Here is a 56,938-nt window from a genome sequence, read left to right on the forward strand (position 1 = left end):
AGCACGTCGACAAAGCTCTCGTCCGCAATCACCTCCAGCCGGACCTCTGGATAGGCCGCGAGGAAGGCAGGAAGGCTTTCAAATCACCCAGGTCGACTTTCATTGTTCGCCACTCCGCACAGCCCGTGCGGATTGTACCTGATTCTCTCCAGCCCGGCGACGACCTATCTCTGTCTCATCTTCAAAGGAGAGCGCATGTCCAGCATCAATCAGGTCGGAACGTTCAGCCTTGGCGACCGCCGCGTGAGGCGGCTCGGTTATGGCGCCATGCAACTCGCGGGGCCCGGTGTGTTCGGCCCGCCGAAGGACCGGGATGCGGCCCTTGCCGTGCTTCGTGAGGCAGTCGCTCGCGGAGTCGACCACATCGACACCAGTGACTTCTATGGCCCGCACATCACCAACCAGTTGATCCGGGAAGCGCTGCACCCCTATCGCGATGAGCTCACCCTCGTCACCAAGGTCGGCGCCCTGCGGGGCACGGATGGGTCCTGGCTCCCTGCCTTCTCGCGCGAAGAGCTGACCCAGGCGGTCCACGACAACCTCCGCAATCTGGGGCTGGAGCAGCTCGCCGTGGTCAACCTTCGCTGCATGTTCAGCGTGCATCACCCCGAGGAGGGTTCGCTGGAGGCGCCGCTCCGCGTGCTCGCGGACCTCCAGAAGCAAGGCCTGATTCGTCACATCGGCTTGAGCAATGTCACGCGCACGCAGGTCGCGGAAGGGCGGAGTATCTGCGACATTGTCTGTGTACAGAACCAATACAATCTGGCGCATCGAGGAGACGATGCGCTGATTGACGAACTCGCCCGCGATGGCATCGCCTATGTGCCATTCTTCCCGCTCGGCGGCTTCACCCCGCTGCAGTCATCGACCTTGTCCGAGGTCGCCGCGCGCCTCGCCGCCACGCCCATGCAGGTCGCACTCGCATGGCTCCTGCGTCGCTCGCCCAACATCCTCTTGATCCCCGGCACCGCGTCCATCGCGCACCTGAGGGAGAACCTCGCCGCCGCCGAACTCAGGCTGCCGGACGATACGGTCAGGGCCCTGGACACCGTGGCGAACATCGGCTCCGCCTGATTCGCTCGCGCAAACGGCTTGAGCCGGTTCGCGTCTGGCTGGCCACGGAGGACACTGGCGCGGCGCCAGGACAAGCCACGCTCGCGGGTCGAGCCGCGCCTCAACGTCGAGACCCGAGGCAGGCCGTGACCGCCGCGGCCAGGTTCGACGCTCGCGGTTCGCCAATCCGGAATGACCAGTGGTTCATGACGTAGCCGAAGCCGACACCCGCATCGGGGTCGGCGAAGCCCACCGAGCCACCGGAGCCGGGGTGACCGAACGACCCGGGCCCGACAAGGGGCATCGGCGGGCAGGCCCGCCAGAACCCGAGTGACATGTAGAAGGAGCGGTTGGCCGGGACGTCCAGTCCTGGCGGCAGCCCGTTCATCTTCGTCTTGTCGGTGTGGACGACGGTCATCTTCTCGACCGTCGCCGGAGTCAGCAGCCGCACGCCGTCGACCTCGCTCACCGTGGCCGCATACATCCGCGCCAGCGAGTGAGCGTCCGAGAACATGTTCCCGAACGGGAACTCAGCAGCGCGGAAGGCACGCGTGTTCATGTAGCCGCTGGTGTGGTCGAAAGCGCCGCCGAGCTGCCCAGCCCGTTCTTGCACGGAGCCCGGCCCCCACACTGCGCTCATCCAGGCGATGACCGTGTCCCTATCGAGGCCGGTGGTCTCGATCATCCCGGCGGTCAACTCCTCCATCGTGAACGGAGCGGCGTACTCGACCCGCGCCACCCTTCCCTCTTGCTCTTCGGGCAGCCCAATCCACGCGCTCAGCCCGAGCGGGGCGGCGACCTCGTCCGCGAAGAAGGTGCCGAGCGACTTGCCGGTGATCCGCCGCACGACCTCCCCGACCAGGAACCCGAAGGTCATGCCGTGGTAGACGTGCTCGGTGCCCGGCAGCCACTCCGGCTTCTGCGCCTCGAGCGCCCGGATGACCGGATGCCAGGCGCAGGCGTCCTCGAAGGTCAGCGGACCATCGACGACCGGCAGACCGGCCTGGTGTGAGAGCAGCCAGCGCACCGGGATATGCTCCTTGCCGGCGGCGCCGAACTCCGGCCAGTACTTGACCACCGGAGCGTCCAGATCGAGCTCGCCGCGCTGTGCCAGCAGATGGGCGCAGATCGCCGTAGCCCCCTTGGTCGTGGATGCGACCAACGCGATGGTGTCCTTGTTCCACGGACGCTTCGCCTCGCGCTCCGCGAGGCCGCCCCACAGGTCGACGACGGGACGGCCGTCCACGTAGACGCAGCATGCCGCGCCGACCTCGCCAGGGGTCCCCTCGAAGTTCGCCCGGAAGACATCCGCCACTTTCCCCCAGCCATCCTCGACGTGCCCCTGCACTACGGTTCCGCTTGTCGTGTCCAACATGACGCACTTCCTTTCGAGAGGGTCTGAAACGCATTGCTTGCGCAGCGCCGCGACACGACGCATGGAGTCGTGCTTCGCGAGCTGACGTCGCAAATCCGTTGCTGCTTGTGTTTCGAGCGCGCGGTGAGTCGTGATGACGCCAATGCCTGTCCGAGCACGGGCTCGACGGCCTTCTCGCTCGGCGTGGGTGCGCTGGCAGCGGCGAGGAAATCGTTACAAACGCAGCACGTGGATGACGTGCTGTATTGCCATCAAGCGCCCTTCGCCTCTTCTTCCGCGGCGCGCGCGATGGCGTCGGTCAGCCGTTCCCGCTCCCGGACAATCCACTGTCCCCTCGGATAGTTCAGGACGAAGGTCTCGATGAACTCCACGGGGTCTTCCCCGACAATCTGGCGGACGGGAGTCCGGTTCGCCGCGCTCTGTTCAAACAGGTCGACGAGGTCCACATAAATCGCGGTCCCGTCACCCCCCGTTCCAAAGTACATCAGGTAGCGCTCCAGGGCTTCGACCGCCGTGCGATAGCTCGGGGGAAGTTGTTTCGCGCGCGCCTTGTACTGTCGCCATTGCCTTTTGTCGCCGATCACCTTCGAGATAAGCATTGAGATGAACATGTCATCCGCCTCCTTTATGGAGTTGTTCGAGCCGTTCGGTGAGGAAGCTCCACGTCCGCCAGAACTCCTCGAGATAGGCCTGTCCCTGCGCGTTGAGTGAATACACCTTGCGCGGCGGCCCCTTCTCGGACGGGACCTTCTCCACGCCCACCAGGCCGCGCAGCTCGAACCGGACGAGCAGCGCATAGACGGTGCCCTCGGCGATGTCGGTGAAGCCCATCTCCCGCAACCGCACCGTGATTTCGTACCCGTACGCCGACCGCGCGGACAGGATCGCCAGGACGATGCCCTCCAGCGTGCCCTTGAGCATCTCCGTCATCTGCTTGCCCACGAACCGCTCCTCGAACTACTCAGTGGTACTGACTACCGGTACTTAGTACCACAGAATAGCGGGAATGCAAGCCCACCTTCCCGACCGGTCGCCGCACGCCTTCATGCGAGGGCCCGCTCATGACGCTCAAGCTTCGGCTGTATGGCCTTGCCAATTTCGACCTGTTGCGTCGCGCACCGTCTGAACAGGGGATCACTTCACGAAGCCACGAGCTCGCGCGCCTGGAGCCGTCTGCGCGAGATGAGGTAGGCCACGCCGAGGTTGGGGACCCAGCAGAGCCAGGCGACGGTTCTATAGGCCGACATGAAGTCGCCCAGGGTGGGAATCAGGATGGGCATCCAGAGCCTCAGCGTGACCGCCCCGAAGCAGGCGGCATAGCTGTAGGTCATCATGAGCCGGTGTTCCTCGATGCGCCGGCTCCTGATGAGCCGATAGGCGGAGACCGTCGTATAGAGCCAGACGAGGCCCAGGCTGACGAAGCCCGACGCGGCGATGACGCCACCGGTGGCGAAGAAGCCGACGTAGACCCCTGAGAGCCCGCTCAGGAGGGCCGCTCCGACGTAGAGCTTTCCAAGGAGCCGGTGTGCGCCTGGGCGCTTGAGTCGCAGTCTCTCGACGAACTGGGTCCAGCCGATGGCCAGCGCGAGTCCTCCCAGGGCGATGTGCGTGTAGAAGGCCGCGTTCCAGACGGGGTCGGCCAGGAGCGCGCTGCTCTTCAAGCCACGGATTCCGAAGTTCGAGGCCGCGAGGAAGTAGCTGCCGGGATAGAGGCCCACGGCCAGACAGAGGGCGGCGAAGAGGACCCAGCATGCCTTGCTTGCCATCATGGAGACTCGGGGTTCGGAGTGGGGAGGCACGGTGCGGGAGATGAAACACCAGAACCCCCCGTGCCGTGCTCCTCGGACCGGCTCCTCGGGTTCGAATCCCGTCGGGGCAACCTGGCAAGCCCCGCAACCTCAAGGAGTTGCTGGGCTTTTCCTGGGCCCCCGGTTCCACCTGTGCCCTCGGCGTGCCCCTCTGGCACCTCTCGCCGGGAGGGGCACGGTCGTTTTCATGCAACGGTGTCGCCCGGCCTGTCTCTTCCCGTCAGGAGGGGGCGTTCATGCCCCCCATGACTCCTCGGGGCGACGACATGAAGGCGACGACGCGGTACCTGGTGCTTCTCTCCATGCTGGTGGTGGGCTGTGGCGGCTCGAACAAAGACGATGGGGACGATGACACCCAGTCATTCCCAGAGACCCTGGAGTGTGGCGACACCAGTTGCAAGCGCGCCACGCAATACTGCGCGACCATCGTCACGGCGGAGACGACCCACATGTGTCTGAACAAGAAGGAGAGCTGCAAGGGTTGCGACTGCGTGAACCTGGACACAGACCTCACCGCCCAGACCGGGCGCCAGGACTGCACCGCGACCGCCCGGCTCGATGTGTACTTCTCCTGTGCCTATTACGATGATGTGGACTACATCAAGACCTCCTGCACCGTACGCGCGCGCTGAGAGCATCAGACGGATACACAGGGAAGAGGCCCGTCCCCGACGACATCTTCTTCGTTGGGGAGCTCGCGTAGACGACCACGAGCCGCGAGTAGGAGAACAACGTGCCTCCACCGATTCAAGTCACCTTGGTTCCCCATGACCCGCGCTGGGCAGAAGCCGCCGCCGCGGAGGCCAGGTCCCTCGCGGACGCGCTAGGCCCCGTCGTTCTGCGGGTCCATCACGTCGGCTCGACGGCCATCCCTGGCATCTCCGCGAAGCCCATCCTCGACCTCATCCCCGTGGTCACGTCGGTGGACGAGCTCGACAAGCACCAGGGCGCGCTCCAGGCGCTCGGCTATGCGGTGTGGGGAGAGCTCGGTCTCCCAGGCCGGCGCTACTGCACGAAGGACGACCCGAGGACCCGAGAGCGCCTCGTCCAACTCCACTGCTATGCCGACGGCTCTCGGGAGATCTCTCGGCACCTCGCGTTCCGCGACTACCTGCGTGAACGGCCGAGCGTCGCCCGCGACTACGACGACGAGAAGGCGCGATGTCAGCGCCTTCATCCAAACGACTCGCACGCCTACAGCGATTGCAAGAACGCCTGGATCAAGCGCATCGAGGCCGAGGCGCTCGCCGTCTACCAGACGTGCTGAACGACGCGGGGCCTCACGAATCACACGACCGCGAGGGTCATGAGTTCGGCGGGGAACGCCTCGGCCTCCTCGCCAAAGGAAGACCCTCTTGGGTTGACCTCCGAGTGGCGTCCTTCGCCCTCCTTCGCTCCTGCTCGCCTTTTACACACGGATAGGAACACGACCCCGCCGCAGGGCCGGCGACAACTACGACGATGTGAACGCGTTCGTCAGGTTGCGCCCGTCGGAGAGCAATAGTTGTCATCAAATGGAACGAGCAGTTGCCGCTGAAGCGGTGGTCGTTAAATCATGCGCCAACTCCAGGGGGCCAGCATGGGACGACCATCGGTTTCGCGAAAGTGTTTGTACGTTCTTCTGGGAAGTATCTTCACCCTTGGCGCGGCATGTGCTCCGCCTTCGAGCGAAGAAGCAGGCCTGACCGCAAGCGACCTGCTGATGGAAGCACCCGCTTCGAGCACGGACAGGCTGTTGCTCCTGCCAGCGCTGAACACCTCCTACCAGACGGTGTTGTATGACGATGCCGTCACGCCAGGTTGGGATGCCGGCTACAGTTGGGGCAACGTCTCCCATGGTTCGACGACGAGCATCAAGGCCTACGGCGCTTCGTCGATGCAGGTCACCTCCGCCGCCGACAGCGCCCTTGCGTTGGGAGCTGACGGTCAGTCGTTCTCGACCAATACCTACACGACGGTGAGCTTCGCCATCCATCCGGGCACCGCGAACCTGACGGCAATCAAGAACCTCAAGCTCATCGTGAGCCAGGAGGGCGTTGATGGAAACGCGGGCGTCACCATCGGCAACTACGCCAGCCCGAGCTTCGACGCCCTGGGCGCGGGTGAATGGACTCGCGTCACCATCCCGATGAGCGCGCTCAAGGGCTCGCTGACCACCTTCAACAAACTCACGCTCATGGCGCAGACCGCGGTCACCTACGGCATCGATGGCATCGCCATCGAGATTCCGCGGCTGCCCGCGCTCGACACCTCCACCATGACGGTCCTGTATAACGATGCGGTCGCGTCCGGCTGGAGCACCGGCTACAGCTGGGGCGGCACCACGCTCGCACCCGACACGGCCAGCAAGGCCTATGGCACCACGTCCATGAAGGTGACGGCGCCAGCCAACAGTGCCCTGGCCTTGGGCGCGGTCGGCGCCAGCCTTCAGGTCGCCAACCACGTCGCCGTGAGCTTCGCCATCAACCCAGGCACTTCAAACCTCACGGCCATCCAGGCCCTCAAGGTCATCGTGAGCCAGGAGGGTGTCGACGGGAATGCGGGTGTCGCCATCAGCGCCTACGCGAATCCGAGCCTGGGTTCCCTGCCGCCGGGGCACTGGACGCGCGTCAGAATCCCGATGAGCGCGCTCAAGGGAGCGCTGACGACCTTCAACAAGCTCACCATCCAGAGCACCACGGCGGTGGTCTACGGGGTCGACGGAATCGTCCTGGAGAATGACACCACGAATCCGCCGACCGGCCTGGGGAAGACCTATCCCACTGGCGTGGCCTATCGCGGAATCAACCGCGCCGGGATGGAGTACGGCAACGACTGGGGCGGCTGGACCGGCCAGACCTTTTACGAGATGCCGTCGTCGACCCAGATCACCGCGGAGCTCGCATATTACAAGGGCAAGGGCTTCAACCTGATTCGCCTGCCAATCTCCTGGGAGCGCCTCCAGCACACGCTCCTGGGCCCGCTGAATACGGCGTATTCGAACGGCATGATGAATTACATCAACCTGGCGACGGCCCAGGGCTTCACCCTTGTGCTCGACCTGCACAACTACAATCGTTATGCGACGGGTGCGTTCGATGGCGCGGGAAATCAGACGGGGAACTACGTCCAACGCGTCATCGGAGACGGGACGCTGACCGTGAACCATCTCGCCGACGTCTGGACGAAGCTCGCGAATCTGGTGAAGACGAACCCCAAGGTCATCCTGAACCTCATGAACGAGCCGCATGATCTCCCGATGACGTCGACCACCTGGTTCGCCGGGATTCAGACGGTCATGAACGCCGTGCGCGCGACGGGTTCAACCCAGTTGATCCTGGTTCCCAACACGCGCGCATCGGACGTGGGGCACTGGCACACCTGGGCTCCGGGCGGAGGTCCGCTCGACTCGGTCGCGGCCCTCTCCATCACGGACAGCGCCAACAACTACGCCTTCGACATGCATTCGTATTACCCGGAAGGCTACGGCAGCAATGATGAGTCGTCCTACGGCGCACAGCTCACGGCGGTCACCCACTGGGCGAGAACCCACGGCAAGAAGCTGTTCCTTTCCGAGATGGGGATAGGAATCCACGAGTCTTTCGCGCAGCCCCAGATTACGAACGCGCTCACGTTCATGAACAACAACAGCGACGTGTGGATCGGTTGGTCTCCGTGGGATTTGACCCACTGGCAGCTCACCACCAACAATCATACGGCCGACTACACGACCAACGGCATCACGCCCATCAACTGGTACTCCGCCTTCTTGACCGCGAACTTCCTCGCGTTGTGAGCAGAGGCATCGAGACGGCGGGGCCTGTGAATGGTCCCGCCGGACTCGATGCGGAAGCCCGGCGAACCTCCGTCACTGTGCGAGGCGCAGCAGCCGGGCCACGAGGACATCGACTTGTTCCTCCGCGTGGGCGATGGAGCGCTCGAGCCGCTCACCGCCATACTCGTCGTATTCGACCGCCACGGAGTCCATGTCCGTGATGCCGATGTAGCCGAACGCGGTGCGGATGCTCGGCTCGACATGGTTCATGGCCTCGAGTCGTTCGCCGCGGCCATAGCCGAAGTCGCCGCGCGAGCTCAGGATGACGAGCTTCTTGCGCGCTTCGGTCAGCAGGGGCCAGTAGGGCTCGCCGGGCCGTGAGCGGTCGAACCCGAAGGTGCGGCCCACTCGGATGATGTTGTCGATGTACGCCTTGAACTGCGCCGGCACGTTGAAGTTGTACATGGGCACGCCCGCGACGATGAGGTCCGCGTCGAGCAGCTCATCCACCAGCGCGTCGCTCTCCGCGAGCACGTCCGTCATCCACGGTTCCCGCTTCGCGGGAGCAGTGAACGCCGCGTGAATCCACCGTCCCGTCACGGGAGTGGGAGGTGCCTGCCCGACGTCCCGGTAGACGGCCGTGTCGCCCGGACGGCTTGCCCGCCAGCGCGCGACGAAGCGGGAGGACAGCCGGCGCGTATGTGAGCCATGAGGCACCTGCTCGGACCCACCCGGGCGAGCGCTCGAATCGAGATGAAGGATTTTGACCATGGGGTGTCTCCAATAGGGTTCCGGTTGAGTCGCGCTCATCCATGGCGCGGACCGGACACGAAGAGAGATAGAGGCTGGTCACTCCCCTGACAAACGCGTATTCCTCAGGCGATGGCTGAGCCTGATTCATCCATGGGTGCTTCATGAGGGACCTCCCACCGCTGTCGGCGCTTCGGGCCTTCGAGGCGGCCGCACGGCATCTCAGCTTCAAGAACGCCGCGGACGAGCTCGCGGTGACCCCCACGGCCATCAGCCACCAGGTCCGTCAGCTGGAGGAGTGGCTCGGGCTGCGGCTCTTCGAACGGCACATCCGTCGCGTGGTCCTGACGAAAGAGGGGGCGGAGCTCTTCCCGTCGCTGAGGGAGGGCTTTGACACCATGGTCCGTGGGGTCGAAGCGCTCAGGACGCCCTCCGCCCAGGAGCTCCTCACGCTCTCGTCCACGGTCGCCTTCACGTCGAAGTGGTTGGTGCCGCGCGTGCCCGCGTTCCGGGCCGCGTGCCCTGGCCTGGACCTGCGGCTTCATGCCTCCGATGAGACCGTGGACTTGCGGGCGGGAGGAGTGGACCTGGCCATCCGCTATGGCCGGGGGGCGCATGCGGGGCTGCGCTCGGAGTTGCTGTTTCAGGACCGCTTCGCGCCTGTGTGCAGTCCGCGCTTGGGGGTGCGCGGACGGGAGGACCTCGGCCACCATCCACTCATCCACTTCGAGTGGCACCGCGTCGAGGATGCGACTCCGACCTGGAACCGGTGGTTCGCCAGCGCGGGCGGACGGTACCGCGCCCCGAACGGCGAGCTGCGATTCTCCGACGAGTCTCACGCCATCCAGGCGGCTGTCGCGGGGCAGGGCATCGCGCTCGTCAGCCTCGTGCTCGTGGCGGAGGAGCTGGCCAGCGGGGCGCTCGTGCAGCCATTCGGGCCGGAGCTGGAGGGCTTCGCGTATCACCTCGTCTACCTGGACACGCCACGCCACGCCGAGCGGTTGGGCCCCTTGCGTCAGTGGTTGCTCGCCGAAGCGAAGGTGCTCGAGGCGCGGGCGTCCGGAGTTCGGCGCCCGGCACGCACGCGGAAGCCGGGCACCTCCCGCCGGCGCTGAGTCCTCGTCAGACCTTCTCCTGCCAGAGGAACCCATGTTCACCACAAGTCCTCCGCCCCGGGGAGTCCCGGGGCAAGAGGCAAGCACCCAGGCGGGCCTACTCGAAGACGGCCGAGAGCAGGGTATCGGTGCCCGCGTCCAGGTCCTGGCGAGGCCAGACGACGACGGCGTTCCCGAGAGGGCTGGTTGCCACCTCGATATTCCCGAGGTACCCCTTCACGGTGGCGACATCGAGCCGCTGGGCGGAGGACCAGCCCGAGCCGGGCACGAAGCGTCGAGCCCAGACGGCCGTGACCGAGCCCTCGGTGCGGCCATAGACAACCGTGGCCGTGCCCGAGGGTGAGACGTGGAGGGCCTTGCCCCCTCCGTAGTCCGTCGCGAGTTGCTGGAGCGGCTGCCAGCCCGAGCCCTTCACGTAACGAGCACACCACAGCCCCCACTCGGAGCCGGGGCCATTCTGGCTCCAGACGACAAACGCATTGCCGTTCGCGTCCGCGCCCACCCGCGGCTCACCATTGACGCTCCCCTGCGAGTGGAGGGGCACCTCCTCGTCGCTGAAGCCAGAATTGAGACTGAAGGAGTTCGCGTACAGCCGGTAGTTGTCGAGGTGCCAGCGAATCCAGACGGCAAGGCCTGTCCCATCCGGGTTCAGGGCCATTTGAGGATAGCGGCCTCCGATGCTTTCGCCACGCGCCGGCACGCTCCAGCCCCCTGCTCCCTGGCGCGAGTACTGGAGAGGGCCGTTGATATCCGACCACGCCAACACCCCGTTCCCGCGCGAATCCACCCCGACGTCATAGCCGTCCACCGAATAGTCCCAGTTCGAGTCGTCGAGGGTGCGCACGAGGACCGGCGTGCCCCAGCCCGAACTCCCGGCGTACGGCTGCACCCACAGGAAGGACTGCGTGGAATTCTCCTCGACCCAGGCAGCGAGGGCCCCCTGATTGGGAGCTGTCATCACGCGGGGGGCCATCACCTTCAGCCCCGTGTTCGCGCCAAGCAATCGCGGCACACTCCAGCTCTGGACGGCGCTGTCGGAGCCCGTGGCGAGGATGCCGTAGGCCCTGCGGGCGCTGAAATCCCCCGTCGGCAACGCCTCCACCACGGCAAGAGGGGTGCCGTTGGACAGGGTCGTGAGCGCGCCCGGTTTGGGAAGTGAAGTGTCGATGGTCCCCGTTCCCACGACCTGGTCCGCCTCCCAGGCCGCGCCTGGCTTGTGGCGCCGCGCCCGGAGCCCCTCGTTGGCATACAGGACCGTCGCCACGCCAGCGGAGTCCATCGTGAGCACGGGGGAAGGGACCTTGCGGTTCGAGTTGCTCGAGATGAGCAGCGGGGCGCCCCACTGGGCCGCACGGACCGAGTAGTCCCAGGCGTGGGAGGGCGTCATCGCGTTGCCAGCGAGGTCTTTCACCCCGTTGAGGGCGACGCTCACCTGCGCACCGAAGGCCGGCCGCTGCGTCAGCGTCAGCGCAAGCGTGCACTTTCCCGCCGCGCAGCTCACCGCGCCTCCGGACAACTCCATCCCGTTTGCCGTGACGTGGAACGAGGTCGGCGTCACGCTGGCGGTGTCGAGGGTCGTCTCGCTGAACGACACCTCGATGGCGGTCCAGGGCGAGGCCGTGACCGAGGACGCGGCGGGCGTGGCGGACACCACGCGCGGCGGCGTGACGTCCACGATGAAGCCATTCGACATCTTCCAGCCCGACGTGTTCCCAGCGGCATCCACGGCACGCACGCAACTGGAGTAGCGCTGCTCGGCCAGGGTGAGCACCGTGAGCTCCGCGGACGAAGTGGCGCCCACGTCCTGGATGCTGCTCGCGTTGCCGGGGCACCCCGCGGTGGACGTCACGGCGAGTTCGTAGCGCCGGATGCCCACGGAGTCGGTGAAGCCGGACCAGCGAGCCGCGACGCGCGTGTTGCTGTTCTGATACTCGAGCTCCGCGCCGGCAAGGCCGTCCATCACCGTGGCGGCCAGCTCGGAGGGCGCCGTGCTGTCCTCGACGAACGTCAGCGCCGCGGAGCAGGCGGAGACGTTCCCGACCGCGTCCGTGGCCTGGGCCACATACGTCGACGTGCTGTTGTCGGCCACGGAGAGCGACAGGGAGACCTGCCCCTGGTTGTCGGCGGCGCGCGAGGCGAACTCCTCTCCAAGGCACGTCGTGCCCGCGAAGAAGCGCACCGCGGCCCCCGGCTCGGTGGTGACCTGGAGGACCGGAACGTTGTGGTTGGCGGGAGCAACGGGGGTGGTGGCGAGCGCTGGAGTCGCGGGCGGCGTGCTGTCCTCGCGGTAGCTGGGGCCCACGGTGCAGGCCGAGGAGTTGCCCGCCGCATCGGAGGTGGTCACGTAGGTGGCCGTGACGGTGTCATCAGGGACGGACATGCGAACGGAGAACGTGCCGGCCGCGTCCGCCACCTGGCTGTCGATGGGCGTGCCTGAGCAGGTTCCATCGAAGTAGAGCCGGACGGTGGCTCCCGACTCCGTGCTGCCAATGAGGCGCGGAGTGTTGTCGTTGGCGGTTTCCGAGGGCGACAGCCGGAGGCCCGAGAGCGCAGGCGGAGTGCTGTCCTCGCGGTAGGTCACGCCTTGAGGCGAACACGCGGAGACGTTCCCGGCCCGGTCGATGGCCAGACCATGGAAGGATGCCCATGCGTCGTCCAACACGCTCACGGGAATGGAGACATGTCCTTCGGCGTCCGCGGTGCCCTCGCCGGCAATGACACCGGAGCAGCCCGCGACGGTGAAGAGGCGCACTCGCGCCCCGGGCTCGGTCCTGGCCAGGATGTGCGGCACGTTGGCATTGGCGGGAGAGGCGGGCGCGGTCCCGATGAGCATCGGCGCGTCGGGAGGCGAGGTGTCCTCCAGAGGCCCTGCGTCCCCGAGGCCTGCATCCGTCGGGCCTGCGTCCGTCGGGCCTGCGTCCTTCTGCTCCGGTGTGCCGGAATCCCGCTCGGTGTGCGTCCCAGAATCCGTCGGCGTCGAGCCGTCAGGCAGCCCGTTGCCATTCCCCCCACAGGCAGCCAGCAGCCATCCACATACGACGGCGCCCACGAGCCCCTTCGACATCGCCATCCGTCTCATATGCTCTTTCAACGTGAGGTCCCCCATCGCGACCACGCGCCTGACGGAGCCCCCAGGGCCGCCGCCCGAGGCGGTTCATCCACTCCGGGTGATGCCTACCCGAAATTCGCTCGCCGAGCCATGGGTGACCAGGCGGTTCCGGGAGCACGGCGCTCACCGGCGCCCATGTCGCCCGCAGCCCCCTCGAGCGCTGTTTCTGGCGCTGCATCCTGGCGCCGACCTATCGTTGAAGGATGGCGATCTTCTGGTACCTGCTGGTCACGCTGCTCGGCGCGCTGGGAACCCTCTCCGTGCTGCGCGTGCTCGAGCGACTCGTGTTCGGAGGCGGTAGCGGCTCCCTCCTCGTGCAGGCCGGCCTGGGGCTCGGCTTCCTGATGCTGGCGAAAAAGGCGCTGGGCAAGGCGCGCGCATTGAAGCGCCCGGCCCCTCCCGCCGGAGGCACGGACCCAAATCCCTCCTGAACCGGAGAGCGTGATTCGCGCTCAGGCTGTCTGCACGCCCGCCAACCTCGCTCAAGGCTCGTCAGCGTGGGGCGCGCCGCCGCGGCGCGCACAGGCCTTTTCGTAGGCGGCCTGGAGTTCACCGAACACCGAGCGCACTGGGCGGGGCGCCCCCAGATGCAGGTGGCGCAGCTCCTCCATGAACGCATTCCACAGAGGCGGGCCGCCCTTCTCCAGCAGTTCCGCGCGGACCGACAACTCCTTGCTCGGCCGGGTATGCCGGCGGCCCCAGGCCCCCATCTGCGCGAGCAGGGGCACGAGCTGGATGGCCGGTTCCGTGAGGTTGTAGATCCCCTTCTGCCTGTGTTCCGGAGCGCTTCGTCGCGTCAGCAGGCCGGACGCGGTCAGCCGCTTCAGCCGGTCCGCGAGGATGTTCGACGCGATGCCCTCCTCGCTCTGCGCGAGCAGCTCGCCGTAGGTGCACCTGTTCCCGAACATGACGTCGCGGATGACGATCAGACTCCAGCGGTCGCCCAGCTGTTCGAGTGTGAGGTTGATCGGACAGCCAGATCGTTTCGTGTGGGGCACAGCGAGTCTCCTGAAGTCACCACTTGCAATCTGCAAGTGCCTCGGGCAGAAATCAACCCATTGCAACATGCAACTGGTTCCTGGAGGCCTCACGATGTCGCTCGCGCTCTATGGTCATTGCTTCTCCTCGTACACGCAGAAAGTGCTCATCTCGCTGTACGAGAACGGTACGCCCTTCGATTTCCGCAGCCTCGGGCCGGATACGCCGCAGCACTCGGCCGAGTGGCTTCAACGTTGGCCGCTGCGCAAGTTCCCGCTGCTGGTGGACGGCGAGCGCAACATCGTCGAGACCAGCGTCATCATCGAGTACCTGCAGCTCGTGCATCCCGGGCCGGTGCGACTGCTCCCCTCGGAGCCGATGGCCGCGTTGGACGTGCGCTTCCTCGACCGCTTCTTCGACCTGCACGTCATGACTCCGGTGCAGCGCGCGGTGGACGGCGCGCTGACGGGTGATTCGGTGAAGCGCCAGGAAGGCCTGGCCTTTGCCGCGCAAAAGCTGGAGCTCGCCTACGCGTGGCTCGAAGGACGGATTGGCGGCACGACCTGGGCCGCCGGTGCGGACTTCACGCTCGCGGACTGCGCGGCCGCCCCCTCGCTCTTCTACGCGGACTGGACGCATCCGATTTCCGAGGCCTTCCCCCTGCTGCGCGCCTACCGGGCCCGGTTGCTTGCCCGCCCGTCCTTCGCCCGGGCGGTGGACGAGGCGCGGTGGTTCAGGCCGAACTTTCCCCTCGGGGCGCCGGATCGAGACTGAAGCCCTGACATGCGCCGCGGTAGCGCACTGCCAGGAAGACCTCTTGACCGTGTACCCAGGCGCGCAACTTCTGCTCGCCATCGCGGCATGCAGCACGTTATCAAACGACTTCGAGCCCGCCGCGTGGCACACCGAAAACCGACCCTCCAAGCACGGCCTTCGTAGGAGCATCGTATGAGTCTTGTGGTTCTATGCGAGTTCAGAGCACGGACCGACGGGGAGACTGAGTTCCTGCGAGTGGCGCGGGCCTTGGCCTCCGTCGCCGCGACCGAGCCGGGAACGCTGCGCTATCAGTGGTTCACCACGCAGAAGCCCGGTCATTTTTCGATCATCGAGGAGTACGTCGACGCCGACGCGGCCGAAACACATAACAACCATGTCGGTTCGCTGCTCCGCGAACTCTTCGCGGTGGCGGACCTGGTGTCGGTGTCATTCTTCGGGGAACTCAACACGTACTTGCGCGAGTGGGCGTCCGGCCGCGAGGGAGTCTCAGTCAATACGCCGCTGTGACGGCGCCCGAGCGGCCTCGACACCGAGTCCGCTCGTCACCCACTTCTCGATAAGCAGGCCGTTACTCGGACTGCTCATCGAGCCTCGCGCCCCCCTGTTCGCCCGCGGCGGAATCACTTCGTGGCGGGCACGGGGTTGACCGGAGTGGGCTGGCGCGGCGCCTGGAGCCCGGGCGGTGATGCGGTCAGCGCGCCCAGGTAGAGCCGGCCGTGGAAGCCGTGGGGCTGCTGGGAGGTGAAGAGCGTCAGGCCCGCGGCCTGCGTGGAGGCCTGCCGTGCCTCGAGCGTCGGGCTGATGCCGAAGACGTTGCACTCCACGTCCTCGTCCCAGACGTCGTAGCGGCAGACGAACTGGGTGCCGCGCTGGAAGCCCACGTCCAGGGCACGCACCGAAGAAGACAGGGCGCGCGCCACGCGAACGCCCATGGGCTCGAAGTCGCCATCCCAGTTCACCTCCGTGGTGCGAGCATGGACGCTGCCCGCGAGCACCAGCGTCCAGGACTGGGGGCGCTTCGCCTGGGCGTTCAGCAGGTGCTGGGCCATCTGCGCCTCGCGTTCATTGCCCTGGGCCCTGTCGGCGTCGATGGCGGCCACGGCCACGTCCTTTCCGGAGACGCGCAAGCGGCGGGCCTGTTCGACGAGCCACAGCATGGCGCGGCTGCTGCGCCCGTCCTGGTAGGCCCGGCGCCAGAAGGCGCTCCCCGAGAGGAGATCCTGAACGGCCGATGAAGCGCCGTCGCTGGCGAGGTAGCGCTCGAGGAGCGGCTGCTCGGAGACGGGAATGGACAGCGCCAGCGTCACCGGCAGCGCCTGGGCCGTGGCCTCGCACAACATCCGCAGCGCCGCGGACGGCACCTCCTGCGTGCCCAGCGGGTCCGCCACGAGCAGGACACCTCCCGCCGCGAACAAGGACGAGGCGCCCTCCACGGGGGCACCACACGCGGGAGCGATGGCGGCGACGGGGGCCCCACCCTCCTCGCCCGCGCTCTCCATCACCACCGAGCGGAGGGGAACAGGGGGATTGCCATCCACCAGCTCCAGCGCGGGGGCCATCTCCAGCCGCTCCAGGAGCTTCTGCTCGACGCTCATGTCGCGGTAGCCGTGCGCCGGCCGGTAGCCCTCCAGCCCCGGGATGTTGTTGAAGGCCTCCGACATGGCGGGCACGGAGACCTGGTCGCGGGTCCGACCGGAGACCTCCGCGCTGGAGGCGCCCCCCTCCGCCGAATACCTGAGGCGAAAGACTCGAACGAGTGCCTGCCGGGGCCCGAGCCGCTCTCCCTTGATGTAGTAGCGCTCGGGGGGGATGACCTCCGGAATGAAGGAGGAGAACAGCTCCAGTCCCCCCTCCTTCTCCATCACGTCGTAGTGGTCCTTCTCCAGGAGGTATCGGACCGTCATCAGCGCGTCCTCGACGGGCACCTGATAGACGAGCTCGTGCGTGGGCGTCTCGTACCGACCCGTCTCCGGGTTGTACTGGGTGTCGATACCTCGCGTGAGGGTCGCGCATCCCACGCACCCCAGGAGCCCCAGCACCATTCCAAGCCGTCGCATCACTTCCTCCATGAGCCACAGTCCCTGGAGGTGGGTTGCTGGCCTCCTGGCCGCGTCAGTCGCTGAAACGATTGGGGCGCGGAGGACATACTGACATCGCGCGGTGGATGCCGGAATGAAGATTCGGACATCGACCGTGACGCTCAGCGGGGTCCTCGTGCGTCGAAGACGGTGCCCGAGAGGCCATGGGTGAAGACCTTCGAGGGCGGCAAGCCGAACATCCTGCTGAACAGTCGGGAGAAATGGGCCGAATCGCAGAAGCCCGCGGCGTGCGCGACCTCGGTGAGGCTTCGGCCTCTGAGCGCGAGCGCGGTGGCCGCTTGCATCCGGTGCCAGGCGCGAAAGGCACCCAACGGGACGCCGAACTGTTCCCTGAATCGGTGTTCGACAAGGGACGTGGAGACCCCCACCCGCCGCGCCATGGTCATCGCATCGGAGGGTTTGTCAGTGGGTGTGGAAAGAAACGCGGCGATGCGAGCGATGCGTGCGTCGACCGTCAGCGGACAGGGGCCCAGATTCAAGGCGTTCTGGAAGAGTTCGGTCCAGGGTTCGGGCCTTCGCGAGACAAGGGCGGTTTCGACCGCCGCGCGCAACGCGCCTGCGTCCACCTGACGGCTGAGGCCCGCGCCGGGCTCCAGAAACAGCACGGCCGCGCGTCCACCATGAAAGTCGAGCGCATGCCACTGCCACCCGCGCACGAAGGCGGCTTCGTGGTGCTCGACGCGGCCGTCACCGTCGATGAGGTCGAACGCATCATCGAGCCCCACGAGAACGGCGTTGGCGGCGAACCGATGCCTGGGCAGCTCGTGGAAGCGGCCGACGTACAGAGATCTCCCTCCGCCCATCAACAAGTGGCTCTGCATCTGCAGAATCATACAAGCGTGGACGTGGGCGCCGCACCTAGCTTGGTGCGTTGAACCCCGCCGCTCCCCTGTCCCCTACCCCGCCCGTCCCGATGACTCTTCGTTCGAACAGAGGTGGCCTGATGGCCCACGAACACCCGTCCCTCTCCCAGATGATTCTCGACCGGGCGCGAACGTCGCCGCAGTGCGTCGCATTCCGTGTACGCCGGGGCGAGGCCTATGTCGACGTCCCCTGGTCGGAGTTGCCAGCGCGCATCGAAGCCATCGCGGCGGGGTTGTTGAGCGCCGGTCAGGTGGATGATGGCGCGTGCATCACCATCGTCGGAAACACCACGATGGAGTCGTGTCTCGTCGACTTCGCCGCCCTGAGCGTCGGTCTCAAGACGGTGCCCGTCTACGCGAGCCTGCTGCCCGAAGAGGTGGGCTACATGCACGTGGACACCGCGGCACAGCTCATCGTCGTGGACGACGGGAGTCAGCTCGAAAAGGTGCGAGCCTTTCGCAAGGGCTTCACGTTCTTCGACAGGCGCTACTCGCCGGACGAACTCGGTGCCCGAGCGAAGGTGGTGGTCCTCCATCCGGCCGGGCTTGCTCCCTCGGATGATTGGGAGAGCCTGGAGAGCCTGGAGGCCCGGGGTCGCGCCCGACGCGCGGCGCTGGAGGGTGAGATGCGCCGACGAGCGTCGCTGATTCGACGCGAGCACGTCGCGACCTTCACCTATACCTCGGGAACCACCGGAGCCCCGAAGGCGGTGATTCAAACCCACGACAACATGTTGGCGATGCTCGAAGACGTCGCGGACGCGGGGCTGTTGGATGACAACGTGCTCAAGCACGGCTTGTTTCTATTCCTCCCCGCCGCGCACTCCTTCGGACGCATGGTGGAGTTCGCGGGTCCGTTCTTCGGCGCGCCGCTGGTCATGTCGTCGGTGCCCACGCTGGCAGCGGACCTTGTCGCCGCGCGCCCCGGGTTCTTCCCGGCGGCGCCCCGTGTCTTCGAGAAGATGATGGCGAAGGTCACGAGCGCCATCGAGAGCGAGCACGGCCTGCGACGATGGCTTCTGGAATGGGCCCTGCGCGTGGGTCATCAAGTCGCGACCCAGGGCTCCGCCGGCAAGCCGCTGCCGGTGTTGCTGGCGGCTCAGCGGGGATTGGCGGAACGCCTCGTGTTGGCGAAGCTGCGCGCACGGCTGGGGTTGGACAACGCCTCCGTTCTCCTCTCGGGAGCCGCCGCGCTTCGCGTCGATGTGCAGATGTTCTTTCTTTCCTTGGGGCTGACCGTCCTGGAAGCCTATGGACTGACGGAGACGTGCCCTGGGTTGACGGTCAATCGCAAGGAGGACGTGCGTCCAGGGACCGTTGGAAGGCCGTTCAAGCGATGCGAGCTCAAGCTGGGGTCGGATGGTGAGCTGCTGGCTCGCGGGCCAAACATCTCCCGGGGGTACTTGAATCGTCCGGATGCAACGGGTGATGCCTTCGATGAGGACGGATGGTTCCGGACGGGAGATCTCGGCTCCATCGATGCGGAGGGATTCGTTCGGATTACCGGGCGGAAGAAAGAGCTGATCAAGACGAGCGGTGGCAAATACGTCGCGCCGCTGAAGATCGAGGCCCAGCTCAAGCGAAACCCGCTCGTCCAGGAGGCCGTCGTCATGGGTGAGGGGCGGAATTACTGCACGGCCTTGTTCGCGCTCGACACGGAGATACTCGCCGTGGTGGCTCGACGCGAGGGCATTCCGGCGGACCCCACGCACCCTCGAATCACCAGCGTCCTGCAGACCCTGGTCGCGGAGACGAACTCGAACCTGGCGTCCTTCGAGCGCATCAAGACGTTCCGCGTGTCGCCCGGTCCGTTCACGGTGGATGGTGACGAGCTCACGGCGTCGCTGAAGGTCAAGCGCCACGCCGTCGCACGGAAATACGCGGCGTTGATTGAGTCGATGTACGAGGCGGGGCCTTCCCAGATTCCGGTCGCTGCATCCTGAGGAGGCCGAGTCCGCGTCAAGGACCGGCACGCGCGGCTTACGCGCAACCGCCTGTAATCACATGGCTTTCGAAAAAGTCGTGGGCCATGTCGATCTGCCGCGCGGAGACTCGTCGCCAGGTTGAAGGGCGGGAACACTCCTGCCTTCGAACCAGGAGACGAACATGCGCGTGATGGTGGTCGTGAAGGCGAGCCCTAATTCCGAGAAGGGCATCATGCCGAAGGAAGAGATGCTCGCGGCGATGGGCCAGTACAACGAGGAACTGGTGAAGGCGGGAATCATGCTCGCTGGCGAAGGCCTCCACCCCAGCAGCAAGGGCAAGCGGCTGGTCTTCCAGGACGGCAAGAAGCCGAGCGTCGTCGATGGCCCCTTCACCGAGACCAAGGAGCTGATTGCCGGCTACTGGCTGTGGCAGGTGCGGTCGATGGAGGAGGCGGTCGAGTGGGCGCGCCGCTGCCCGAACCCGATGCCGGGTGAGGAGGGCGTGCTCGAGATTCGTCCGGTGTTCGAAGCGGATGACTTCGGACAGGAGTTCACGCCCGAGCTGCGCGCGCAGGAGGACCGCCTCCGCGAGGAGTTGGAGCGAAAGCAGCAGGGGAAGTAGCCCCACCCCCTCGGCGAGCAGGAGTCCGTCACCTGCCGGTGGCGCCGCGCGCCCACCACGAGGAGACCGCCACCTGGAGCGTCATCTACAGATGCTCCGTGGCGGAGGTTTCGTGAGGTCCCAGGTGTCATAGCCGGGCGGCTTGGGAAGGGTCGTGAAGGACAGCGGGATGTCGAGCTCCCTCCCAGGCTCGTACTGCACGAACCCGTCGCGGTAGCGGCGGAGGAGGAAGAGCTGGTGGCTCATGAGGAGCGGGCCCGACTCGTCCAGGGGGATGCCATCCACGTCATAGAGCCGGGGCGCGTCCTTGGGACAGCAGATGTCGTGGCGCACTCCATTCCATGGACAGGGAGGAACGCGGAGCTCCAGTCCTGGTAGAAGACGGGCGTGCCGCGAGAGAAGAGATGGCTCGGCCATGCGATGGTAGGCCCGCGCTGGCTGGCGTACTGGGGAACCATTGGCCCCACCCAGGAGCATGCGCATCACGCGTTCCAGCTCATCCGCGCCACCGAAGAACCGCTCCCTCTCGTGGATGCGCAGGGGTGCCGCACGGAGGGACAGGTGGCCGTCATTCCTCCGGACACCCCCCATCGCATCGAGCGAGGGACAGCGCGTGCGTTGCTCGTCTTCGTGGACCCGGACGACCGGAGAGGTCGCGGGTTGCGGCGGCTCGAGGTGGGCGAGTCCTCGGCGGCGTGGATTCAGACGGGGACGCCACTGCTTCGCGTCCCCCTCCCCACCGAGTCGGTGCGCGCGGAGGACTGGACGCGACTCGTGGAGGCGCTGCTGGCTCAGCTCGTGGGCGAGGAGACCTCTCCCGGTCCGATTCACCCGGCCATCAAGCGCCTCATTGAACTTCTCCCGAGCCGCATCGAGGCGGGCGATGTGAGCCAGAGCGCTCTCTCGCGGGAAGTAGGACTGTCCGCGAGCCGGTTGGGACATCTCTTCTCCACCAGCGTGGGCATCCCGTTGCGTCCCTACATCCTCTGGCTTCGCCTCCGCCGGGCCACCGAAGCCTTCCAAGGCGGCGCCACCCTCACACAGGCAGCTCACGTCGCGGGCTTCACGGACAGCTCACACCTCAGCAACACATTCCACCGCATGTTCGGACTGGCCCCATCGGAGATCGCGCGGGGCATCGGGTGGGTGAGCGAGCCGCTCGCGCCCAGCAAGTAGCCAGTTCTTCCAAGTCAGCGGAGGTGCGGCGATGCCACCCTCCTCCCATGCTGACAACTCCCCTCGAAGCCTCTTCAACATCCCCGGCGCGCCAGGCGCTCCGCGTGGGCTACCCGCTCTTCATGCTCCTGGGTGTCAATGGCGCGGCCCTGGCACTGGCCCACGGCGGTGCCTCGAAGGCGTGGCTTGGCGGCCTCCTCCTGGCAGCCATTGGAGCCTCCTTCCTGGCGGAGCGCGCCATCCCCTACGAGCCCGACTGGAATCGTTCTCATGGAGACGTCGGTCGAGACCTCCTCCACTTCCTCGTCAACGAAGCCTCCAATGTCCTGGCCGTGCTCGCGCTGCCCTTTCTTTCAGGCTGGGTGCGTCTGTACGACGCGTGGCCTCATGAGTGGCCATTCGTCCTCCAGGTCCTCTTCGCCGTGCTCGTCTTCGACTTCGGCGTCACCTTGACGCACTGGCTGAGCCACCGCGTGCCGGCCCTCTGGAGATTCCACGCCGTGCATCACTCCGTGAAGCGCTTCTACGGCTTCAACGGGCTGATGAAGCATCCGCTCCACCAGGCATTGGAGCTGACGGTGGGCGTGGCGCCACTGCTGCTCATCGGGCTTCCTTCGAGCGTCGCGACAGCGCTCGCCGCACTCACGGTCGTGCAGCTCCTGATGCAGCACTCGAACGCGGACTACACGGTGGGACGGCTGAAGTACGTGCTGGCCCTCAATGCGGGACACCGCTTCCATCACCTCAAGTGGGGAGGCGTCGGCGACGTCAACTTCGGACTGTTCACCCATCTCTGGGACACCCTGTTGGGCACGTGGTTCTACACACCCGAGCGGCGGTTCTCCTCGGACGACCTCGGCATCGCCAAGGAGCCGGACTTCCCTGTGGGCTATCGGGCACAGCTCCTCAAGCCCTTCCAGGGCAAGTGAGCGCCCCGCGGGCACGTTCAGCACCGCGGCTCGCGCGGCGGCAAGGGCAGTCGCCGTTTCGAACAGCATGTTGGGTTAGCATGTCCGGCCGAGCGCGAGGCAATGCTCGACTTGAGAGGGAATATGAAGCGAGCCATGTGGAACATGCTGCTGGGAGGAAGCTGTGCGCTGCTGGGGGCCTGTGGTGACGAGGCGGGCGCCGAAAAGGATGCGAATGCAACCCAGTACGCCATCCAGGTGCATGTCCCCCTGGCGACAGACCCCTGCGGCGTCATGACGGCGACTGCATCCGTGATGGGGCCGGTTCGCAACATCGCCCCCGTGCCCATCGAAGTGGTGAACGACGCCATTCAGGGGGCCATCATGGATGTCCCCGTGGGGCGGCAGCATCAGGTGTTCGTGAAGGCATATACCGCCAGCGGCCTGGAAGCGTACTCGGGCGTCTCGACCGTGGACGTCAATGAAGGAGGGGCTGGGTTCGGAGGCGCGAGCATCTTCATGTTCAGCCGCGGTGAAAACTGCCCGGCTGGAGGTACGGAGGGCATCCGCATCATCGGCAGCCTGGAGTCGGTCGTCGTCGATTCGTCCGGCAGCCCGTTGGCGCCAGCCCCCCAATTCATTCCCTGACATGAAAGGAAGCGGCGCACCCGCACCTCCGCCCGTTCACCTACCCTCGAACTTTATGCCTGTCAGTCGCTCTGGGTTTCATGCCACTCCCGCTAAACAGTCTTTCAATGTAAACCAGGACAGCGCCATCAACGTTCACGCAGCCCCAGGGGCCGCGTGAGGCTGTTCAACCGGGAGAGGTCGCGATGCCATCACAGGTGAGAACGAGTGTAGGAGCGTGGTGCCCCAGGCCGATCTTCGTCGTGTGGGCGGTCTTCTCCCTCGTCGTGGGCTGCTCGATGCCGTCGACGCCGGAGCCCTCAGAGCTCGCGAGCGCTCGCGCGGGCGCGGTCATTCAAGACGCCAACTTCGCCGACTCCGTCTACGTCAGTGGCCTCCAGGGGCCCACCACCATGACCTTCGCGCCCGACGGGCGCCTGTTCGTCTCGGAGAAGAACGGCTCGCTGCGCATCGTCCAGAACGGCCAGCTCCTCGCGACTCCGTTCCTGACGCTCGCCGTGGACACCGGCAACGAGCGGGGACTGATGGGCGTCGCGTTCGACCCCAACTTCGAAAACAACCATTACCTGTATGTCTATTACACGTCGGTCGCCGGCAGCATTCACAATCGCGTCAGTCGCTTCACCGCCAACGGCAATGTGGCGGTTGCCGGAAGTGAGCTGGTGCTCGCCGACCTTCCGACGCTCGACGCCGCCAACCACAACGGCGGGGCGGTTCGCTTCGGACTCGACGGCAAGCTCTACGTCTCGGTCGGCGAAAACGCGGTCTCCTCCAACTCGCAGAGCCTGAACACGCCGCTTGGAAAGCTGCTGCGCTTCAACTCGGACGGGAGCATTCCCACGGACAATCCGTTCTATGCGACGGCCACGGGGCTCGCCAAGGCGACCTGGGCGATGGGGCTGCGCAATCCCTTCACCTTCGACGTCCAGCCCGGCACCGGGACGCTGTTCATCAACGACGTGGGCGAAGGCGGCTGGGAAGAAATCAACCGCGGTCAGGCCGGCGCCAACTACGGCTGGCCGATGACGGAAGGCTATTTCACCAACCGCCCGGGGCTCACGCCGCCGTTCTTCGCGTACCCGCATGGCTCAGGCACGGCCGCGGGCAACTGCATCGCGGGCGGGGCCTTCTACAACCCACCGGTTTCCGCGTTCCCCAGCGCGTATGTCGGCCAATACTTCTTCGCGGACTACACCAACAATTGGATATCGCGCATCGACCCGAACACCGGCGCGAATTCGCTGTTCGCGACGGCCGCCTCGGGGCCCGTGGACCTCGATGTCGGGCCCGACGGCGCGCTCTACTATCTGGCGCGCGGCACGGGCCAGGTGGGTCGCATCGCCTATACGGCTTCGCTGCCGCCGAGCATCGCGCAGCCCCCGGAGAGCACGTTGGTCTCGGTCGGCGGTCCGGCGACCTTCACGGTGTCCGCGAGCGGCGAGCCACCTCTCACCTATCAGTGGCAGCGCAACGGCGGGAACATCGCCGGCGCGACCTCGACGAGCTACGTGCTGAACGCCGCGCAGCTCGCCGACAGCGGCGCGCGCTTCCGGGTGGTCGTGACCAACGGGCTGGGTTCAGTCACCAGCGCCGAGGCGGTACTGACGGTGACGTCCAACAAGCCGCCGGTGGCCACCATCGCGACTCCGGTCGCGGGCGCGACCTATATCGCGGCCACCTCCATGCTGTTCTCCGGCTCGGCCAGCGACTTGGAGGATGGCGCGCTGCCGCCGAGCGCGATGACCTGGAACATCACCTTCCATCACGATACCCACACGCATCCCGCCATGGCCGATACGACCGGCGTCGCGAGCGGGAGCTGGCCCATCCCCAGCATCGGCGAGAGCTCCGCCAACGTCTGGTATCGCCTGCGGCTCACGGTGCGAGACTCGATTGGCCTCACCCACACGACGTATCGCGACGTACACCCCGTCACGGTGCCGCTCCAGGTGACCAGCGTGCCAGGTGGGCTGCAGGTGCTGATGGACGGGCGGCCGTTCGCGGCGCCGCACGCCACGACCGGCGTGGTCGGCGTCGTCCGCTCGGTGGGCGTGGACTCGCCGCAGTACGCGAACGGACGATTCTGGGCGTTCTCGTCATGGTCGGACGGCGGCGCGCAATCACACACCTTCACCACGCCTGGCAGCGCGGCCACCTACACGGCCACGTTCGTCGAGACCTCGGGCGGGAGCTGCTACCAGATTCAAAGCGAGCGCTCCGACAAGTGGCTCATCGTCGACACCGCCGGCAAGGTCGTCGCCGGCAGCGCGACGCAAGCAGGCGGGCAGATCTTCCAGCTCGTTCCAACCGGCACCCGGTACAAGCTCAAGGGCTCGGGCGACGCGTTCCTGGCGGTGGTGACGAACCAGCTCGCGATGAGCGCCAACTTCTCCAGCGGAGAGTCGTTCACGCAGCTCCCCTGCGGCTATGGCGGGCGCAATCGTGTCGGCTTCCAGGCCTCGGTGGGGAGCGCGCCCCATTGGAAGGAGACCACGCCGGACGGGCCCATCCAGAGCGGTGACGGCGGCAATGGCGGCGCCTGCAACGCGGGTGATGGTGGCGCCTGGGAGGGCTTCTACCTGGAACCAGTGACCTGCCCGGATGGCAGCACCGGACCCGTGTGCGGCAACGGCACCGTCGAGAGCGGCGAGCAATGCGACGACGGCAACACCCAGTCGGGCGATGGCTGCGATGCGGCATGCCGCACCGAGACCAGCGGCGGCTCGGGCTGCTTCCGCATCCAGAGCGAGCGCAGCGACAAGTGGCTCACCGTCGACGGCGCTGGAAAGGTGGCCGCCCTCGGCACGACGCAGGCCAGTGGCGAAGTCTTCGAGCTCGTCACGAGCGGCGCGAAATACAAGCTCAAGGGAGCCAGCGGCGCGTTCCTGGCGGTGGTCACGGACCAGCTCACCGCCAGCGCCACGCTCACCACGGCGGAGCCGTTCACCCGCCACGACTGCGGCATCCACGGCGGCCGCAATCGATATGGCTTCGAGGCGTCGACAGGCACCGCGCGCAACTGGAAGGAAGTCACCACGGGCGCTCCCATCCAGAGTGGCAATGGCGGCAACGGGGGCATCTGCAATCCCACCGACGGTGGCTCGTGGGAAGCCTTCTACCTCGAGCCCGCGACCTGCCCCGCGGCGCTACGCTGAAGTGTCGACGACAGGAACGAACGCAGGGCCATGCGGAGGCCCCAGGGGAGCAGCCACAGCGAGCATCTGACCGTCACCAGCTTTGCCTCCTCCCCCTGCCCCCCCCACCTTCATGACGTCCAGGAGCCAGTCGCCCACGGCGCGGGGGAGACGTCATGAAGAAGAAGAAGAAACCGAACATTCTCGTCATCTGGGGAGACGACATCGGGTGGTTCAATCCCAGTTGCTACCACCAAGGGGCGATGGGCTACCGCACCCCGAACATCGACCGCATCGCGAAGGAGGGCGCGCGCTTCACCGACTGGTATGGACAGCAGAGCTGTACGGCGGGCCGCGCGGCCTTCATCACCGGTCAGTCCCCCATCCGCACGGGCCTCACCAAGGTGGGGCTGCCCGGCGCGAAGCTGGGGCTCCAGGCCGAGGACCCGACCATCGCGGACCTCCTCAAGCCGCAGGGCTACGCCACCGGCCAGTTCGGCAAGAACCACCTGGGCGACCGCGACGAGTACCTGCCCACGGTGCACGGCTTCGACGAGTTCTTCGGCAACCTCTACCACCTCAACGCGGAGGAGGAGCCGGAGAACGCGGACTACCCCAAGGACCCGGGCTTCCGTCAGCGCTACGGGCCGCGCGGCGTGCTGCACTGCTTCGCCAACCCCGACGGCACTCAGCGCATCGAGGACACGGGGCCGCTGACGAAGAAGCGCATGGAGACGGTGGACGAGGAGTTCGTGGAAGCCACGCTGGGCTTCATGGACCGGGCCCATGCGGACGACAAACCCTTCTTCATCTGGTTCAACTCCACGCGCATGCACGTCTTCACGCACCTGAAGAAGGAGTCCCAGGGCGTCACCGGGCTGGGGCTCTACCCGGACGGCATGGTGGAACATGACGGGCACGTCGGCAGGCTGCTCGACAAGCTGGACCAGCTCGGCATCGCCGACGACACCCTCGTCATCTATTCGACCGACAACGGCGCGGAGGTGATGAGCTGGCCGGATGGCGGCAGCACTCCGTTCCGCGGCGAGAAGGACACCAACTGGGAAGGTGGCTGGCGAGTCCCCTGCGTCATCCGCTGGCCGGGGGTCATCGAGCCGGGGGCCGTGTCGAACGAGATGTTCTCGCACACCGACCTGCTGCCCACGCTGCTCGCGGCGGCTGGCGAGGCCGACATCGTCAAGAAGCTGGAGCGCGGCCACACAGCTGGCGGCAAGACGTTCAACGTCCATATCGACGGCTACAACCTGCTGCCCTTCCTCAAGGGCGAGGTGAAGGAGAACCCGCGTCGCGGCTTCTTCTACTGGAGCGACGACGGGGACCTGATGGCGCTGCGCGTTGGCGCCTGGAAGGTCGTCTTCATGGAGCAGCGAGCCCACGGCTTGAGCGTCTGGCGAGAGCCGCTCGCGGAGCTGCGCATCCCGAAGCTCTTCAACCTCCGGAGCGACCCCTTCGAACGGGCCGACACCGACGCCTCCATGTATTACGACCGCTGGTTCGCCGAGCGCGGGTTCGCCCTGGTTCCCGCGCAAGAGATTGTCGGCGAGTTCCTGAAGACCTTCGAGCGGTTCCCGCCCCGTCAGCGCCCCGCGAGCTTCAGCATCGACCAGGCACTGGAGCGCGCCCGCGACAAGCACGAGAAGCTCGCCGTCGCGGCACCCTCCGACGAGGCACCCGCCACGGAGCAGCCCGCGGTCCACTGAACTCCCGGCGCGGAGGCGCACTCACGCCTCCGCGCCGGAGGCCTTGAACGTGCGACGTTGACCATGGCCGGAACCCGCGCGGGCCTCGCCCCCGATTCAATTGAAGCTCGGGGTGCTCGCTCGCATATTCGGGTCCGAACTCCGAACCTGGATGAGTCGCCTCCAGGTCTCCTCCAGGTGAACCATGGGACAGACCGCTGAACCCTCGAAGACGTCGCCGCTGGTCCTGACGAATCCCAAGGGACTGTTCGACCCGGCGCCCTACGGCTTCTCGCATGTGGCGCAGGTGGCGCCCGGCACCCGGCTCATCTACCTGGCGGGGCAAGGTGGGGAGCGTGAGACCGGGGCCCTCGAGCCCGACTTCCGTCTCCAGGTGCGACAGGCGTTCCAGAATGTCCGCACGGCCCTGGAGTCCGTGGGGGCCGGCGTCGGCGATGTCGCCAAGCTCACGATGCTCGTGGTGGACCACACGGAGGAGAAGCTCAGGATCATCGGCCCCGAGCTGGACGCGGCCTGGAGCGGCGGCATGAAGCCGACCTGTACGCTCATTCCCGTTCCTCGGCTGGCGCTGGACGGGATGCTCTTCGAAGTCGAAGCGGTCGCTGTCCTGCGTGCCTGACCGCTCGCACGGAGCCGAAGTGCGGCTCAATCACAGTCTTGTGTAGAGTGGAGAGATGCTCCGTCTCCGCCCCTATCGCGATGTGGCCGACCTCGAGGCCATGGCCCATCTCGTGGTTCAGGCCTGGGCGGAGCGCGGCCCCCATGTGGAGTGCGCGGTGGGGGACCTGACCTGGCGCCTCTTGCGCAACGCACAGGTGCTGCCACGGGAGGACATCTCCCTCTGGGAGCGCGCGCCCGGGCAGCTCGCTGGCTTCGCGTGGGCCTATGGCAACGGCGACGTGGACCTGCTCGTCCACCCACTCGAGCACGCGGACGCCTTCGCGGTGGACGTGCTGCCCTGGGTGCGCGCGCGCCACGGGCGCACCCCGCAGCCAGCCACCCTGTGGGCGCTGGAGAGCAATGGCCCGCTGCTCGCGGCGCTGCGGAGGCTGGGCTTGCGCACCACGGGCGGATGTTATCTGCACCTCGCGCTGCCGCTGCACGCGCTGCCTCCCTCGCCGCCTCCGCTGCCCGAGGGCTATCGGGTGCGCGCGATGCGGGGCCCCGAAGAGGTGGCCGCGCGAGCCCTCGTGCACCGGCGCGGCTTCGGCACCGAGCGAGTGACGACGGAGGTGTACGCGCGCCTCATGGAGGCACCGCGCTACCAGCCCGCGTTGGACCTCGTCATCGAGGCGCCCGACGGCAGCCTCGCGGCCTGCGCGCTGGGCTGGCTCGACGAGGCCAACGCGGTAGGCGAGTTCGAGCCGGTGGCATGCGCCCCAGAGCACCGGCGACGCGGGCTCGGGCGTGCGCTCCTTCACGAGGGGCTCGGGCGCATGCGCGGGCTGGGGGCCAGGCAGGCCGTTGTGTACGCCTTCGAGGGCAACCCCGTCTCTGTCGCCCTCTACCAGTCCTCGGGATTCACCGTGGTGGACCGCAACCTCGGCCACACCCTGGAGTCCCCATGAACTCTCGCCTCCTACGTCGCTGCCACCCTCCCCGTTGACGCGGGCAATCTCGCGCACTGGAGTGCCCCTCCAGGGCTTGCTGCCTCATGGACGGCCAGCGGGACTCCGGGTGCCACCCAACCGCTCACGGAGTTCGCGCAGCCGGTCGCGCGCCACGGAGAGCACCGTCCCGTCCTTCAGGTGCACACGCGCGTCGCCGTAGCCCCCCAGGACCTCCACAATCGCATCGAGATGGACGAGCGTGGCGCGGTGGATGCGCAGCCAGCGCGTCGGGTCGAGTCGGCGTTCGAGCTCCGCGAGCGACATGTCCACCACATCGGTGCGCCCGGCACGCGCCACGTAGACGAGCCGGTCCTCGGCATACAGGTGCGTGGCGTCCGCGAGTTCCACCACACGCACGCGGGTGCCCGTCCTGGAGGTGAGCCGCGACAGCGGCGTGGGGGGCTGGAGTGCCGCTTCCAGCGCACGCAGCCGCTCCTGCGCGAGCATGGGGTGCATGCGCGCGAGCTTGTCCAGCGCACGCGTGAGGCCTCGCGCGTCCACCGGCTTGAGCAGATAGTCCACGGAACTCACCTCGAAGGCCTGCAGCGCGTACGTGTCGAAGGCGGTGGTGAACACCACGGGCGGCGGCATGGGGAGCGCCCGCACCAGCTCGAAGCCGCTCATGCCCGGCATCGACACATCCACGAAGAGGGCGTCCGGGGGCTCGGCGCGCAGTGCCTCCGCGGCCTCCACCGGGTCGGTGTACGTGGACACCACCGTCACACGCCCCGTTTCCTCGAGCATGCGAGCGAGGCGCCGCAGCGCGAGCGGCTCGTCATCCACCAGCACGGCGCGAAGGAGCCCTGGTGCACTCATGCGGCCTCCGTGCGTGGAAGCCACACCCGCACGCACGCGCCGATACCGCCCTCGCCCCGCGAAATGGACAGGCCCGCGTCCTCCGCCCCGTAGGAGGACACCAGTCGCCGCGTCAGCATGTCGAGCCCGTGCCCTGGAGGCGGCGGCCCTTCGATACCAGGGCCGTCGTCCCGCACCTCCAGGTACACGCGGCCGGCATCCGCGCGCACCGACACCCGGACCTCACCACCCTCGCGCCTCGGGGACACGGCGTACTTCACGGCGTTCTCCACCAGCGTCTGCACCGCGAAGGGAGGCACCGCGAACCTTTCGAGGCCCGGCTGCACGTCGAGCGAGCATCGCAGCCGCGCGCCCAGTCGCACCCGCTCGAGTTCCAGATAGTCGGACACCAGGTTCAGTTCGCGCAGCAGCGGGACATGGCGCCCCGCCCCCGCATCCAGCGAGGAGCGCAGCACGGACGCCAGTCGCTCCACCATGGCCTCCGCGGCGCGCGGGTCCTCGCGCACCAGCGTGGCGATGGAATTGAGGGTGTTGAAGAGGAAGTGTGGCTGCAGGCGCGCGGACAGCGAGTCGAAGCGCGCCTCCGCCTCCAGCCACTCGGCACGCTCGCGCAGCGCCTCCGCCTCGCGCACGCGCGCGTCCCTTCCGTGGATGCGACCCGCCATTCGGGAATACACGAACGTGCACACCCCCGCGGGCAGGCTCAGCACCAGGCCGATGCCACCGTCGACGAACAGATGCTGCCGGAGCTCCGAGGCGGGAAAGGCGCCCAGGCCCGCGAGCGTCACCGTCGCCACCGTCATCATCACGGCCGTGATGACCGCACACGCGGCCAGGCACTTGAGCAGGGCGGGCACGGGCGGGCCGTGCATGGCGCGCCGGCCCACCGTGGGCATCACCCTCATCGACGGGAAGCCGATGCAGATGCCGTAGAAGGCGCTGAGCGCGAAGATGCGCATGACCTCCGCGGGCGGAGTGGGCGCGGGGAGTATCACGAACGCCGTGACGAGCGCCGCGAGCAGCAGCGTGCAGCCCGCGAACAGCGCCCAGCGCACCCCGGGTTTCATTTCGCGCGCCGCACCGTCATCTCGAGGAACTGACCGAATGTCTTGCCCCCATCGAGCGAGAGTTCTCCCTTTTCAACCCACACCCCGTCGCGCACGTCCAGCGTGAAGCGGACGCGGCCCTGAGGCATGTCGAAGCCCCACTGGAACACCCCATCGCCCAGCAGCTTCATTTCGGTGTCCACGACACCGCCACCGAACCGGTATGCACTGAAGCGCACGCGGCCAGCGGCCTCATCCCAGGAGAGTACTCCGAGCGCCTGGTGCGTGGGGACCTCGGGGGCCGTGGGGCTCGCTCGGCTGGTGCCCAGTCCCTCCACCACGAGCACTGTTCCGTCGAGGTGCGGCTGCACGGTCTCCTTCAGTTGGAACGTCTTGCGGCCGCCCGCATGAGGGCCCATGTCGACCCATCCGTCTCCCCGCCAGTTGCCCACCAGGACCTGGAGCGGCGCAAGCTTCTCGCGGTGCCGGGCGGCCGCTTCCGCGGCGGAGGGTGGCTGTCTCGGCCGCACAGGAGGCGCGGGCTCCGCGGCGAGGACAGGGGCGGCCAGTGTGAGCGCGAGGGCGACGAGGAGGTTGCGGGCGTGCATGAGAGGTACTCCCGTTCGTGGGTGCCTTCCGGTCCTAGTTCAGGGGCACTCGCCGGGCGCGCGGGTTCCGACGAGAGGTCGGACTTCAGGGACGAGGGGTTCATCGGCACCCGAGCGGGGGCCACGCCGGTGTCGTTGGTTCCCCGTGACTTCGCGCAAGGACACACTGACCATAAAAGCAGATGTATTACGAGGTGTCCGGCAAGGGCGACCCGCTGATTGTCCTGCACGGCGCCTACATGAACATCCCGACGATGGGCGCCATCATCCCCAAGCTCGCGAAGACCCATCGGGTCTATGCGTTCGAGTTTCAGGGACACGGCCGCACCACCGACATCGACCGGCCCATCACCTACGCCCACCTGGCGGACGACATCGCGGCGTTCATGGACGCGGTGGGACTCAAGAAGGCGGACGTGTTCGGCTACTCCATGGGAGCCGCCGCCGGGCTGCAGTTCGCCATCCGCCATCCGGAGAAGGTGAACAAGCTGGCCGCCGCTTCAGTCGCCTACGACGTCGAGGGCTGGCAGCCCGAGTTCAAGGAGTTCATCCCGCAGATGAAGGTGGAGATGTTCCTCGAGATGCCGTTCGCGAAGGACTACCGGAAGCTCGCCGCCAACCCCGAAGGATTTCCGGAGCTGGTCCGGAAGCTGATTGCGCTCGAGAAGGAGCCGATGGCGTGGGGGGAGCAGGTGAAGGCGCTGAAGACTCCGGTGCTCATCATCACCGGCGATGCCGACGTCTCGACCCTGGAGCATTCGGTCGCCCTGTTCCGCCTCCTCGGCGGTGGCGGCGCGGGCGACATGGGCAAGCCGCTGTCGCCCTCGCGGCTCGCGGTCCTGCCGGCGACGTCACACACCGCGGTCATCACGCAAACGGAGCTGTTGCACGCCTTCATCGAGCCCTTCCTGAAGGGCATCACGCCGAAGGGGATGTTCGAGGCTCCGTAAGCCGGTGCCTCGAACCGCTCTCCCTGTCACCGCGTGAATGACGGGGAGGCTTCCGCCTCTGGACGGCTCAACGGCGGACGAGGAGTCGCAGACCGCCCATGAACCAGGAATGGAAGCGGGCATCCTGTCCGTCGTACCTGGCCAGGGTCCCCGTCACGTAGGGGCCAAACCACACGGGCCCCGCGACGTTGAAATCGATGCCCCCCTGAAGGTTGCCCACCTCGAAGCCTTCCAGGCGGCCATACGGCGAGGTCGGTTCGAGTTCTCCGGTCATGACGGAGGGAACCTGGTCGGCATCGAGGACGTCGTAGCCAACGCCCAGGCCCACCCACGGGCTGAGCTTCTCCGACCAGGGGTGGTGGTAGCTCAGGTTGAGGCCGATTCGCATGGCGCTCACACCGCAGTCCCCCTGGCACTCGCTGACGGCGAGCCCCACCGCGTACTGGAACGAGGCGCCCACGTAGAAGCGGGAGCCCAGGAACGTCCCCACGTCGAGCTGCGCGGGGACGATGCCCTTCACGATTTCGTCCAGGTATATGTCGTAGTGGCTGTCCCCTCCCTTCGCGATGCCGATGGGGAGCCCGTAGCCGGCGCGAAGGCCGAAGGAGAGCTTCAGGTCCTCGGATTCGGCCTGGGCGACAGGTGCCCCTGCGAGGATGAGCGTGATGATGGCCCCGAACGTGACAACTGAGTTGCGCATGATGTCTTCCTCTCGCGGTGATGCGATGTGAATCACCGCCGGGCCCAGAGCGGGGTCGGCCTCCCTCGCCTGGCCCGACGAGGCGCCAGTGCAAGCGCGGTGCCCTCCCTGTTCTCCAGGTGACACCAGGATGGACCGCGAAGACAGCACGACGCGGGGACTCAGAATTTCGCGGCAATGCGCCAGGGAGGCCGTGCTCCAGGGGAGGCATGACTTGTGTGTCGCAGCCTGGATGAGGCGCGGAGGGTGATGCGGGGAGTGCTCAACTCGAAGGCCAGGTGGTTGCGCGCGAAGCCAATGCCGTTGTGCAGCCCATTGGCATCCATGAACAGCCATTGCATCACTCCCGCCGCCTCCGCGGGCTCGCGCCCAAGCGTGGACCTCGCGGACCTCTACGCCGAACCGCGGGGATACCCCGGCGTATCCGCCCTGCCGGTTCCGTCATTGGCATCCACCGGCCTGCCCCTCGGCGCCACAGCCCCACCCGGTCGCGGTGGAGCTGTCGGCGTGAGCATGTTGGAGAGGCGCCGCCGTTCTCACCCAGCCGTCAGGGCTACCGCCGCGCCCCGCGGCGTGCTCGTGGAGCCAGCACCCCCAGCGCCATCAGCGCAAGGAAGGCCCACGGAGCACCGTTCGTCTGTGCGCAGCCACAGCCACTCGACTCCCACGGAGGCAGCATCGTCGGCTGACCGGGTGCCGGGCGCGGCGGGCCGGCGTCCGGCGGGCCGGCGTCCGGCGTGCCATTGCCTGGCTGCGACGGGGCGCGCACGACCTCCACCTGGAAGGTGCACCACCCGCTGTTGGCGCGCGTGTCGGTGGCACTCACCGAGACGACAGTGGTCCCCAGGGGAAGTTGGCGGCCCTCCGGGGGATTGAACTCCACTCGCGTGGTGGACACGGTGTCCACGACATCCACCGCCGGATAGTTCGCAATGGCGCCAGACTCGGAGGTCTGGGTCACCCGCTGCCTCGGCGGGCAGGTGAGTCTCGGAGGCGTCGTGTCCACGACTTCGACTGAGAAGGTACACGCGTTCGAATTGCCGGCTGCATCCGTCGCCGTCACCCTCACCGACGTCCACCCCATGGGCAGGGTGCTCCCGGAGGCCGGGCTGAAGACGACGGTGGGAATGGACACCAGCTCGTCGACAATCGGCGGGAAGAAGGCGACGACGGCGCCCTCTGGCATGGACGCCTCGACCTTCATCGGACTGGGGCAGGTGACTCGCGGCGCCACGGTGTCCACCACCTCCACGGGGAAATGACACGTCGTGCGAAGCCCCGCCCCATCCGTTGCCGTCACCTCCACCTCGGTGGTCCCCAAGGGGAAACGGGTCCCCGTCGGCTGCGAGGTCCGCACCTCGGGGACCGAGGCGACGTCGCTGGCCACCAGCCGAGGGAACCAGACCTGGGTTCCATCGGGGCCCATGGCCTCATGGCGCTGGGGCCCGGGGCACTCCAGTGCGGGCGGTTGGGTGTCCCGTACGGTGAGGTCGAAGCGGCATGAGGAGCGGTTGCCCGCCTCATCCGCGGCCGTGACGGTGATGGACGAGTCGCCCATCGGGAAGGCCTCACCCCAACCCGGGCTGTAGAAGAGGCCCGGGGAAGGGTCCGTGTCGTCCGTGGCGGTGGCGCGCGTGAAGAACACCCTCGCTCCCTGGGGGCTCGTCGCCTCGACGAACGGGTGGGCAGGGCACACGACCTCCGGCGGCGTGGTGTCCGCCACCGTCCGGGGCAGCGCCCACAGCTCCACGCCCGTGTCCTTCTGATACGCGCTGAAGAAGAGGTGCCGGCCCGCGACCGTCAGCCCCTTCGGCGAGGACGAGTCATGGCCGGGGACAAGGTCCGCGGCGGGCACCGTGCCCTCCGCTGTTCCATCTGTCTGCCAGAGCTCCATTCCAGAGACACCGTCCGACGCGGAGAACATCAGCGGACCGTCCGGCCCCAACGCGACGAGCGGTCCGGGCTCGAGCACCGCGCCCATCAGTCCGGGATTGAGCTCCGTCAGCATCCGTGTGCCGGCCTCGGTGCCATCGCTCTTCCACAGCTCGTACCCGTGAGCGGCGTCATAGGCCCAGAAATACACCGCACCCCTGAAGGCCGTGAGGACGTCCGGCGCCGGTCTGCCGGCATAGGGGGTCGGCGCCGAGAGGTCCTTGACCTTGACCGCCGTGAGGCCGTTGCTCCTCCAGAGCTCGGTGGCGCTGGTGCCCGTATCGGCGAGGTATCTCTTGTTGATGAAGTAGAGGGTGCCGTCGATGACGGCCGTGTTGTTCCCCTCAGGAGGACTGACACCGACCGCGACCCGCACCGTCCCCTTCTCCGTGCCGTCACTCTTCCAGAGCGTGGCCCCCTGGCCCTCGATGAATGCGAAAAGGAAGACCTCATCGCCCACGGGCACCACCCGATTGATGGAGCCACGGCTGTGCGCCAGGGCGCTGATTTTCACGACCATCCGCGTGCCATCCGGCGTGCCGTCGCTCACCCAGAGCGCCTCTCGGATGAGGTGGGTGTCCGCCACGAAGAACAGCCGTCCCCCCGCTGGGGTGAACTGCTGAGGGTTCCATCCGAAGGTGAGACCCGGGGAGCGCTTCAGGAAGACCGTCCCGTCCGGGGTGCCGTCGGTCTTCCACAGTTCGTCCTCGTTGCCAGACCGGCGGAAGAAGAAGAGCTCCTCGCCAATGACAGCCATACGGCCCTTGTCGAAGGAAGCGAAGCGCGAGAGTGGGAGTGAGCCCACGGCGTGGGTACCGGGCCGGGTACCGTCAGTGCGCCAGATACGGTAGTCACCCGTCGAAGAACTCTCGATGAAGTAGAGCTGGCTGCGCGCCGCCACAAGGTGGAAGGGCTGGCCTCCATCCGCACCGGGGCGGGGGTCCGTCAGTGGCTCCGTCCCTTCCCGGGTGCCGTCACTCATCCACAGGTCCCTCTCGTACCCCGTCCCGTCCGTGACGAAGAACAGCCTCCCCTTGAGGTTCACCGCTTCCCTCGGATTGGAGGACGCGGTGGCTCCTGTCTTGCGAAGGAGCACCCGGGTCCCCTCGGAGGTCCCGTCACTCGTCCACAACTCGCCGCCCCGGGTGCTGAAGTAGAGGGTGCCATCCTTCCAGAGATGGAGCTTGTCCAGGTCGCGAGTGAGGCCGAGCCCTTCTGTCAACCGCACCGTCCCGGCCGCCGTGCCATCGCTCTTCCACAGCTCGTGCGACATCCCTGGCTGGCCGGCGAAGAAGTAGAGGCCGTCGGGCGTGGCCAGCATCGGGCCATACGAGCCCACGGCGGATTCGGCGTCATAGATAACGGAGGTGACAGGCCTGCTGCCCTGCTCCGTGCCGTCACTGCGCCACAGCATCCACTCGGCCTGCTCGTTCATCGCCATGAAGAAGAGCTGTCCGGAAAACGCTGTCAGCAGATTGGGCGAGCGCTGATTCGCGACGACCGGCACCAGGTTGAGCCGATACGTTCCGCTGTCGGTGCCGTCTGTCCGCCACAACTCCTGACCATACAGGGTGGACACAGCCTGGAAGTACGCCACTTCACCCACCACCGTGAGGGGCGTGGTGCGGGAGCTACCCCGTGGATACGATTGGACGCGGACGGTGCCCTCCGTCGTGCCATCCGAGCGCCACAACTGGTCGGGGACATTCAACGTGTCCCTGGCCCAGAAGAGTGCCAGGTCATTCACCGCGACGAAATCGGCGAGACCGGAGAAGTCGGTGCCACGGAATACATCCTTGACGAGCCCCGTGCCCTCCAACGTCCCATCCGTCTTCCACAGCTGCTCCCCATGCACGGTGTCCTCACCGGCGAAGAACAGGGTGCCGTTGACCTGCACCCATTTTGCCCCGGAGTTGGACGAAGGATTGCGCACCGCCGTGAGCGGGAGGGTGCCCGCCGGCGTCCCATCGCTCCTCCAGAGCGAAGAAACTCGGGGTGACTCCAAGCCGCCTTGAGCGATGAAGTAGAGCGCGTCTCCCATGCGAGCGATGAAGCGAGGACCGTCGCCCATCGCGTGCACGAACTCCGTGCTCTCCGGCGTGCCGCGGGTCCTCCAGAGCCCGTTGCTGTCCCAGGTCCCCGAGGTGAAGTACAGCCAGCCACCCAACTCCGTCAGGTAGGAGGGGCCTGAGACACCAGCTCCGGGGAGCAGGTCCTGCACGAGGGCCGTGCCCTTGGCCGTTCCGTCCGACTTCCACAGTTCCCTCCCCGTGCCAGGAGTGGCGTTGGTGAAGAAGACGTGGTTGCCCATCGCGGTGAATTGGTAGGTGCCCGTGTAATAGGGCGCGTCCGTCTCCAGGAGGTCTCGCACGAGGAACGGCGGCTCGGCGGCGGATGCCTTCGCCCGCGCGACCACGGGTTGTCGCGTGCCTCCTGACGCCGGTTCGGAACATCCCGTCACCACGGCCAGGACCAGCACGACCAGGACCTGGCGAGCCCCCACTCCTTGAACGCTGTTCAACACGATTCCCCCCTTTGTCCAGCTGTTGTGCCTTCATGCGGACCTCCCGCCCACCACGTGAGGTGATGGGCGGGAGGCATTCATCAGAGCAGGCTGCAGTAGTAGAACCGCATGTCGTCGCAGTTCGAGCCACGGCACTGGGCGCCGCGGACGTAGTTGCCAGCGGGCGCCTGCCACGCGCCACTGCCGTCCGTGTACCACGCCGACCAGGTGCAGGAACCCACCGAGCGGCCGGCAATCGCCGTGCACTCGAGCGCGACATTGTCGCAGTAATTGCCGTAGCACGCGACACCCGTCACCCACTCGTTGGCTCCGCAGTAGCGGTAACTGGTCGCCTCCTCGGAGAACTGAGAGGTGAAATAGGAGGCGCCGTGCGCGACGCCCGCGTTCGTACAATTGACGCGGATGTTGTCGCATTTGCTGCCGCTGCACTCGAAGCCGTTGATCAACTGCACCAAGTCACACTGGAGAGGCGGATGCTCCTCCGAGGTGAAGCCCGTCCAGAGCAGGGCCTCGGACTGGCCGAGCTCCTCGGCCACCTGCGCGCTGGACTCCTCATGCTCCATCCCACCACAAGCCGTCATGCCCACGAACAGAGCGACAGAGGCCACCATCATCATCCGACACATGTTGTCTTCTCCAATCGAGTGCGTGGCTCCGGCCGCCGGTTCGAGAGGACTCGACCCAGAGGGTTGGCGCCAACACACGTCTCAATGATTCACAACCCACATCCAAACAACGACTGCCTGCTACTCCCCTCGAGGGAAGACTGAAAAACACACAACCAGGACGGCGTCGACACTCACCATGGCGTAACGCACCCATGGCTTGTCGCGAGCGGTCAGCCGTCTGGGGTCGGCCGGAGGAGGTGCCCACTCCACGACCGTGGAAACACCCTCTCTTGCGTTGGGAGTGTTCCCCTGGACGGGTTGAATCGGAATCAGGTCGGTATCTACGCGCTGGGCGCAGCCGAGACCGGTGATTGAAAGGGGGTGGTACCGCTCGTCGGGGCCCTGGTGCGCAGCGGCTGGGAGCGCGTCCCCGGCGGCAACCTCATTGCCAGTGAGCGAGCGGTTGTGAACAATGGCTGACAATGAACCGCTCGGAACAGACGCCGCAGGAGCCCCTGGAGGGCGACAACGCCTCGACCATGGATGGACGGGCCGCCCGAGGGACCCTTCTGCCCCCGGAGTCCTCCGAGCGGCACTACCTGCTGGTCTTCGACGGGGACAGCGCCCGGATGTTCGCCCTCCCCGAGCAGGGGGAGGTGGTGATTGGCCGCGGCGACGGCGCGGACCTCAAGCTCTGCGAGGCCTCGGTCTCCCGGGCACACGCGAAGGTGTCCGTCACCGGTGGGCAGGTACGCATCGCCGACCTGGAGAGCCAGAACGGGACACACGTCAATGAGGAGCGCGTGGTGGGGACACGGCGGCTCTCGTCCGGCGACGTGGTGACCCTCTCCTCGGCGACCCTGGTGCTGCACCTCGGGCGGCGGGCCACCACCGGGCCGCTCTTCGTCGACCCGGCCACGATGCGCCAGCGCGTCGAGGCGGAGCTGGAACGCGCCCTGCGCTACTTCCGCCCCTTCTCCGTCCTGCACGTCTCGCTCGGGACGAAGACCGCGGACCGCCCGCGCGTGGAACTCGCGCTCCAGGCTGTCTGCCGCGGGCTCGACGTCGCCTCGTGGACCGGAGCGGACAGCTTCTCCGTCGCCCTGCCAGAGCTCGATGACCCCGGGGCGAGGGAGCACGCACTCCGCATCCTCGAGGCCCTCGAGCCCCTGGCGCCCGCCGCTCGCGCCGGAGTCGCCGCCTGCCCTTCCGACGGCTGTGACGTGGACACGCTGCACTCCTCGGCATCGGCGGCCGCGAGAACCACGGCCGCCGGCGACGTGGCCTCCGGGCGCGATGCCTTCCAGACGGTGAAGCTCGGCGACCGGGAGGTGCTCATCGCGGACCCCGTGATGATGCGCCTCTACGGCCTCGCGGAGCGGATTGCCAGGTCCGACCTCCCCGTGCTCGTCAACGGAGAGACGGGCGCGGGAAAGGAACTCGCCGCCTCCGCGCTGCACTTCCTGTCCCACCGCAAGGCCCAACGACTGGTGACGCTCAACTGCGCCGCGCTCCAGGAGAGCCTCCTCGAGTCCGAGCTCTTCGGCCACGAGAAGGGCGCCTTCACCCATGCCACCGCCACGAAGATGGGCCTCTTCGAGGCGGCGAGCGGTGGCACCCTCTTCCTCGACGAGGTGGGCGAACTGTCCCTCTCCATCCAGGCGAAGCTCCTGCGCGCACTGGACACCCAGCGAATCACCCGGCTCGGGGACGTGAAGGAGCGCGTCATCGACGTGCGAGTCGTCGCCGCCACCAACCGAGATCTCGAAGCGGAGATCCGCGCGGGACGCTTCCGCCAGGACCTCTTCTTCCGCCTCTCCGGCAGCATTCTCTGGCTGCCCCCGCTGCGCGAGCGCAAGCGCGAGCTGCCCATCCTCGCGCGGGCCTTCCTCTCGCGGGCCTGCGAGCGGAGCGCTCGCGAGCCCCTGGAAATCTCCGACGCCGCGATGCAACGCCTGGCGTTGTATCCCTGGCCCGGCAACGTCCGGGAGCTGCGCAACGTGATGGACTACGCCGCCGCGGCGGTAACGGAGGAGGTGCTTGAACCGTGGCATCTCGACGAGCGGCTCGGAGCAGGCTTCTCGGTCAAACCCTCCGCGAGCACCGAGCCCGCACTCCCCGCGCAGGAACCGACGACGCTTCCCGCCCTGACCAACCTCGCGGAAGAAATCCAGACGCTCGAGCGCACCCGGATGACGCAGGCGCTCCACGCTTCGGAGGGCAACCAGACCCGGGCGGCACAGCGGATTGGCATGCCCCTGAGGACCTTCGTCACGAAGATGAAACAATACGGCCTGCGCGGGAAGTGAGCCTCGCATCATGGCGTGATCACCCCTCCGGTGGGAGGCACGATGATGGGTGGTGCGGCGACGATGTCGTACGCCTTCGCGACACAACCGGCATTCCAATTATTCGGCTCCAGTTGCCCGTACGAATTGGTGCCGCAGCAGTACGCGTAACCGGTCGACTCGCAAACCGCACGGGTGAGCCAGTTGCAGTCCTTGGCCAGCGAATAGCCTGTCGAGAAGGGGCCGTGCCTACAGCCGTTGGTCCAGTTCGCGACAAAGACAAGAGGCGCATCCGCGGTGAGCTCCTTCTGCTGAATGCAACCCTCCAACGCCCCCTTTTCGAAGGGATCCGCCGCTATGAACACCCGTTGGGCGCTGCACGTCGACGATGGCAAGCGATTGGTCGGCGGAGACGCCTCGGACCACTCGTAGCAGTGCGTACCGCCGGTCACCATGATTTGCCACGTACCGCTGTTGCAGGCGGCGGGCAGGGCCCCGTAGCGCTCCCTTTCGAGGCACACCGTGCCTCGAGCATTGAACCCGGCCTCGGAGGTGAAGGCCGAGGGACCATTCGCGCCTTGAGGGTCGTTGTAGGAGACCCACTCCGGCGTCGGAGCGATGAAGCGGTGGCGGTCCCAGATGTCGATGATGGTGTTGGGCTGCGTGTAGGAGAAGCCGTCCTCACAGTAGTTCGCCATCGCGGCCTTGAAGCAAGCCTCCCAGTAGGGAGCGAGGCCCACCGGCTCCGGCGGGCTGCTGCCCGTCGGCGTCAGGCTCGTCCAGGGCTTGTAGCCCCAACGTGCGCACTTCACCGCCGTCCCGTCATGGCAGGCAATGCCAAGATAGTTGGGTGCGGAGTACGCAAGTCCCACCGTGTCGATGAACGAGGGAAGGAACATCGCCGCGTTTGGAGGACTCCCGGATTCCGTCGAACAGAAATCCACCCAGTTGCCTGCGTCGTCCTTCAACTGCACCCGGTAGAAATGCACATCCGCATTGGGACGGGTGGCACTGCGGTATTGCGGTTGAAGCAGATTCGCCGCGTCCGTCGGACCATACGGCCCCATGTCGATGAAGGTCCCCATGATGCGTGCCTCCCTCGTGGGGTTGACCAGCGGCAGCGGCGCTCCCGCGACAACCGGACCCTGGATCTCCATGACCTTGAACGTGGCCAGGGGCAGGGTCGGCTCGTACCAGACGGGGGGGATGACGACGCGGGCGCTGGCCTGCTCGAGCACCACCGGAGGCAGGGGTGGAACCGGCAACACGTAGCCACCCGGAATCGTGATGCCCTGGATGCGGCTCCCATTCAATTGCGCCTTCGCGGCCACGAGCGAATCGTTCGAGACGCGAAACTGGAAGGAATTGACATCCACGAGCCACGGATTGTTGGCCTCGGTGCCCTGGGGGGTCTTCCCTTGAGGGGTCTTCCCTTGGGGTGTCTTGCCCTGCGGCGTGCGAAGCTCTCGCACCGACGAAGCAAGGACGGGCTCCGGGTCCCTCACCTCCATCGCGGGTCCGCAGGCACTCAAAACCAATGCACTCAACAAGCAGGCTTTTGCGTTCATGGCGGGACACACCCATAGCAAGTCGCGGGCCACCCCTGTTCCGTCAACGCGACCGCCCCCCGGGCAGCACTCCGACACGCTGCGTCCATCAAGGGACGTCGGCGCAGACTCGGAACCCCGTATCCACCTGCCGGAAGTCGCGGTTCACCACCCAGCTGTTCGGAATCCGCGCGGAGATGGTGCCCACATGCCAGGAGCCACCTCGGACCACGAACTCCTTCGCGCCGTTCACCGAGCGCACGACTTCCCACGCGTTGCCCAGCATGTCCGCGACACCCAGCGGAGAATTCGACGCGGGGTGGCTGCCCACCTCGTCGGGGCCGTAGGCGGCATCCTGGTACCCGTACGTCTCGTCGATGTTGGCTTCATCCGGCGCGAGCAATTCACCATGCGGGAGGGTCCGCGCGTCCGCCCCGCGCGCGGCGCGCTCCCACTCGTGCTCCGTACACAGCCGCGCGTGCGGAACCCGGCCCGTGGCATCCAACCAGGACAGGTACGCCTCCATGTCCGAGGGCGTGATGGCCGAGACAGGGAAGCGGAGCCAGTCCTGCTCGGCGCGCAGCTTGCGCTCCCGGTAGCGGATGGGCGCTCCCGCGAGGGCGGTGTACCGCTGCGAGATGGGCGCGAAGGTGAACCGCCACCCCCGAGCCGTCCGCGCGAGCTCCTGGTACGCGGTCTCCGTGGTGCCCCCCATGGAACTCTGCGTATTGGGCAGGTGCCGCGAGCGCACGGCGGCGGGGAGTTCCTCGAGGAACGCGAGCCAGTCCGCGAACGTGACCTCGTACCGGCCCACGAGGAACGCCTTCAGCGCCACGGGGTGGAGGGGCGCGGCTTCGTAGAACTCACGACGCACCTTCTCGTCTCCCGCGGCGCCGAAGAGCACGGGCCCCGCGGGCACATACACGAAGCCCTCGGGGACACGTGACGCGGGAGGCAGTCCGAGCTTCAACGGCACGAGCTTCCCGCGTGAGGCCACGAAGGGCATGCGCACCGGCGCGAACCCGGGCGCGCTCGCGCTGAGCACGTAGGCACCGGGAGAGAGCGCACCGCCTGCTTCGATGGGCGCGGGGCGCTCACTCCACCGTCCATTCAGGGACTCGATGCGCGTGAGCGACCAGGTGGCCTCTGGAGGCTCGATTTCGACGCGCACGTTCGCGGGCCGCTCCAGGGCCGCCACCCACTCGCTCGCGTCATCCAGGCGGCGGAGGCGCTCGAGTTCCGCCGCGTACTCTCCCTGGCGCCCCTCCAGCTCCGCGAGTTCGGCGCGCTCGGCCATGATGCGGGCCAGCGCGCGGCGCACCTCCGCCCGTTCAGGAGCGAGCAGGAACGCATTCTCGGCCCGGGCGCTCGCGAGCCCCACGGCACGCACCCAGGCCTCCTTCCTCGTCAGCGCGGCGTCCCAGCTCCGCTCGCCCAGGGGCCAGTCCCCCTTGTCGAAGGCGGCATATGCCTCGCCGCGCATCCGCTCCCAATCCACCCGGGCCCGGTGCATCGCCTCGGCTTCGCGGGCGGACTCCGCCAGGTGCTGCCCCACCTGGGCATCCACCCCGCGCGCGTGCGACCAGCGCTGCGCGGAGTACGTGAGCAGCCCCGCCAGCACCAAGGCGCCCAGACTCAACGGCCCCCGAAGACGCCGCATCCGCTGGCGGCGCCGGGACGCCGAGAGGAAGGCGGCCTCCGAGGGTGAAGTCTCCTCGAGGATGACGCGGCCGGCATCCGCGAGCTGGAGTCCGCCCCAGAGCGCATCCGCTGGCCGGCCGAGCCGCTCCCACTCGTGAGTCGCGGCCTGGAGGCGCTCGCGAACGGCCCGGACCTCCGCATCCTCCGAGAGCCAGCGCTTGAGCGCTGGCCACTCGCGCAGGAGCACCTCGTGGGCAATCTCCCAGGCCGTCCCTTCCTCGGAATCGCGAGGCATCACGATGCGCTCCCGGGCCAGGGTGGCCAGCGCGGCTCTCCGCGCGGGGGGCGCCTCGCTCCCCAGGAGTTCCACCTCGAGCCTGGGCCTGCGCTGGTCGTTCGCGGTGACCAGGCGCACGAGCATCGCGCGAGCCTCCCGGGCCTCGCGCGGCGGAAGCCGGCGGAAGAGGGCATCCGCATGCTGGGCGAGCGCCCCCGAGACGCCACCCATGGACGCCAGGGCCTGTTCGGTCAGGACAGTCGCGGCGCCGCGGCTGTCCCACAGGCGCTCCAGCGCGAACTCAATCAGCGGCAGCGCGCCGCCCTGCGCGGCGAACTCGAGCAGACCCTGCACCATCGCCTCGGACTCGAAGCGCACCCCGTGGACCTGAGCAGGGTCCTCGATGAGCTGCCGCAGGTGCTCGCGCTGAATGGGACCGAGCAGGAACAACGCGCCCGAGAGTTCCGACCCCAGCGAGGGGAGCGAGGTCAGCGCATGCAACAGGTCGCTGCGTGCCGTGGCGAGCACGCGCAGCGAGGGCAGGCCGGCACTCAGCTCCGAGACCGCCCGGGCGGCGAGCCCGGCTTCCTCCCGGTCCGCGAAGGACGCCCACTCCTCGAGCTGGTCGACGAAGAGCACCAGGCCCCGCCTGGGCCCCAGGGCCCGCACGAGTTCGCGCGCGAGCAGGCCTGGCTCGGACCGCAGCCGCGCATCCAGCTCCGCGGGCGGGGTGCCGAGCACCTCCGCGCAGACCGCCACCAGGGCGCGGAGCGGATGACGCCCGGGGAGACAGGTGAGGCTCTGCCAGCTCCTGCCCGCGCCCAGCGCCCCCTCCCTGACCGCGGGCAGTACCCCGGCGCGACACAGCGAGCTCTTCCCCACTCCGGACTCCCCCGCCACCACGACGAGGCCGCTCGACTTCAGCCGTTCGACCACCGCTCGAACTTCCGAGCTCCGGCCGAAGAAGAGCGCGCGGTGCTCCGCCTCGAACGGCATCAGCCCGCGGTACGGATTTCCCTCGGGCACGCGGGCGGGGTGGGCCTGGAGCAGACGCTCCAGCGCCTCACGGAGCGCGTCGCCCGAGGCATAGCGCCGCGCCGGGTCGCGCTCCAGGCATCGGTCGATGACGTCCGCCAGCCGGCCATCCGCCTGCGGCGCCACCTCCCCGAGCGGTCGCGCGGCGTGCTCGGCGACGACATCGCGGATGGGCCCCTCGGGCAGGAACCGCACCGGGGGCTTGCCGGCGCACAGCTCGTAGAGCAGCGCGCCCAGCGCGTAGACGTCACTTCTGCGCGTCGCGGGCTCGCCACGCCAGCACTCCGGTGGGAGGTACAGCGGCGTTCCCACCGCCGCTCCCACTTGTGTGAGCGCGGCGGACGCAACGCCCGGGACCACCGGCTCCGTGACACGCCCCGGTCCGACGATTCCCGGGAGCGTGTCCTCGGGATTCGCGGCGAGGGCTCGCGGTGCGCCGTCACTCGACTCGCCCCCTCGCGCCCCGCGTTCGGTGCCAGGGATGAGCGGGAGCCCCGTGGCGACGGGCTCCTCGGAGAATTTCGCCAGACCGAAGTCGAGCAGCTTCGCTCCGTCGGACCCGAGCATGGCGTTGGCCGGCTTGAGGTCCCGGTGGAGGATGCCCGCGCGGTGTGCGGCGGCGAGCCCACGCGCAAGGTCGATGCCGATGGCCAGCGCGCGCTCCCCCGCGATGGGTTTGTCGAGCCGGTCGAGGCCGCCCCCCTCGATGAGCTCCGTCACCATGTAGGGCTGCCCATCGATGGTACCGATGCGATGGACGGCTACGACGTTGGGGTGCGCCAGGCGAGCGATGGCGCGGGCTTCGATGAGAAACCGCTCCCTGCGGGCGACATCGGGCCCGAGCGCGCCGAGGAACTTGATGGCCACCTGCCGCTCCAGGAGCGTGTCTTGCGCGAGCCACACCTGCCCCATGGCGCCCTGCCCCAACAAACGCACCAGCCGATACTCATCGAATTCGCCGGGGGGTAACCATACGGGAGGCGGCATCCCCCGGAACTCTGGCGCCACCACGCCGATTCGGCACGCTCTTTCGGCGCCATCACGCCATTTCAGCGCGACTCCAGCGCGAACCTCTCTTCCAGGCGCGCTGGCCTCACAATTGCTCACACCTGCCCCATGGAGCGCCGCCCTGGTGCTCGGAGGCGGCATGACAACGAGACGAGGGCATCATGCCTGGCGATGTCTGGGATTGATGGGCGGCGCGGAGATTGCGGGCGGCCACTCCGCCTGTTCGCTCCCGGCAACAGGCCTGCGTCCGACCCTGCGCCACGGCGCCCGCATGTCGAACGCGCGGCAGGGGCACTCCTCGCCAAGCCCCGCCTGGTGTGCCCTGACGTTCATGGACAGGCGTGGCTCAGCGATGAGGTCACCTCAAGGCCACGTGGCGTGGACCCATTGCGCGAAGGTCCGTGGCGAGAGGCCGAGGGCCCGCGCTTCGTCGGGGCGGGCTGGACTCGGATTTTCGTTCAGGTAGCGCTGCGAGTGGACGAACGCAGGGAGGAGGCCCTGTGCGAGTGCCTCTTCCGGAGTCAGGTCGGGCGCCTCGACCTTCGTCTTCCAGGCCTCCGAGAGGACCGCCGATATCTCGCGGAGCGAGCGGACATCGCCGGCGAGCTCGAGGTTGCGGCCATCGAAGCGCTCCGGCTCGGCGATGATTCGCGCGACCGCCTTGCCGATATCGTCGACGGAGATGAGCGACAGCCGGGTGTCGGGTTTGAGGACGGTCAGCAGCCGATTCTCCACCCAGTTCGCGAAGAGGAATGACGGGCGCACGAAGTTCTCCATGAACATGGACGGCCGCAGCACGGTCCAGTGCGGGAAGCCGGCGTCCTTCACGAGCTCGTCGAGATACGCCTTGCTCTCCCAGTAATGCTCCAGCGTCTTCCAGCGCCCCTCCTTCCAACCGGGGACGCCGCGATGATGGTCGCCAGCGCCGGAGACCGAGGTGTGGACGAACTGCGGGACGCGCTCGGCGAGCGCCGCCTCGACGAGGTTCCGCCCATGCCTCGTCTCGGAGTCGCCTCCGAGGTCCTTGAGGTCGGGCGTCTGCACCGAGAAGACCGCGTCGACGCCGCGGCAGGCCGCGCGCAGCGAAGGCGGGTCATCAAGATTCCCCGAGGCAATCTCGACGCCGTGCTCGCGGAGCCCCGCCACTGCCGGCGCCTCCAGGTTTCGGACCAGCGCCCGCACCGCGACGCCGTCGGCGCGCAGTGCGCGTGCGGCCGCTCCGCCCTGTCTGCCCGTGGCTCCCGTCACCAGAACCGTCTTCATGGCCCACCTCATCGCAACGTGGCCGGCGCTTTATTGCAACCAGTTCGTTGCTTTGCTGAAGGTAACGTCCCCGGAGGACAAAGCAACTTGTTCGTTGCTTTCGTGCTAGAACGTTCGGGATGGCTTCGAAACAGCAACGGGGCGAGCCGCTGGTCGCGAAGATTCTCGAGGCGACCCTCGAAGAGGTCGCGCGGGTCGGCTACGAGAACCTGTCAATCGAGGCGGTCGCCGAGCGCGCCGCCGTCAACAAGACGACAATCTATCGCCGCTGGGAAACGCCGGAGGCGCTGGTGCTCGCCGCGTTCGAACGCGTGTCCGACCAGGACAGCTTCCCCAACACCGGCTCGCTCCGGGGCGATCTCCTCGACTACCTGCGCCGCTATCGCGCGGTCTGCCGCTCCCCCGTGGTGCTGTCGCTGATGCGCATGCTCTTCGCTGGCAGTGGCGGCAAGGGAGAGCTCTGCAAGGTCATCCAAGAGCGAATCGAACGCTCCGAATGCAACGCGCTTGTGATGTTCGAGCGGGCGGTGGCGCGCGGCGAGCTCCCGAAGGACACCGACATGCCGCTCGTTCGTGACCTCCTGCTCGGCAGCGCCCGGAATCTGATTTTGTTCCGCCATGACACCTGCACCGACGAGACGCTCGAGCGCGTCGTCGACGTGATGCTGCTCGGCGCCGCCGAAGGCGGTCGGCGAAAGAAGTCGGCGCGACGCTGAGGCACCCCACGAAGCGCATTCGTCCCATGCGTTACACGCGGACTGGGACGACCCACGAACAGGTATGAATCATGGGGGCGTCATCAGGTTGCGTTGAAACCACTCCCGGAGGGCGACGACGTCGGCACGGGAACTCAGGCTCGGCGCGCAGACGAAGTGATAGGTCTCGCCGCGAAGAACCTCGACGAACGGCTGGCTCAGCAGTCCCGCGGACAAGGCGTCGGCCACCAAGACCCGGCTGACGATGGCAACCCCCTGCCCCGCGAGCGCGGCCTGAACCGCATGCAGGCCGTCCGTGAACCGGATGCCGGCCTCGGTATCCACCCCTGTGACTCCGGCCTCGGCACACCAGCGTGCCCACGTCGGCGGGGGTCTGGGCACACGCTGCCCGTCGATGTGGATGAGCTTCGCGCGGCGCAGGTCGCTGGCGCGCGTGAGTTTGAGTCTCGGGCTGCACACGGGGGCGAAGGTGTCGCGCTTCAGCACCGTGGCCTCGGCCCCCGGAAACGGGCCCCTGCCATAGCGGATGGCCACATCGACTTCGCCCGCTTTCAGCACCACGGGCGCGTTTCCGGCATGCAGCCGGAACTCGATGTCCGGCAAGAGGCGGCGGACCTCATCCAGACGCGGCACCAGCCACTGGCTCAAGAAGCCCGTGGTGGCGGACAGTGTCAGCGTCACGGGCGTCGGGCCCTTCCGCAGGCGTGAGACAACCCGGCTGATGTCCGCGAAACCCGCCGCGGCCGCCTCGTACAGCTCCGCGCCGGCCGACGTCAGGGACACGGACCGTGGCGTCCGGTCGAGCACACGCACGCCCAGGTAGGCTTCGAGCTGCCGGACCTGGTGGCTGATGGCCGTGGGCGTCACGAAGAGCTCCGCGGCGGCGGCCTTGAAGCTGGAATGTCGGGCGGCGGCGTCGAAGGCGCGCAGCGCGTTCAAGGGAGGAAGCTCGTACGGAGGCATGCTGAATCCAGCTCATCTTCAAGGTGAGAACTTCGCTTTTGCGGCGGCACCCGAGCCTCATTAGGTTTCCGTCAGGTCCGAGCAAGGTGAATGTAGCTCATCTACGACCGAGGAGAAGACGCATGGCAGAGCTGGCATCCGGGCTGATCGATGTGTTCGCGGATACTCCGCTGAGCGGCAACCCTCTCGCGGTCGTCGAAGGCGCGGACGCGTTGCCCGACGACACGCTTCGGCGCATCGCAGGCGAGTTCAATCAGGCGGAGACGACCTTTCTCCTGAAGAGCACGCGTGCCGATTGGAAGTTGCGCTCGTTCACCGCGAATGGCTCGGAGATATTCGGAGCGGGGCACAATGCGCTCGGGGCCTGGCTGTGGCTCGCCGAGCACGGAGCCCTCGGTTCGTTGGATGCGCCGAAGACCTTCCAACAGGAAATCGGTACAGACGTGTTGCCCATCACGCTCGAGGCACGTGCGGGCCGCATCCATGGACGGATGAAGCAGTCACCATTGAAGCTGTCTCCGCCACTCGATGAGGTCGGCCCCCTGGCCGAGGCGCTTGCCGTGCCTGTCGCGGATGTCCTGACGCACCCGGCGCCCCGCGTCGCCAGCACCGGTGCAGGTCATCTCCTGGTTCGCGTTCGAGACGCGCTGACTGTTGATCGCGCTCGCCCCATGAGTGACAAGTTGCTCTCGGTGCTGGCGGCCGCGGGGGCCGAGGGCTGCTATGTCTACGCGTTCGACCCGGCCGCGCCACGGACAGCCTATGCGCGCTTCTTCAACCCCACGGTCGGTCTCTGGGAAGACGCGGCGACGGGCACGGCCGCCGGTCCGCTATGCGCCTACCTGGGTTCGGAGGACCTGCTCGCTGAGGACAAGACGCTCGTCGTCGAGCAGGGTGTTCATATGGGCCGGCGCAGTTTGTTGCATGTGCGCCTGACGCCGGAGCCCGAGCTCTCCGGCTCTGGAGTCGTGGTGCTTCGCGGATTGCTCACGGTGACGTGACACTCACTCGACGCCCACGTGCTTCTTGTCCTGGGCGCGAGTCACGAACCTGGGCGCAGCACGGCTTCGGCGAGCCTCCAGACGCTGGCCGCCAGCTCGGCGTCGTACGCAATCGCTGTGGGCTGATATTTCTTCGGACTCTTGAGCGCGGCACCTCGCGCGCGCCGGACGTCCTCATCGAGCAGGAAGCGAAGGCCGTTTTCAGCCGAGCGCTCCGGCGTCGTCGCGATGAGTGCGTACAGCGCGCGGGCCCACCACGGCTGCTCGCGAATCGAGTCGGTCGTCGTAGGACCCACGCATGAAATCGCGATGCTGATGGGCAGGTCTTTCCACCTTCGCGCGGCCTCCTGAACGTGCAGGAAGCCGAGCACCTGCGACGACATGAGCGAAGCCGTGAGCGTCCACTTGCGACGCTCGAATTGCAGATCGCCCACATCCGGCACGAGCCTCGCGGGAGGGCTGGCGCCGATGTGAAGAATCCGTCCATCTCCGGACGCCGCGAGCGCATCGACGAGCTTCAGGTTGAGCCCGGCCCGCGCGAGGTATTGCAGTCCGAAGGCGTGTTCGTAGCCATCGGCCGTCGTCTGACGCGTCCGAGCCCGCAGGTCCACGTTCATCGCCGAGTGGATGAGGCCATCGAATGTCCTGCGCCAGGCCAGGATGTCGCGGGCAGCGGCTTCGATGCCCGCGACCGACGAGAGGTCTGCCCGTGCCCACCGCGCGTCACCGGCTCCGGCGTCACGCAGCAGCTTCGCCGTGGCTTCGCCCCGTGTGGCATCTCGGCCCAACACGAGCACGTCCGCGTGTCGCCGCGCCATCGCGAGCGCGGTGGCTCGACCAATGCCACTCGTCCCACCGGCGAAGACGAAGGCCTTTCTTCTAACGTCTCTCGACATCAGCACCTCGTGGAGTTCAAGTCCGGGTGCCATGGTCTCGGACGACCTGCTACGAAGCGTCTCGAATGGTTGATGGAACGTCCGACGATGCGCTGACGTCGCTTCTCTCCACCGTGAGGCTTCGCGCGAGCGTCTTCGGCGCGAGCGAGCTCGCGGCGCCCTGGGGCGTCAGCACCGAGGGTCTCGGCGCCTACGTCTGTTACGTCATTCCAGAAGGAAGTGCCGTCCTCTCCGTGCGTGGGACTCGCCGTGCCCTCCCCCTCCTGGCGGGCGGTGTTGCGCTGGTCCGCGCGGGCATGGCGCACGAGCTCAAGGACTCGCTCAAGACGCGCGCCGAGCCCTTCGAGCGGCTTCGCGCCAGGTCCAAGAGCGCGACCTCTTTCTTCCGCGGCGGCGGCACCGGCGCGCGAACCCAGGTCATCTGTGGGACCCTCGAGGTCGACGAGATTGACCGCGCCCTCTTCGACACCGCGCTGCCACCAGTCGTGAGCTTGAAACACGAAGAGCTCTCGGGGGCGACGCGGCATCTGGTCGCCGCGCTCACGTCCGAGGCTATCGACCGGAAGCCCGGGGCATCACTGGTCCTGACGCGGCTGGCGGAGCTCCTCTTCGTGCAGGTCGTTCGCGCGTGCATCGGTCTCGATGTTCGGACCGCCAGTTGGCTGCGAGGAGTCGGACACCCGGCAATCACGAAGGCGCTGGCTGCGATTCATCGCGCGCCAGGAGAAGCATGGACGCTCGAACGTCTCGCGGAGGAGGCGATGTTGTCGCGGTCGACCTTCGCGGCGACCTTCCACGACATCGTGGGGGAGACGCCGTTCGCGTATCTCACGTCGTGGCGCATGCGAGCCGCCGCACAGCTCCTCGCGTCGTCTGAACAGAGCCTCAAGGTGATTGCCAGCACCGTTGGCTACGCATCTGACGAGGCCTTCTCGCGAGCCTTCCGAGCATGGGCCGGTATGCCTCCCGGCGCATACCGGGGACGGTCGCCAAGGCGTGCGGACACGTAGCCGTCCCGCCTCGAACACCTGTGCAGCCGGCTTCCCATCTCGTCGTTCGAGCGCCTCCCCTGTTCGGTCCCCGCACTCGAACGGGCATCCCACAACGACCTTGGCGCGCACCGCTAACGCCTGTTGATGAGGTAGCGGAGGACCGAGCCGAGGCCGGAGAAACGAAATGAGGGGTCGATGTATTTTTCGATGACGTAGAAGGCGAAGTAGTAGGCGCGGCAGAAGGCCCAGATGGCGAGGCTGAGCAGGAGCAGGACACGCCACTCGGGCAACTGAAGGAGGACGAGCGCCGACGACATCAGGCCGATGACGACGAAGAGGCTCGCCTTGATCCACATCCATCGGTGCGATTGCAGGTCGCGCATGCGCGAAACCTATACCGCCGCTGAGACCTTCGACAGCGCAGGGGGCCGCGGGGCACCAGGCCTCGCCTCCGCATCAGCCGCGCTCGCTCTTCCCCTAGCTCTTCGGACAGAGAACATCATCGTCGTCCTTGATGTACGCCAGCAGGAAGTCCTCCAAACTCCCTAGCGGAAACTGGGGATCGTTGCCGCTATAGAGGCCGAGGACGAGGGACACATATCCCTTCCATGGCCCTGACACCCACAGCGCGTACCACCACGATTGCTGAAGGTAGTCGGCGAAGATGACCGACGCCTCCGTGGCGTTGCAACCGTACCCTGCGTCCCGCAGCACGTCGGCGGTCGCGCGAAGCTCCTCGGGCAACCAGAAACGAAACCCCCGGGAATCATCATCCGTTGGAAGCCCGGCGATGCGGAGGAACGCTTCGTACTCTTCCGGAAGTACGCCAGGAAGCGACCGCCAGGCGTCCGCGACGTCCTTCATCGCGACCGGCTGGACGTTGAGGTGCCGCTCCAGCCAGTGCTGCCGAACCTGCGTCGCGATATTCGTTATTGCAGCCATGGCGCGGCGATCCAATCCATCAAGCACTTCAACAGCCCCAGTGCTGCAAGCGCAGGTTTTCGACGGTAGCACGGGTCAATTTCGCTGCGTGTCCTGGACGAACCGCGAGGCGCGGTGGAGCAACAGGCGCGTGCTACCTTCGGTGGATGGCAAACCACCTCGCCTGCATCGGAATCCACGCCAACGACAAGGCGGCCTTCGGGCGCGTCCTGGACTCCCTGCTGGAGCACACCACGGTCGCGGGCACGACACGCGACCACGAGTTGAAGGTGTGGTCCGACACTTCGGGCGCGAGCTACAGCTTCGTCTTCAACCACGCGCACAAGGTGCAGTGCGCCATCCCGGGCTTCCGGGCGGAGTCGCGCCTGCGGGTCCGCGCCACCGACTTCGCCCTCCACGAGAGCTGCCGTCTCTGCGACCCGCTGAAGGCAGAGATGGTCGACTCCGAAGGCCACGTCCTCTACCCGTTCGCCACGCAGCTCGATGACCTCGCGCTGGTGCGCGAGCGCATCCGGCCCGGCATGGTGCTGGAACTTGCGCCGTGCGCCTTCGCGGAGTCGCTGCAGGCCTGGCCGGACGAGGCGGCCTACCTGACCTCGCGCAAGCCGGGGAAGGCGCTGCGGGGCTCGAAGCTCTTCATCCCCAATCCGGCCTCGCTCCTGTCGAAGAGCAGCACTCCTCCCCCGGTCGAGCCCCGGGCCTACTTCGCCGGGCAGGTGGAGGCCGCGGACGTGCGCACCAACGGCGTCACCGGCCACCAGTTCCAGCACGCCCTCGTGCGGACCTATGGAGGCACCTATGACGTCCTCGCGGCGGCAGACGAGGCGACGCCCCAGCTACGGCCCGGCAACATCGTGAGGGGGACCTTCTGGCTGGTGGCGAGCGTGACGGCGGGGCTGGGCTGAGCCCGACCGCGAGAGTGGCCATGAGCTTGCGCGAGAAGCGCACCCATGTGCCTCCCAAACCCGGTCGCCGCATCGCGAGCGCGTCACTGCCATGAGCGCCAGCGCGTCGCGGCCAGTGAACGAGCCGTGAACTCCGAGGCGACAACAGCCCTGACGGAGGGGCATCCCAGTGGGCCCGTGAAGGCGGCGAGCAGCCGACAAGGCGAGCCGTCCGTTCAAGGAGCTTCTGGAGCGACTGCCTCCCGGAGAAAACGCCGCGCGCCTGCGAAATAGCTCTCGCCCAGAGTTCGTTGTGCCTGAGGGTGAGCAGCCAGTTACAAGTGCGATGACCTGCTCGCCCCCGCGCGCATGCACGGCCGCATGAGCCGTCTTCCCCCCTGGGAGTTGAACGAATGAGCCGCCTGGCATCCCCCTCCACTCAGCCTCGTGCGACGACGTGCCGGGCTGGCGCACGCACATGGCGCACGCGGATTCTCTCGCTCGCGGTGATGGGGACCACCGCCAGCCTTGCCGCCTGCGCCGCGCCGTCCGCGCTCGCCGTGTCTCCATCCGGGGTGCCCGCGTTCAGCGAAGACATGCTGTCGCCCGAGTTCTGGATTCGCCGCGCGCCATCTCCCGACGAGGTGCTGCTCGATGCCAACCAGGTGGCGGCCAAGCGCATGCGCGCCTTCGGTCCGGATGGCGGCCTGATCGACCTGAAGCGCATCCCGGCCACGCTGACGCGGGCGCAGGTCGCCGGCTGGGTCAAGGATGCGCAGCAGACGCCCATCCAGGCAGTCATCGACGAACAGGGCCGACCGGTGACGGCGGCGATGCTCGAAGAGCCGCGCCAGAACACCGCGACCGAACACATCCCCGAAGCCTCCACCGCGCGCTACGGCCTCAGCGTGCGGCGCACGACCCTGCGGTCACTGCCGTCCGACCGGAAGTTCTTCGCGGCGGAGAACCTGCGCGACTACGAAAGCCTGCAGGCCGGCATCCTCTTCCCAGGCGAGCCGGTCGTCATCGCGCACCACAGCGCGGACCAGCAATGGCTGTTCGTCATGACGACCCAGGGTCCCGCATGGGTCCGGCGCGCCGATGTCGCGGAAGGCTCGGCGGACGCGGTGTTCTCGTACGTGGCGAAAGCGCCCGGGCGCGTCGTCACGGGCGACCAGGTGCGCACGGTTTCCACGCCGGAAGCACCAGGAGTGTCTGAACTCGAGCTCGACATGGGGGTCGCGCTGCCACGGGCCGACGTGGCACCCGGTGAGCCCGTCAACGGCGCCAGCAGCTATGCATCGTGGCCGGTGCTGCTGCCGGTGCGCGATCAGGACGGCACACTGGCGTTCCAGAGCGCGCTGCTGCGCCGTACCGCCGACACCGCGCCGGGCTATCTGCCAATGACACGCGCCAACATCCTCCGCCAGGCGTTCAAGTTCCTCGGCGAGCGCTACGGCTGGGGGCACCAGTTCAATGCACGCGACTGCAGCGGACTGACCAGCGAGGTGTACCGCAGCCTGGGGCTGCTCCTGCCGCCCAACTCCGGGATGCAAGGCAAGAGCGCGGCGCTGAACCACCGCCCCTTCACTGCACAGGACTCGCACGCCGAGCGGCTGCGCGCGCTGGCCCAAGCGCAGGTGGGTGACCTCATCGTCGTTCCCGGTCATGTCTTGATGATCATCGGCCACGTCAATGGCGAGCCCTATGTCATCCAGGATGTCCCGTTCGCCGTGTTCAAGGACCCGGCCACGCAGCAGCTCCGCAAGACGAAGCTGAACCAGGTGTCGGTCACGCCTCTGCTGCCGCTGTATGCCGACGACACGACCCTGTACGTGGACGCCATGACGAGCCTCGTACACGTCACGCGGCCATAGGCCCGGCCGCGGGCGATGAATTCCATGCTCGCGCGGGCCTCCGCCGCTTGACTCTCCCCCAAGGGGAGACCGCCACCCTCCGCTCCATGTCACCCGGAAACAGGTCTCGGAGGATGGTCATGGTGGGAGTACTTGGAACACTCGTCCTGCTGGTCGCGGCGGCAGCGGGCACCTGGTGGTGGATGGGGCGAGCGCTCTTCCAACCAGGCACCGTGGAGCAGTTGCTGGCCGCGCGGGGCGAAACGCTGGACGTTCCCCCAGGACAACGTGCGGATGGGCCGTCCTGGCAGGTGTCGCCGGACGTAAGGCTCCACCACGCGGCCGTGGGTGATGGGCGGGACGTCGTCGTCGTGCATGGCGGCCCGGGACTCCCGCCAGCGGAACCCTGGCGCGCGGCGGCCATGACAGGCGACGCCCTGCGCTGGCACTTCTATGACCAGCGAGGCTGCGGCGCCTCCTCGCGGCCCTTCACCCACGCGCCCCCTGGCGGCACGTGGCAGGCCATGCAGGCGGTGGAGCTGCGCTTGGGACTCGCCGCGCAGCTCGCGGACCTCGAGCGCATCCGGCGCCTGCTGGGCAAGGAGCGCCTCACGCTCGTGGGACACTCCTTCGGGGCCCTGGTGGCCGCGCTCTACGCCGCGGAGTGGCCGGAGCGGGTCGAGGCCCTCGTGCTGGTGGCACCCGCCCCGTTGGTGACGATGCCCGCGGGTGATGGCGACCTGTTCACCCAGGTGAGGGCCCGGTTGGACGCAACGGGCCAACGCGAGCTGGCGGCGTGGCTGAAGCACACCTTCGACTTCCCTGCCCGCCTGAAGGACGACGAGGCCCGGCTCGCCGAGCACTTCGCCGCCTTCGGCCCCCTGTACGTCCAGGCCACGCGGCACGCCCGCCCCGACGCGAAGCTTCCAGGCGCTGGTGCCGCGGGAGGCTTTCTCTCGCTGGGGCTCTACCTGAGCCTGGGCCGGCATCACGACTGGACGGAATGGTTGCGCCGGGTGC

The 56,938-nt window shown here is 67.4% G+C and carries 48 protein-coding genes and 2 pseudogenes (2 of these 50 cut by a window edge); 25 read left to right on the forward strand and 25 right to left on the reverse strand.

Translation table 11 applies throughout. The features are described from left to right. A pseudogene (locus tag HUA75_RS36740) lies at positions 1-62 on the reverse strand (LysR substrate-binding domain-containing protein) (its annotated part extends 520 nt beyond the left edge of the window); the annotation flags it as partial. A gap of 133 nt (positions 63-195) precedes the next feature. On the opposite strand from HUA75_RS36740, the gene HUA75_RS36745 reads away from it, so the two are divergent. Next, positions 196-1,074 carry an aldo/keto reductase family oxidoreductase gene (locus HUA75_RS36745; RefSeq protein ID WP_174489057.1) on the forward strand — a complete coding sequence of 293 codons (879 nt, stop codon included), beginning with the start codon at positions 196-198 and terminating at the stop codon, positions 1,072-1,074. A 100-nt stretch (positions 1,075-1,174) separates the two neighbouring features. Here the strand turns inward: HUA75_RS36745 and HUA75_RS36750 are convergent, their stop codons facing one another. From HUA75_RS36750 to HUA75_RS36765, 4 genes are all read right to left on the reverse strand, one after another. Continuing rightward, positions 1,175-2,428 (reverse strand): serine hydrolase, encoded by a 1,254-nt coding sequence (locus tag HUA75_RS36750; RefSeq protein WP_174489118.1) that lies wholly within the window; start codon positions 2,426-2,428, stop codon positions 1,175-1,177. Positions 2,429-2,679: 251 nt separating this feature from the next. Continuing rightward, positions 2,680-3,039, reverse strand: coding sequence for a DUF1048 domain-containing protein (locus HUA75_RS36755; protein WP_141642113.1), 360 nt, complete (start codon positions 3,037-3,039; stop codon positions 2,680-2,682). Between the two features lies 1 nt (position 3,040). Continuing rightward, a complete protein-coding gene (locus HUA75_RS36760; protein WP_174489058.1) occupies positions 3,041-3,370 on the reverse strand; it encodes a PadR family transcriptional regulator in 330 nt (109 codons plus the stop codon). 197 nt (positions 3,371-3,567) lie between these two features. After that, on the reverse strand, positions 3,568-4,197 hold the full coding sequence (locus tag HUA75_RS36765) for a DUF2306 domain-containing protein (protein WP_254627957.1): 630 nt from the start codon (positions 4,195-4,197) through the stop codon (positions 3,568-3,570). Positions 4,198-4,472: 275 nt separating this feature from the next. Here HUA75_RS36765 and HUA75_RS36770 point away from each other — a divergent pair, with 275 nt between their 5' ends. From HUA75_RS36770 to HUA75_RS36780, 3 genes are all read left to right on the forward strand, one after another. Continuing rightward, complete coding sequence (locus HUA75_RS36770; RefSeq protein WP_141642115.1) at positions 4,473-4,868, forward strand: hypothetical protein; 396 nt, start codon at positions 4,473-4,475, stop codon at positions 4,866-4,868. A gap of 101 nt (positions 4,869-4,969) precedes the next feature. Further along, entirely contained in the window at positions 4,970-5,503 is a 534-nt protein-coding gene (locus tag HUA75_RS36775) for a GrpB family protein (RefSeq protein WP_174489059.1), read from the forward strand. 435 nt (positions 5,504-5,938) lie between these two features. Further along, complete coding sequence (locus tag HUA75_RS36780) at positions 5,939-8,011, forward strand: glycoside hydrolase family 5 protein (protein ID WP_174489060.1); 2,073 nt, start codon at positions 5,939-5,941, stop codon at positions 8,009-8,011. 72 nt (positions 8,012-8,083) lie between these two features. On the opposite strand, the gene HUA75_RS36785 is transcribed toward HUA75_RS36780, so the two are convergent. Continuing rightward, positions 8,084-8,761, reverse strand: coding sequence for an FMN-dependent NADH-azoreductase (locus tag HUA75_RS36785; RefSeq protein ID WP_174489061.1), 678 nt, complete (start codon positions 8,759-8,761; stop codon positions 8,084-8,086). A 143-nt stretch (positions 8,762-8,904) separates the two neighbouring features. Here HUA75_RS36785 and gcvA point away from each other — a divergent pair, with 143 nt between their 5' ends. Beyond that, a complete protein-coding gene (gene gcvA / locus HUA75_RS36790) occupies positions 8,905-9,855 on the forward strand; it encodes a transcriptional regulator GcvA (RefSeq protein ID WP_174489062.1) in 951 nt (316 codons plus the stop codon). A gap of 97 nt (positions 9,856-9,952) precedes the next feature. Here the strand turns inward: gcvA and HUA75_RS36795 are convergent, their stop codons facing one another. Then, positions 9,953-12,919 (reverse strand): Ig-like domain-containing protein, encoded by a 2,967-nt coding sequence (locus tag HUA75_RS36795; RefSeq protein WP_217446443.1) that lies wholly within the window; start codon positions 12,917-12,919, stop codon positions 9,953-9,955. Positions 12,920-13,167: 248 nt separating this feature from the next. On the opposite strand from HUA75_RS36795, the gene HUA75_RS36800 reads away from it, so the two are divergent. Then, positions 13,168-13,395 (forward strand): hypothetical protein, encoded by a 228-nt coding sequence (locus HUA75_RS36800; RefSeq protein ID WP_141642121.1) that lies wholly within the window; start codon positions 13,168-13,170, stop codon positions 13,393-13,395. Positions 13,396-13,446: 51 nt separating this feature from the next. On the opposite strand, the gene HUA75_RS36805 is transcribed toward HUA75_RS36800, so the two are convergent. Next, positions 13,447-13,962, reverse strand: a complete 516-nt coding sequence (locus tag HUA75_RS36805) for a helix-turn-helix domain-containing protein (protein ID WP_174489064.1) — start codon at positions 13,960-13,962, stop codon at positions 13,447-13,449. A 94-nt stretch (positions 13,963-14,056) separates the two neighbouring features. Here HUA75_RS36805 and HUA75_RS36810 point away from each other — a divergent pair, with 94 nt between their 5' ends. Together HUA75_RS36810 and HUA75_RS36815 are read left to right on the forward strand one after the other, a co-directional pair. Further along, on the forward strand, positions 14,057-14,716 hold the full coding sequence (locus tag HUA75_RS36810; protein ID WP_174478477.1) for a glutathione S-transferase family protein: 660 nt from the start codon (positions 14,057-14,059) through the stop codon (positions 14,714-14,716). Positions 14,717-14,890: 174 nt separating this feature from the next. Beyond that, on the forward strand, positions 14,891-15,226 hold the full coding sequence (locus tag HUA75_RS36815; RefSeq protein ID WP_141642124.1) for a putative quinol monooxygenase: 336 nt from the start codon (positions 14,891-14,893) through the stop codon (positions 15,224-15,226). Positions 15,227-15,339: 113 nt separating this feature from the next. Here the strand turns inward: HUA75_RS36815 and HUA75_RS36820 are convergent, their stop codons facing one another. Both HUA75_RS36820 and HUA75_RS36825 read right to left on the reverse strand, forming a co-directional pair. Then, on the reverse strand, positions 15,340-16,776 hold the full coding sequence (locus HUA75_RS36820; protein WP_174489065.1) for a hypothetical protein: 1,437 nt from the start codon (positions 16,774-16,776) through the stop codon (positions 15,340-15,342). Positions 16,777-16,919: 143 nt separating this feature from the next. Continuing rightward, complete coding sequence (locus HUA75_RS36825) at positions 16,920-17,651, reverse strand: AraC family transcriptional regulator (RefSeq protein ID WP_141642126.1); 732 nt, start codon at positions 17,649-17,651, stop codon at positions 16,920-16,922. Positions 17,652-17,761: 110 nt separating this feature from the next. Here HUA75_RS36825 and HUA75_RS36830 point away from each other — a divergent pair, with 110 nt between their 5' ends. Continuing rightward, a complete protein-coding gene (locus HUA75_RS36830; protein WP_174489066.1) occupies positions 17,762-19,624 on the forward strand; it encodes a long-chain fatty acid--CoA ligase in 1,863 nt (620 codons plus the stop codon). 163 nt (positions 19,625-19,787) lie between these two features. Next, on the forward strand, positions 19,788-20,228 hold the full coding sequence (locus HUA75_RS36835) for a YciI family protein (RefSeq protein ID WP_174489067.1): 441 nt from the start codon (positions 19,788-19,790) through the stop codon (positions 20,226-20,228). An 81-nt stretch (positions 20,229-20,309) separates the two neighbouring features. Here HUA75_RS36835 and HUA75_RS36840 read toward each other — a convergent pair whose 3' ends face one another. Beyond that, on the reverse strand, positions 20,310-20,561 hold the full coding sequence (locus HUA75_RS36840; RefSeq protein WP_174464106.1) for a hypothetical protein: 252 nt from the start codon (positions 20,559-20,561) through the stop codon (positions 20,310-20,312). Between the two features lie 54 nt (positions 20,562-20,615). Between HUA75_RS36840 and HUA75_RS36845 the strand changes: the two genes are divergently transcribed. The 7 genes from HUA75_RS36845 (at position 20,616) to HUA75_RS36875 (ending at position 29,383) form a co-directional block, all read left to right on the forward strand. Continuing rightward, positions 20,616-21,404, forward strand: a complete 789-nt coding sequence (locus HUA75_RS36845; protein WP_371746275.1) for a helix-turn-helix domain-containing protein — start codon at positions 20,616-20,618, stop codon at positions 21,402-21,404. A 47-nt stretch (positions 21,405-21,451) separates the two neighbouring features. Further along, positions 21,452-22,333: a sterol desaturase family protein gene (locus HUA75_RS36850; protein WP_174489068.1), complete on the forward strand. Its 882-nt coding sequence runs from the start codon at positions 21,452-21,454 to the stop codon at positions 22,331-22,333. 123 nt (positions 22,334-22,456) lie between these two features. Next, positions 22,457-22,960, forward strand: a complete 504-nt coding sequence (locus tag HUA75_RS36855) for a hypothetical protein (RefSeq protein WP_174489069.1) — start codon at positions 22,457-22,459, stop codon at positions 22,958-22,960. Between the two features lie 242 nt (positions 22,961-23,202). Beyond that, positions 23,203-26,115 carry a PQQ-dependent sugar dehydrogenase gene (locus HUA75_RS36860; RefSeq protein ID WP_371746276.1) on the forward strand — a complete coding sequence of 971 codons (2,913 nt, stop codon included), beginning with the start codon at positions 23,203-23,205 and terminating at the stop codon, positions 26,113-26,115. A gap of 155 nt (positions 26,116-26,270) precedes the next feature. Further along, positions 26,271-27,815, forward strand: a complete 1,545-nt coding sequence (locus HUA75_RS36865; protein ID WP_174489071.1) for an arylsulfatase — start codon at positions 26,271-26,273, stop codon at positions 27,813-27,815. Positions 27,816-27,999: 184 nt separating this feature from the next. After that, the gene (locus HUA75_RS36870) at positions 28,000-28,434 is read left to right on the forward strand and encodes a RidA family protein (RefSeq protein WP_141647688.1); all 435 of its coding nucleotides are present in this window, start codon (positions 28,000-28,002) and stop codon (positions 28,432-28,434) included. A 55-nt stretch (positions 28,435-28,489) separates the two neighbouring features. Next, positions 28,490-29,383 (forward strand): GNAT family N-acetyltransferase, encoded by an 894-nt coding sequence (locus tag HUA75_RS36875; protein ID WP_174489072.1) that lies wholly within the window; start codon positions 28,490-28,492, stop codon positions 29,381-29,383. 84 nt (positions 29,384-29,467) lie between these two features. Here the strand turns inward: HUA75_RS36875 and HUA75_RS36880 are convergent, their stop codons facing one another. The 3 genes from HUA75_RS36880 to HUA75_RS36890 are packed head-to-tail and all read right to left on the reverse strand — an operon-like array spanning position 29,468 to position 31,895. Further along, positions 29,468-30,241, reverse strand: a complete 774-nt coding sequence (locus tag HUA75_RS36880; protein WP_141647690.1) for a LytTR family DNA-binding domain-containing protein — start codon at positions 30,239-30,241, stop codon at positions 29,468-29,470. Continuing rightward, positions 30,238-31,308, reverse strand: coding sequence for a sensor histidine kinase (locus HUA75_RS36885; protein ID WP_174489073.1), 1,071 nt, complete (start codon positions 31,306-31,308; stop codon positions 30,238-30,240). The genes HUA75_RS36880 and HUA75_RS36885 overlap by 4 nt, the downstream gene beginning before the upstream one ends. Then, on the reverse strand, positions 31,305-31,895 hold the full coding sequence (locus tag HUA75_RS36890; RefSeq protein WP_174489074.1) for a hypothetical protein: 591 nt from the start codon (positions 31,893-31,895) through the stop codon (positions 31,305-31,307). The genes HUA75_RS36885 and HUA75_RS36890 overlap by 4 nt, the downstream gene beginning before the upstream one ends. A gap of 182 nt (positions 31,896-32,077) precedes the next feature. Here HUA75_RS36890 and HUA75_RS36895 point away from each other — a divergent pair, with 182 nt between their 5' ends. Further along, positions 32,078-32,845, forward strand: a complete 768-nt coding sequence (locus HUA75_RS36895; RefSeq protein WP_174489075.1) for an alpha/beta fold hydrolase — start codon at positions 32,078-32,080, stop codon at positions 32,843-32,845. A 67-nt stretch (positions 32,846-32,912) separates the two neighbouring features. Here HUA75_RS36895 and HUA75_RS36900 read toward each other — a convergent pair whose 3' ends face one another. The 3 genes from HUA75_RS36900 to HUA75_RS36910 all read right to left on the reverse strand — a co-directional run bounded on the left by HUA75_RS36900 (position 32,913) and on the right by HUA75_RS36910 (position 38,627). After that, on the reverse strand, positions 32,913-33,545 hold the full coding sequence (locus HUA75_RS36900) for a hypothetical protein (protein ID WP_174489076.1): 633 nt from the start codon (positions 33,543-33,545) through the stop codon (positions 32,913-32,915). Positions 33,546-34,098: 553 nt separating this feature from the next. After that, complete coding sequence (locus HUA75_RS36905) at positions 34,099-37,893, reverse strand: HYR domain-containing protein (RefSeq protein ID WP_174489077.1); 3,795 nt, start codon at positions 37,891-37,893, stop codon at positions 34,099-34,101. A gap of 188 nt (positions 37,894-38,081) precedes the next feature. Then, positions 38,082-38,627 carry a hypothetical protein gene (locus HUA75_RS36910; protein WP_174489078.1) on the reverse strand — a complete coding sequence of 182 codons (546 nt, stop codon included), beginning with the start codon at positions 38,625-38,627 and terminating at the stop codon, positions 38,082-38,084. Between the two features lie 464 nt (positions 38,628-39,091). Here HUA75_RS36910 and HUA75_RS36915 point away from each other — a divergent pair, with 464 nt between their 5' ends. Beyond that, positions 39,092-40,918, forward strand: coding sequence for a sigma 54-interacting transcriptional regulator (locus HUA75_RS36915; protein WP_174489079.1), 1,827 nt, complete (start codon positions 39,092-39,094; stop codon positions 40,916-40,918). An 8-nt stretch (positions 40,919-40,926) separates the two neighbouring features. Here HUA75_RS36915 and HUA75_RS36920 read toward each other — a convergent pair whose 3' ends face one another. From HUA75_RS36920 to HUA75_RS36930, 4 genes and pseudogenes are all read right to left on the reverse strand, one after another. After that, the gene (locus HUA75_RS36920) at positions 40,927-42,465 is read right to left on the reverse strand and encodes an ADYC domain-containing protein (RefSeq protein WP_217446444.1); all 1,539 of its coding nucleotides are present in this window, start codon (positions 42,463-42,465) and stop codon (positions 40,927-40,929) included. Between the two features lie 88 nt (positions 42,466-42,553). After that, the gene (locus HUA75_RS48095) at positions 42,554-43,450 is read right to left on the reverse strand and encodes a formylglycine-generating enzyme family protein (protein ID WP_371745764.1); all 897 of its coding nucleotides are present in this window, start codon (positions 43,448-43,450) and stop codon (positions 42,554-42,556) included. A gap of 774 nt (positions 43,451-44,224) precedes the next feature. After that, positions 44,225-46,546 (reverse strand): annotated as a pseudogene (locus HUA75_RS48100) (serine/threonine-protein kinase); the annotation flags it as partial. Positions 46,547-46,768: 222 nt separating this feature from the next. Continuing rightward, entirely contained in the window at positions 46,769-47,668 is a 900-nt protein-coding gene (locus tag HUA75_RS36930) for an NmrA family NAD(P)-binding protein (RefSeq protein ID WP_174489082.1), read from the reverse strand. Between the two features lie 119 nt (positions 47,669-47,787). Between HUA75_RS36930 and HUA75_RS36935 the strand changes: the two genes are divergently transcribed. Continuing rightward, entirely contained in the window at positions 47,788-48,384 is a 597-nt protein-coding gene (locus tag HUA75_RS36935) for a TetR/AcrR family transcriptional regulator (protein WP_174458748.1), read from the forward strand. Between the two features lie 69 nt (positions 48,385-48,453). Here HUA75_RS36935 and HUA75_RS36940 read toward each other — a convergent pair whose 3' ends face one another. Continuing rightward, on the reverse strand, positions 48,454-49,347 hold the full coding sequence (locus HUA75_RS36940; protein ID WP_174489083.1) for a LysR substrate-binding domain-containing protein: 894 nt from the start codon (positions 49,345-49,347) through the stop codon (positions 48,454-48,456). Positions 49,348-49,469: 122 nt separating this feature from the next. Here HUA75_RS36940 and HUA75_RS36945 point away from each other — a divergent pair, with 122 nt between their 5' ends. Further along, positions 49,470-50,348 (forward strand): PhzF family phenazine biosynthesis protein, encoded by an 879-nt coding sequence (locus tag HUA75_RS36945; protein WP_174478452.1) that lies wholly within the window; start codon positions 49,470-49,472, stop codon positions 50,346-50,348. 41 nt (positions 50,349-50,389) lie between these two features. Here HUA75_RS36945 and HUA75_RS36950 read toward each other — a convergent pair whose 3' ends face one another. After that, positions 50,390-51,277 carry an SDR family NAD(P)-dependent oxidoreductase gene (locus tag HUA75_RS36950; protein WP_174489084.1) on the reverse strand — a complete coding sequence of 296 codons (888 nt, stop codon included), beginning with the start codon at positions 51,275-51,277 and terminating at the stop codon, positions 50,390-50,392. A 32-nt stretch (positions 51,278-51,309) separates the two neighbouring features. Here HUA75_RS36950 and HUA75_RS36955 point away from each other — a divergent pair, with 32 nt between their 5' ends. After that, entirely contained in the window at positions 51,310-52,254 is a 945-nt protein-coding gene (locus tag HUA75_RS36955; protein WP_174489085.1) for an AraC family transcriptional regulator, read from the forward strand. Positions 52,255-52,367: 113 nt separating this feature from the next. On the opposite strand, the gene HUA75_RS36960 is transcribed toward HUA75_RS36955, so the two are convergent. Further along, entirely contained in the window at positions 52,368-52,619 is a 252-nt protein-coding gene (locus tag HUA75_RS36960) for a hypothetical protein (RefSeq protein ID WP_141646060.1), read from the reverse strand. A 94-nt stretch (positions 52,620-52,713) separates the two neighbouring features. Continuing rightward, positions 52,714-53,205: a hypothetical protein gene (locus HUA75_RS36965; RefSeq protein WP_174489086.1), complete on the reverse strand. Its 492-nt coding sequence runs from the start codon at positions 53,203-53,205 to the stop codon at positions 52,714-52,716. A 119-nt stretch (positions 53,206-53,324) separates the two neighbouring features. Here HUA75_RS36965 and HUA75_RS36970 point away from each other — a divergent pair, with 119 nt between their 5' ends. The 3 genes from HUA75_RS36970 to HUA75_RS36980 all read left to right on the forward strand — a co-directional run. Further along, entirely contained in the window at positions 53,325-54,083 is a 759-nt protein-coding gene (locus HUA75_RS36970; RefSeq protein WP_246137514.1) for a hypothetical protein, read from the forward strand. Positions 54,084-54,475: 392 nt separating this feature from the next. Next, positions 54,476-55,939: an SH3 domain-containing protein gene (locus HUA75_RS36975; protein ID WP_254627958.1), complete on the forward strand. Its 1,464-nt coding sequence runs from the start codon at positions 54,476-54,478 to the stop codon at positions 55,937-55,939. Between the two features lie 119 nt (positions 55,940-56,058). Then, positions 56,059-56,938: the 5' portion of an alpha/beta fold hydrolase gene (locus tag HUA75_RS36980; protein ID WP_174489087.1), read on the forward strand. 188 nt of this gene lie beyond the right edge of the window; the window shows 880 of its 1,068 coding nt (coding positions 1-880); it begins with the start codon at positions 56,059-56,061; the stop codon falls past the right edge of the window.

The organism is Myxococcus sp. CA040A (assembly GCF_013336725.1).
Taxonomy (GTDB): Bacteria; Myxococcota; Myxococcia; order Myxococcales; family Myxococcaceae; genus Myxococcus; species Myxococcus llanfairpwllgwyngyllgogerychwyrndrobwllllantysiliogogogochensis.

Excerpts from the sequence above, each read along its gene's own strand:
- HUA75_RS36745 (WP_174489057.1), top strand. The coding sequence starts at position 196 with ATGTCCAGCATCAATCAGGTCGGAACGTTCAGCCTTGGCGACCGCCGC.
- HUA75_RS36750 (WP_174489118.1), bottom strand. The coding sequence starts at position 2,428 with ATGTTGGACACGACAAGCGGAACCGTAGTGCAGGGGCACGTCGAGGAT.
- HUA75_RS36755 (WP_141642113.1), bottom strand. The coding sequence starts at position 3,039 with ATGTTCATCTCAATGCTTATCTCGAAGGTGATCGGCGACAAAAGGCAA.
- HUA75_RS36765 (WP_254627957.1), bottom strand. The coding sequence starts at position 4,197 with ATGATGGCAAGCAAGGCATGCTGGGTCCTCTTCGCCGCCCTCTGTCTG.
- HUA75_RS36770 (WP_141642115.1), top strand. The coding sequence starts at position 4,473 with ATGCCCCCCATGACTCCTCGGGGCGACGACATGAAGGCGACGACGCGG.
- HUA75_RS36780 (WP_174489060.1), top strand. The coding sequence starts at position 5,939 with ATGGAAGCACCCGCTTCGAGCACGGACAGGCTGTTGCTCCTGCCAGCG.
- HUA75_RS36785 (WP_174489061.1), bottom strand. The coding sequence starts at position 8,761 with ATGGTCAAAATCCTTCATCTCGATTCGAGCGCTCGCCCGGGTGGGTCC.
- gcvA (WP_174489062.1), top strand. The coding sequence starts at position 8,905 with ATGAGGGACCTCCCACCGCTGTCGGCGCTTCGGGCCTTCGAGGCGGCC.
- HUA75_RS36795 (WP_217446443.1), bottom strand. The coding sequence starts at position 12,919 with ATGTCGAAGGGGCTCGTGGGCGCCGTCGTATGTGGATGGCTGCTGGCT.
- HUA75_RS36800 (WP_141642121.1), top strand. The coding sequence starts at position 13,168 with ATGGCGATCTTCTGGTACCTGCTGGTCACGCTGCTCGGCGCGCTGGGA.
- HUA75_RS36810 (WP_174478477.1), top strand. The coding sequence starts at position 14,057 with ATGTCGCTCGCGCTCTATGGTCATTGCTTCTCCTCGTACACGCAGAAA.
- HUA75_RS36815 (WP_141642124.1), top strand. The coding sequence starts at position 14,891 with ATGAGTCTTGTGGTTCTATGCGAGTTCAGAGCACGGACCGACGGGGAG.
- HUA75_RS36820 (WP_174489065.1), bottom strand. The coding sequence starts at position 16,776 with ATGCGACGGCTTGGAATGGTGCTGGGGCTCCTGGGGTGCGTGGGATGC.
- HUA75_RS36825 (WP_141642126.1), bottom strand. The coding sequence starts at position 17,651 with ATGATTCTGCAGATGCAGAGCCACTTGTTGATGGGCGGAGGGAGATCT.
- HUA75_RS36830 (WP_174489066.1), top strand. The coding sequence starts at position 17,762 with ATGGCCCACGAACACCCGTCCCTCTCCCAGATGATTCTCGACCGGGCG.
- HUA75_RS36835 (WP_174489067.1), top strand. The coding sequence starts at position 19,788 with ATGCGCGTGATGGTGGTCGTGAAGGCGAGCCCTAATTCCGAGAAGGGC.
- HUA75_RS36850 (WP_174489068.1), top strand. The coding sequence starts at position 21,452 with ATGCTGACAACTCCCCTCGAAGCCTCTTCAACATCCCCGGCGCGCCAG.
- HUA75_RS36855 (WP_174489069.1), top strand. The coding sequence starts at position 22,457 with ATGAAGCGAGCCATGTGGAACATGCTGCTGGGAGGAAGCTGTGCGCTG.
- HUA75_RS36865 (WP_174489071.1), top strand. The coding sequence starts at position 26,271 with ATGAAGAAGAAGAAGAAACCGAACATTCTCGTCATCTGGGGAGACGAC.
- HUA75_RS36870 (WP_141647688.1), top strand. The coding sequence starts at position 28,000 with ATGGGACAGACCGCTGAACCCTCGAAGACGTCGCCGCTGGTCCTGACG.
- HUA75_RS36875 (WP_174489072.1), top strand. The coding sequence starts at position 28,490 with ATGCTCCGTCTCCGCCCCTATCGCGATGTGGCCGACCTCGAGGCCATG.
- HUA75_RS36880 (WP_141647690.1), bottom strand. The coding sequence starts at position 30,241 with ATGAGTGCACCAGGGCTCCTTCGCGCCGTGCTGGTGGATGACGAGCCG.
- HUA75_RS36885 (WP_174489073.1), bottom strand. The coding sequence starts at position 31,308 with ATGAAACCCGGGGTGCGCTGGGCGCTGTTCGCGGGCTGCACGCTGCTG.
- HUA75_RS36890 (WP_174489074.1), bottom strand. The coding sequence starts at position 31,895 with ATGCACGCCCGCAACCTCCTCGTCGCCCTCGCGCTCACACTGGCCGCC.
- HUA75_RS36895 (WP_174489075.1), top strand. The coding sequence starts at position 32,078 with ATGTATTACGAGGTGTCCGGCAAGGGCGACCCGCTGATTGTCCTGCAC.
- HUA75_RS36900 (WP_174489076.1), bottom strand. The coding sequence starts at position 33,545 with ATGCGCAACTCAGTTGTCACGTTCGGGGCCATCATCACGCTCATCCTC.
- HUA75_RS36910 (WP_174489078.1), bottom strand. The coding sequence starts at position 38,627 with ATGTGTCGGATGATGATGGTGGCCTCTGTCGCTCTGTTCGTGGGCATG.
- HUA75_RS36915 (WP_174489079.1), top strand. The coding sequence starts at position 39,092 with ATGAACCGCTCGGAACAGACGCCGCAGGAGCCCCTGGAGGGCGACAAC.
- HUA75_RS36920 (WP_217446444.1), bottom strand. The coding sequence starts at position 42,465 with ATGAACGCAAAAGCCTGCTTGTTGAGTGCATTGGTTTTGAGTGCCTGC.
- HUA75_RS48095 (WP_371745764.1), bottom strand. The coding sequence starts at position 43,450 with ATGCCCTTCGTGGCCTCACGCGGGAAGCTCGTGCCGTTGAAGCTCGGA.
- HUA75_RS36930 (WP_174489082.1), bottom strand. The coding sequence starts at position 47,668 with ATGAAGACGGTTCTGGTGACGGGAGCCACGGGCAGACAGGGCGGAGCG.
- HUA75_RS36935 (WP_174458748.1), top strand. The coding sequence starts at position 47,788 with ATGGCTTCGAAACAGCAACGGGGCGAGCCGCTGGTCGCGAAGATTCTC.
- HUA75_RS36940 (WP_174489083.1), bottom strand. The coding sequence starts at position 49,347 with ATGCCTCCGTACGAGCTTCCTCCCTTGAACGCGCTGCGCGCCTTCGAC.
- HUA75_RS36945 (WP_174478452.1), top strand. The coding sequence starts at position 49,470 with ATGGCAGAGCTGGCATCCGGGCTGATCGATGTGTTCGCGGATACTCCG.
- HUA75_RS36950 (WP_174489084.1), bottom strand. The coding sequence starts at position 51,277 with ATGGCACCCGGACTTGAACTCCACGAGGTGCTGATGTCGAGAGACGTT.
- HUA75_RS36955 (WP_174489085.1), top strand. The coding sequence starts at position 51,310 with ATGGTTGATGGAACGTCCGACGATGCGCTGACGTCGCTTCTCTCCACC.
- HUA75_RS36960 (WP_141646060.1), bottom strand. The coding sequence starts at position 52,619 with ATGCGCGACCTGCAATCGCACCGATGGATGTGGATCAAGGCGAGCCTC.
- HUA75_RS36970 (WP_246137514.1), top strand. The coding sequence starts at position 53,325 with ATGGCAAACCACCTCGCCTGCATCGGAATCCACGCCAACGACAAGGCG.
- HUA75_RS36975 (WP_254627958.1), top strand. The coding sequence starts at position 54,476 with ATGAGCCGCCTGGCATCCCCCTCCACTCAGCCTCGTGCGACGACGTGC.